The organism is Streptomyces adustus, from assembly GCF_009377175.1.
Lineage (GTDB): Bacteria > Actinomycetota > Actinomycetes > Streptomycetales > Streptomycetaceae > Streptomyces > Streptomyces adustus.
The window spans coordinates 1-41,929 of sequence record NZ_VJZD01000059.1 but is presented as its reverse complement, the minus strand read 5'-3'; the positions used below and the strand labels follow the sequence as shown (position 1 = coordinate 41,929).

Annotated in this window: 39 protein-coding genes and 6 pseudogenes; 26 read left to right on the top strand and 19 right to left on the bottom strand. The window is 69.2% G+C overall.

Annotation, left to right across the window (positions count from 1 at the left end; genetic code table 11):
* Positions 1-16: 16 nt before the first annotated feature.
* The 3 genes from FNH09_RS17245 to FNH09_RS17235 form a co-directional block, all read right to left on the bottom strand.
* Positions 17-1,918, bottom strand: coding sequence for a YncE family protein (locus FNH09_RS17245; RefSeq protein WP_338017596.1), 1,902 nt, complete (start codon positions 1,916-1,918; stop codon positions 17-19).
* A 736-nt stretch (positions 1,919-2,654) separates the two neighbouring features.
* Positions 2,655-3,017 carry a DUF4253 domain-containing protein gene (locus tag FNH09_RS17240; RefSeq protein ID WP_238426725.1) on the bottom strand — a complete coding sequence of 121 codons (363 nt, stop codon included), beginning with the start codon at positions 3,015-3,017 and terminating at the stop codon, positions 2,655-2,657.
* 827 nt (positions 3,018-3,844) lie between these two features.
* Positions 3,845-5,209: a hypothetical protein gene (locus FNH09_RS17235; RefSeq protein ID WP_238426724.1), complete on the bottom strand. Its 1,365-nt coding sequence runs from the start codon at positions 5,207-5,209 to the stop codon at positions 3,845-3,847.
* Between the two features lie 595 nt (positions 5,210-5,804).
* Here FNH09_RS17235 and FNH09_RS17230 point away from each other — a divergent pair.
* The 4 genes and pseudogenes from FNH09_RS17230 to FNH09_RS17215 all read left to right on the top strand — a co-directional run.
* Positions 5,805-6,602, top strand: a pseudogene (locus FNH09_RS17230) (IS256 family transposase); the annotation flags it as partial.
* 52 nt (positions 6,603-6,654) lie between these two features.
* Positions 6,655-8,733 (top strand): ISAzo13 family transposase, encoded by a 2,079-nt coding sequence (locus FNH09_RS17225; RefSeq protein ID WP_152888784.1) that lies wholly within the window; start codon positions 6,655-6,657, stop codon positions 8,731-8,733.
* Positions 8,734-8,761: 28 nt separating this feature from the next.
* Positions 8,762-9,229, top strand: a pseudogene (locus FNH09_RS17220) (transposase); the annotation flags it as partial.
* Positions 9,229-9,510, top strand: a complete 282-nt coding sequence (locus tag FNH09_RS17215) for a DNA-binding protein (RefSeq protein ID WP_152888782.1) — start codon at positions 9,229-9,231, stop codon at positions 9,508-9,510. The pseudogene FNH09_RS17220 and the gene FNH09_RS17215, both read left to right, overlap by 1 nt.
* Here FNH09_RS17215 and FNH09_RS17210 read toward each other — a convergent pair.
* Positions 9,507-9,677 (bottom strand): annotated as a pseudogene (locus tag FNH09_RS17210) (cupin domain-containing protein); the annotation flags it as partial. The gene FNH09_RS17215 and the pseudogene FNH09_RS17210 overlap by 4 nt on opposite strands.
* 152 nt (positions 9,678-9,829) lie before the next feature.
* Here FNH09_RS17210 and FNH09_RS17205 point away from each other — a divergent pair.
* From FNH09_RS17205 to FNH09_RS17190, 4 genes are all read left to right on the top strand, one after another.
* Complete coding sequence (locus FNH09_RS17205) at positions 9,830-10,279, top strand: SRPBCC family protein (protein WP_162468709.1); 450 nt, start codon at positions 9,830-9,832, stop codon at positions 10,277-10,279.
* A gap of 423 nt (positions 10,280-10,702) precedes the next feature.
* Positions 10,703-11,473 carry a transposase gene (locus FNH09_RS48580; RefSeq protein WP_152888780.1) on the top strand — a complete coding sequence of 257 codons (771 nt, stop codon included), beginning with the start codon at positions 10,703-10,705 and terminating at the stop codon, positions 11,471-11,473.
* 422 nt (positions 11,474-11,895) lie between these two features.
* Entirely contained in the window at positions 11,896-12,675 is a 780-nt protein-coding gene (locus FNH09_RS17195; RefSeq protein WP_162468708.1) for a MerR family transcriptional regulator, read from the top strand.
* Entirely contained in the window at positions 12,672-12,977 is a 306-nt protein-coding gene (locus FNH09_RS17190; RefSeq protein ID WP_238426723.1) for a hypothetical protein, read from the top strand. Before FNH09_RS17195 ends, FNH09_RS17190 begins: the two co-directional genes overlap by 4 nt.
* Before the next feature lie 203 nt (positions 12,978-13,180).
* On the opposite strand, the gene FNH09_RS17185 is transcribed toward FNH09_RS17190, so the two are convergent.
* Positions 13,181-14,239 (bottom strand): cation diffusion facilitator family transporter, encoded by a 1,059-nt coding sequence (locus FNH09_RS17185; RefSeq protein WP_152888778.1) that lies wholly within the window; start codon positions 14,237-14,239, stop codon positions 13,181-13,183.
* 366 nt (positions 14,240-14,605) lie between these two features.
* On the opposite strand from FNH09_RS17185, the gene FNH09_RS17180 reads away from it, so the two are divergent.
* The 8 genes and pseudogenes from FNH09_RS17180 to FNH09_RS17145 all read left to right on the top strand — a co-directional run bounded on the left by FNH09_RS17180 (position 14,606) and on the right by FNH09_RS17145 (position 19,788).
* Complete coding sequence (locus FNH09_RS17180; RefSeq protein ID WP_338017595.1) at positions 14,606-15,211, top strand: hypothetical protein; 606 nt, start codon at positions 14,606-14,608, stop codon at positions 15,209-15,211.
* A 234-nt stretch (positions 15,212-15,445) separates the two neighbouring features.
* On the top strand, positions 15,446-15,715 hold the full coding sequence (locus FNH09_RS17175) for a hypothetical protein (protein ID WP_152888774.1): 270 nt from the start codon (positions 15,446-15,448) through the stop codon (positions 15,713-15,715).
* A gap of 42 nt (positions 15,716-15,757) precedes the next feature.
* On the top strand, positions 15,758-16,213 hold the full coding sequence (locus FNH09_RS17170; RefSeq protein ID WP_162468707.1) for a DUF3093 family protein: 456 nt from the start codon (positions 15,758-15,760) through the stop codon (positions 16,211-16,213).
* A gap of 68 nt (positions 16,214-16,281) precedes the next feature.
* Entirely contained in the window at positions 16,282-17,091 is an 810-nt protein-coding gene (locus FNH09_RS17165; RefSeq protein ID WP_152888772.1) for a hypothetical protein, read from the top strand.
* Positions 17,028-17,783 carry a DUF1775 domain-containing protein gene (locus tag FNH09_RS17160; RefSeq protein ID WP_152888798.1) on the top strand — a complete coding sequence of 252 codons (756 nt, stop codon included), beginning with the start codon at positions 17,028-17,030 and terminating at the stop codon, positions 17,781-17,783. The genes FNH09_RS17165 and FNH09_RS17160 overlap by 64 nt, the downstream gene beginning before the upstream one ends.
* Before the next feature lie 109 nt (positions 17,784-17,892).
* Complete coding sequence (locus FNH09_RS17155; RefSeq protein ID WP_202919677.1) at positions 17,893-18,360, top strand: DUF6174 domain-containing protein; 468 nt, start codon at positions 17,893-17,895, stop codon at positions 18,358-18,360.
* 261 nt (positions 18,361-18,621) lie between these two features.
* The gene (locus tag FNH09_RS17150) at positions 18,622-18,801 is read left to right on the top strand and encodes a CbtB domain-containing protein (RefSeq protein WP_338017597.1); all 180 of its coding nucleotides are present in this window, start codon (positions 18,622-18,624) and stop codon (positions 18,799-18,801) included.
* 13 nt (positions 18,802-18,814) lie between these two features.
* A pseudogene (locus tag FNH09_RS17145) lies at positions 18,815-19,788 on the top strand (CbtA family protein).
* A gap of 319 nt (positions 19,789-20,107) precedes the next feature.
* On the opposite strand, the gene FNH09_RS17140 reads toward FNH09_RS17145, so the two are convergent.
* A complete protein-coding gene (locus FNH09_RS17140) occupies positions 20,108-20,746 on the bottom strand; it encodes a TetR/AcrR family transcriptional regulator (protein ID WP_152888766.1) in 639 nt (212 codons plus the stop codon).
* Between the two features lie 167 nt (positions 20,747-20,913).
* On the opposite strand from FNH09_RS17140, the gene FNH09_RS17135 reads away from it, so the two are divergent.
* Positions 20,914-21,675 carry an SDR family NAD(P)-dependent oxidoreductase gene (locus FNH09_RS17135; RefSeq protein ID WP_152888764.1) on the top strand — a complete coding sequence of 254 codons (762 nt, stop codon included), beginning with the start codon at positions 20,914-20,916 and terminating at the stop codon, positions 21,673-21,675.
* Between the two features lie 994 nt (positions 21,676-22,669).
* Here FNH09_RS17135 and FNH09_RS17130 read toward each other — a convergent pair.
* Positions 22,670-23,320 carry a TetR/AcrR family transcriptional regulator gene (locus FNH09_RS17130; RefSeq protein ID WP_152888762.1) on the bottom strand — a complete coding sequence of 217 codons (651 nt, stop codon included), beginning with the start codon at positions 23,318-23,320 and terminating at the stop codon, positions 22,670-22,672.
* A 156-nt stretch (positions 23,321-23,476) separates the two neighbouring features.
* Between FNH09_RS17130 and FNH09_RS17125 the strand changes: the two genes are divergently transcribed.
* The 6 genes and pseudogenes from FNH09_RS17125 to FNH09_RS17100 all read left to right on the top strand — a co-directional run bounded on the left by FNH09_RS17125 (position 23,477) and on the right by FNH09_RS17100 (position 29,688).
* Entirely contained in the window at positions 23,477-25,660 is a 2,184-nt protein-coding gene (locus tag FNH09_RS17125; protein WP_162468706.1) for an MMPL family transporter, read from the top strand.
* Positions 25,661-25,756: 96 nt separating this feature from the next.
* On the top strand, positions 25,757-26,158 hold the full coding sequence (locus tag FNH09_RS17120) for a YciI family protein (protein ID WP_152888758.1): 402 nt from the start codon (positions 25,757-25,759) through the stop codon (positions 26,156-26,158).
* Between the two features lie 13 nt (positions 26,159-26,171).
* Positions 26,172-27,422 carry an RNA polymerase sigma factor gene (locus FNH09_RS17115; RefSeq protein WP_152888756.1) on the top strand — a complete coding sequence of 417 codons (1,251 nt, stop codon included), beginning with the start codon at positions 26,172-26,174 and terminating at the stop codon, positions 27,420-27,422.
* A gap of 52 nt (positions 27,423-27,474) precedes the next feature.
* Positions 27,475-27,839, top strand: a pseudogene (locus FNH09_RS17110) (DUF952 domain-containing protein).
* A gap of 13 nt (positions 27,840-27,852) precedes the next feature.
* Entirely contained in the window at positions 27,853-29,103 is a 1,251-nt protein-coding gene (locus tag FNH09_RS49815; protein WP_152888754.1) for a HEAT repeat domain-containing protein, read from the top strand.
* A gap of 291 nt (positions 29,104-29,394) precedes the next feature.
* Positions 29,395-29,688 (top strand): hypothetical protein, encoded by a 294-nt coding sequence (locus FNH09_RS17100; protein ID WP_152888752.1) that lies wholly within the window; start codon positions 29,395-29,397, stop codon positions 29,686-29,688.
* 231 nt (positions 29,689-29,919) lie between these two features.
* Here the strand turns inward: FNH09_RS17100 and FNH09_RS49510 are convergent, their stop codons facing one another.
* Positions 29,920-30,048: a hypothetical protein gene (locus FNH09_RS49510; protein ID WP_274390234.1), complete on the bottom strand. Its 129-nt coding sequence runs from the start codon at positions 30,046-30,048 to the stop codon at positions 29,920-29,922.
* Between the two features lie 487 nt (positions 30,049-30,535).
* On the bottom strand, positions 30,536-31,546 hold the full coding sequence (locus FNH09_RS17090; protein ID WP_152888748.1) for a helix-turn-helix transcriptional regulator: 1,011 nt from the start codon (positions 31,544-31,546) through the stop codon (positions 30,536-30,538).
* Between the two features lie 93 nt (positions 31,547-31,639).
* On the opposite strand from FNH09_RS17090, the gene FNH09_RS17085 reads away from it, so the two are divergent.
* Positions 31,640-32,038: a VOC family protein gene (locus FNH09_RS17085; RefSeq protein ID WP_152888746.1), complete on the top strand. Its 399-nt coding sequence runs from the start codon at positions 31,640-31,642 to the stop codon at positions 32,036-32,038.
* A gap of 83 nt (positions 32,039-32,121) precedes the next feature.
* Here the strand turns inward: FNH09_RS17085 and FNH09_RS17080 are convergent.
* The 9 genes and pseudogenes from FNH09_RS17080 to FNH09_RS17035 all read right to left on the bottom strand — a co-directional run.
* Positions 32,122-32,328, bottom strand: a pseudogene (locus FNH09_RS17080) (response regulator transcription factor); the annotation flags it as partial.
* A 419-nt stretch (positions 32,329-32,747) separates the two neighbouring features.
* A complete protein-coding gene (locus tag FNH09_RS17075) occupies positions 32,748-33,437 on the bottom strand; it encodes an HAD family hydrolase (protein ID WP_152888744.1) in 690 nt (229 codons plus the stop codon).
* Between the two features lie 731 nt (positions 33,438-34,168).
* Positions 34,169-35,098 carry a hypothetical protein gene (locus FNH09_RS17070; RefSeq protein WP_152888742.1) on the bottom strand — a complete coding sequence of 310 codons (930 nt, stop codon included), beginning with the start codon at positions 35,096-35,098 and terminating at the stop codon, positions 34,169-34,171.
* The gene (locus tag FNH09_RS17065) at positions 35,095-35,994 is read right to left on the bottom strand and encodes an ABC transporter ATP-binding protein (RefSeq protein WP_152888740.1); all 900 of its coding nucleotides are present in this window, start codon (positions 35,992-35,994) and stop codon (positions 35,095-35,097) included. Before FNH09_RS17065 ends, FNH09_RS17070 begins: the two co-directional genes overlap by 4 nt.
* Positions 35,972-36,382: a GntR family transcriptional regulator gene (locus FNH09_RS17060; RefSeq protein ID WP_162468705.1), complete on the bottom strand. Its 411-nt coding sequence runs from the start codon at positions 36,380-36,382 to the stop codon at positions 35,972-35,974. The genes FNH09_RS17065 and FNH09_RS17060 overlap by 23 nt, the downstream gene beginning before the upstream one ends.
* Before the next feature lie 425 nt (positions 36,383-36,807).
* Entirely contained in the window at positions 36,808-37,110 is a 303-nt protein-coding gene (locus FNH09_RS17050; RefSeq protein WP_238426722.1) for a hypothetical protein, read from the bottom strand.
* Between the two features lie 12 nt (positions 37,111-37,122).
* Positions 37,123-37,461, bottom strand: coding sequence for a PGPGW domain-containing protein (locus FNH09_RS48570; protein ID WP_238426721.1), 339 nt, complete (start codon positions 37,459-37,461; stop codon positions 37,123-37,125).
* A gap of 286 nt (positions 37,462-37,747) precedes the next feature.
* Positions 37,748-38,098 carry a DUF1330 domain-containing protein gene (locus FNH09_RS17040; protein WP_338017594.1) on the bottom strand — a complete coding sequence of 117 codons (351 nt, stop codon included), beginning with the start codon at positions 38,096-38,098 and terminating at the stop codon, positions 37,748-37,750.
* A 17-nt stretch (positions 38,099-38,115) separates the two neighbouring features.
* Positions 38,116-38,466, bottom strand: a complete 351-nt coding sequence (locus FNH09_RS17035) for a nuclear transport factor 2 family protein (protein ID WP_152888734.1) — start codon at positions 38,464-38,466, stop codon at positions 38,116-38,118.
* A gap of 119 nt (positions 38,467-38,585) precedes the next feature.
* On the opposite strand from FNH09_RS17035, the gene FNH09_RS17030 reads away from it, so the two are divergent.
* Positions 38,586-39,365 carry a helix-turn-helix domain-containing protein gene (locus FNH09_RS17030; RefSeq protein ID WP_152888732.1) on the top strand — a complete coding sequence of 260 codons (780 nt, stop codon included), beginning with the start codon at positions 38,586-38,588 and terminating at the stop codon, positions 39,363-39,365.
* Here FNH09_RS17030 and FNH09_RS17025 read toward each other — a convergent pair.
* Positions 39,356-39,694, bottom strand: a complete 339-nt coding sequence (locus FNH09_RS17025) for a hypothetical protein (RefSeq protein WP_152888730.1) — start codon at positions 39,692-39,694, stop codon at positions 39,356-39,358. The two genes, FNH09_RS17030 and FNH09_RS17025, sit on opposite strands and share 10 nt — an antisense overlap.
* A 314-nt stretch (positions 39,695-40,008) precedes the next feature.
* Between FNH09_RS17025 and FNH09_RS17020 the strand changes: the two genes are divergently transcribed.
* On the top strand, positions 40,009-41,067 hold the full coding sequence (locus FNH09_RS17020; RefSeq protein ID WP_152888728.1) for a right-handed parallel beta-helix repeat-containing protein: 1,059 nt from the start codon (positions 40,009-40,011) through the stop codon (positions 41,065-41,067).
* Positions 41,068-41,929 lie beyond the last annotated feature (862 nt).

Here is a 41,929-nt window from a genome sequence, read left to right as displayed (position 1 = left end):
CCCTTGTCCGGCCCGGTCAGTTGGTGAAGTAGAAGTACGACCAGGCGCCGTACGTCGTGGTGTTCACGTTGTCACCCGACGACGGGTCGATGTACGCGGCGCGCACCCGGGCGCGTACGCCCGACGTCCCCGGGTGGCCCAGGTTGACTATGCACTTGCCGCTCGTGCCGAGCGCGAAGTACTCCGAGTCCGTCGTGTACCACTTGCCGTTGGAGTAGACCTGGAGGTCCAGGCGCTCCTTGCGGCCCTTGTAGTACGTCATCGTGGTGGTCACGACGGCGTCGGTCTTCTTGTGGAAGTAGTAGTAGCGGGTCGAGCCGATCGTGCCCGTCCGGTAGTACTTGGACAGCGAGCTCGCGATCTTCGCGTGCGCGTAAGCGGTGGACTTGACGGTCCGTGCGCCGTACTGGGAGTCGCCCTTGAAGACGGCGGTCACGGCGGTGTCGCGCGACATGTTCACGGTCGCCGACAGATTGCCGTGCGAATCGACCTTGCCGGTCTTCAGCAGCTTCTTCGGCTTGTCCGCGCCGTACGGATCGGCCCAGATCTCCACCGTGCGGTTGCTGTAGGTGGTGCCGAGGTGCGCGGTGAAGGCGACGTTCTTGCCGTAGTCGTACACCTTGCCGTTGTTGGTGAGCGTCAGGGCGGGCGTGGCCCGGGAGACAGCGACGGTGTCCGAGGCGGATGCCGGGGTGTGCGCGGCGTCCCCGGCGTAGGTCACCGTGTATCGCACCGTCCCGCCGGCCGGGGGCACGTCGGTGAAGGAGAACGCGCCGTTCGCACCCAGTGCCTTGGTGCCGAGGGACTTGCCCGACGGGGACAGCATGTCGGTGCGCACGACGGACACCGGGGTCCCGGCGGGCGGCATCAGACCGGCGGCGAGCGTGCCCTTGACAGTGAGTGTCTTGGCTCGCGTTGCCGTGGCTGGGGCGTCAGCGGTCAGCTTCGTCACGTACTTGCGCGGTTCGGCCACGACGTTGAACTGCGCGGAGCCCGACCGCCCGGTCAGCACGAACAGCTGCGTGCCGTCCGCCGACCAGGTGGTCGAATGCCCGCTCCACGGCATCCACTCGTTCGACAGGTTGCGGACGCTGGCCGGGGTGTCTGCTCCGCCGGGGAAGACGTAGGTGTCGCCGGTGTTCTCGGTGTCGAGAGCGGTTGCCGCGACCGTGCCGTCCGGAGCGACGCTGACGGTCTCCGGCTCGTCCTTGACCGGGTACTCGTGCACCTCCTGGAGGTCGGAGAGCCGGTATTCGGTGACCGCACGGTTCCCCGGCCCGGCCACGACGATCGACTGCCCGTCCGGAGTGAGCGCGCCGTCACGGTAGAAGCCGCCCTCGTTCGCGGTGACACGGATGGCCGGGGTGCCGGACGACACGTCGTAGACGACGATCGGCCCGGAGCTGATGCCGCCGTCCAGGGCGACCAGAGTGTCCGGGTTCGCCGGGTCGGCGTACAGCATCGGCGTGCTGGCGAAGTCGTGGTCGCCGGCGAGGTCGAGGGTCACGGCTGCCGGGTCGGTGGTCAGGTCGACCTTGCCGAGCCCGGACTCCCACTGGTCGCCGTAGCCGAACCAGATCCGGCCCTCGGTGAGGGCGATCCGGCGCGGCGCCGTCCGATCCCCGGTCGGGTACTCGGCGGTCTGTGTGAGCGTCGCGGTGTCGAAGGCGACGATCTTGTCCGCGCCGGGGACCGCGGCGTACAGCGTGCTGCCGTCCGGGCTCAGCTGGAGGTCGGACACCCCGGACAGGCCGGTGAGCGTCGTGACCACCTTGCCGGTGTAGTCGGCGACAGAGATCACATTGCCGCTGCTGATGTAGAGGTGCTGGTGGGCGCCGTCGACGACGGTGTCGATCACGCTGTCGACACCGATCGGCGTGCTGGTGTCGGCGGCCGCCGGGACGGCCGCAAGCGCCACGGAACTGAAGAGGGCTGCCGTCGCGACGGCAGCCGGAAGTGTGCGGGTGCGCACAGTGATTGCCCCCCCAAAGCGTGTGGCCGCTGTATGCGGCCTGTACCGGCCCTGTGACCGGTGAGCGAAGGGTATGACAGGACTCCGACAATCCCCGCGGCGCCCTCGGTTCTGCGCCGGGGAGTCCGCCAGGAAGCGGGGGGAAGACGCCGACGCCAACGCCGGTGAGGGATGGGCCGTGAGCGAATCCGACAGCCTGGACGTCGTGGGACAGCCTGCGCAGACCGTGGGGGCGGAGGGCGCGATCGGCCGCCAAGGCGGCGGCATCAACGGTAGGTCTTCGGACCGCCGGCGAAGCCGCGGCGAAAGAGGCCGGGGCTTCGCCGTCCGACGGCACCGGCGTACCGCGGCTCACTGGGAAACTCCACACTCCTTCGCGGGACACCGACGCCCCGCGGCCAGCGTTTCAGTAGGTCAGCGAATTCCGTCGGTTGGCCAATCAGCGGGTAGTGATCACTCAGGCTGCTGCGTTTCCCTGTACGCCCGTAAGGCTTCTTGGCGGATCTGGTCTATACGGGCAGGATCGCGAGACGTCTGGCCCTCATCAGCTGACCCTCCAGTGTCGGGCATGCCACATTGTTCTGGTCGGGGAGCAGGCGAGGGGTGTCGGTGAGAGCTGGTCGAGGTCGCCGGGCCAGTCCCACCAGAACGACCAGAAGGTCCGTCCCGGGAGGTCCATCGCTTACTCGGGGAACGGCGTGGGCGGGTCATCGACGATGTTGTCCGCGGTCGACAGCACGTGCTCCAGAGCGAGCAGATTCGCGTGCTCTGCTTCAACGGGAGGTCTCGCGGTCGAGACGTACAGCTCGCTGCCGAACACCGCCACGACCTGTGCGTCAAAGCGGTCCTCCCAGCTCCGCGTGAGCGCGCACAGCAGAGGCAGGTATCCCCCTCCGGACCAGCCGATCGAGGCCAGAGCATCGCTGCCGCGACGGGCAGGAACGAGCACCAGACGGCACGCGTACAGCAGACCCCTCTTGACCAACCACGCCAGCAGGTTCGAGGCAGCTTCCTCGGGCGACGGGCTTGCGGACGTAGCCGGCATGGGCCGTGCCAGGCCCGGCCATTGTTCGAAGGGCGGTCCCGGGTCGTGGGGCCATGGCTCGATTCCTTCAGGTACCGGGACTGGTGTCGAGTCCGTCCACCAGGGCAGCCGGCGGCACCGGTACTCGACGAAGTCCCTGACCAGGCCAGTTCCTCCTCCAGGCTGACCGCGTCAACCTGGTCCAAGCTGAGCGGTGTTCCCATGACATCGGGCCGGCTGAGCAGCGCACTCTGGCAGCTCAGCAGACGAGGCCACAACTCCTCGACATCCCGCGGAAACCCCTCGGAGACCCATACGCGCGGAAGATCGGAAGCCAGGAACCGGCCGGGCGGCAGACCATCGGGCAGGGCAAACGACATGCGCGCACCGTGGACTCTGGTACCGACAACGCAGCTGCCCCCGGATCCGAGCAGACTTCACGGCGGTCTGGCGACCGCCTCACCTGCGGCAGCTCAAATGGTCGCCGGTTCATACAGACCGATACCGCGCAGAAGGCCTTTCTGGTCGAAGGTGAGGCCGGTGCCGGGGGTGCGCGGCCACTGCGGTAGGTACGGGTGTCGGCGGGCTGAGCCATAGGTAACTGGCAACCGGCGTCGGGACTTGTTGGCGCCGAATTGGGCAGGGGGCAACCGTCACGGCTGCTCCCGCATGATGTGCAAGGCGATTCTGCTCTCTATGGTATCCGGAGCGTTCTCTCCGAAGACCCTCCTACGCGACAGAAGCACTGCTTCGCATTCCGCGATACCGGCATCTCGATGTCCTGCTTCGAACAGTGCTTGAGCCATCAGATGACGGGTGGCCAGTGTCCGCGGGTCCTCGCCTCCGAATTAACTGAGTTGCATGTCCAGAACATGACGACCCATTTGTCCGGCTTCCCCGAAATCTCCGATGATGTGCAGCCACTGCGCAAAGGAGTACTGGGCGGCAATGGTTCTGGTGTCCCGGGCGCCGTGCTGCTGCATATACCGGTCGATAGCGTGCCGGTGGGCACGGCGCACGATGGCGTAATGCCCGTACTCGTGGGCGCGGTGGGCGATGAGTTCGGCCTCTCCAGCGGTGCTTCGCTCTATGACACGGGTACAGATTTCGTCGCGGATGATGGGGCGTCGGAATCCGCCTGTGTCGTTTTGCTCTTCCCTGTCGGTCGCGGAAATTAGGTGGGGAAAGACGTCGACGCGTGAGTTGCTCTGCGTCTCGCCGCCGGGGAAAAGGAGCGTTGTGGTTCCTTCCATCTGTTGGAAAGCCCATGCCCAGGCTTCGGCTTCGGGTTCGCGAAGTAGCCGAGGGCGATCGGCAAGATAGATTTCGTGCAGCTCCTGGAGCATCTCGCGGTCGAGGAGCCGGGTCAGTCCCAGGCGGCGGCAGTCCACTGCCGCTCTCACGAGCGAGGCGCCGCGTGAGTTCGGTCCGGAGTCTATCGAGTCCCACCAGCGGATGAAGAGCGGAACGCTGGCTCCGATATATTCCGCGAACCCGAAACGTCGTGTGGATTCGAGCGCTTCCTTGATCCTCTCGTCACCGGTTAATTGCGTGGCTCTGCGGATCTCTTCCGGAGTTAGCTTCCATTTGAGTCGCACCGGCTTGGCGCTTCGGATGACCCGTCTGGCCTCGCGGTCGTCTGCCGCGTTGCCGGTGGCCAGGCGGATGTAATCGCTGCTTCGCAGCGTGGCGATGATGCTGTTCCGACGGCCGGAGAGGAAGTTCCGAACGTCATTGGATGTGAGGCCGCCAGGGGCGAGGAACTGGTCCAGTTCGTCCAGCCAGAGAACGCATTTCGTCGATCCGCTGGCGTAGTCGACAGCTGCTCTCAGGTCTGCGACGGAGGTGGGTGCGACAAGCAGGTGGTCGGGCACGGATGCACGCACGGCTTCGTGGGCGGTGCGTGTTCTTCCGGACAGCCCGTCACCGATGAGTAGGACGAAACTACCTGCGTGCAGGAGCGCGACCAGCTCCTCGTGGACGTTGCGGCGCACGTAGGGTGGTGACCCCGCGCGCAGGGGCACCTGCCAGGCGGGCCGGACTCCCAGGACGGTGGGGTCGGCTATCTCCCTTACGCGTGGGAGTTCCTTCTCGCCGGCCAGTGTGACGCACCCATCCAGCACGGCCTTCCAGTCGACTGCGGCACGGTCACGGCGACTTCGCGCGGGCTCAATGAACACACCAGCAAGCGCGGCGCAGCCCACACTCATCACAACTGCCCAGCGTGTGGTGACTCCAACGGCTTGCAACACGGCCGGGAGGGAGGCTGCAAGGGCAAGGCCACAGGCGACGCCTACGGCTCCGAGAACGGACACACCCCGCCGAAACCGCGCCCCCCTTGTCTCCGCGCTCTGTAGGGTCATGGTCGGGATGTGGAGAGGTGTGGTCAACACCGCCGGGGCTGACGGCTGAGCCAAAGCGCGATAGCTGTCACATGGGCAGGCTTGTTGTCACTGGGAGGCCGCGGCCCGTTGTCGATCGCTGTGGCCAGCTGCTCGGCACGAGATCCGCGGGCGTGGCCTACAGCGACCACGGCCTGGTCGTCTTCCGCACAAAGGCCTGCGTCACCAACGCGCATACGGAATCTCTCGCTGAGTTCACCGCAGGCTTCCGGCCTGCGGCGGTCGGTGAGACTCGGTGCGTATGTGCGCACGCACCTCTTGCAGGCCGAACAGAGCAATGCTCAAGACCTGTGGATCGACCTCGAGAGGGGTGCCTCGCGAAACGCGGAGGGCGTACCTTCCCGAGTGATCGATTGATGGTCACCGAGTAGACCCGCGTTGCATCGCGGGTCGGGAAGGCGCGCCCGTGCTCAGCGTAGTCAACACCGGAGGAACCACCGAGACCGGATCCCTGATGGACGACATCGTCCGCGAGGGTGCCCGGCGGATGCTCGCCGCGGCTCTGGAGGCCGAAGTCAACCAGTACATAGCCGAGTTAGCCGACGAGCGGGACGAGAGGGGCCGCCGTCTGGTGGTCCGCAACGGGCGTCATCGTGAACGGTCGGTGACCAGCGCCGCCGGGCCGGTCGCGGTGAAGGTGCCCTGCGTGAACGACAGGCGCGTCGACATGGAGACCGGTGAGCGCAAGCGGTTCTCGTCGAAGATCCTCGCGCCGTGGTGCCGTAAGTCCCCGAAGATCAGCGAGGTCCTGCCCCTGCTCTACCTCCACGGACTGTCCTCTGGGGATTTCGTGCCAGCGATGGAGCAGTTCCTGGGCTCCTCGGCCGGCCTCTCGCCGGCAACGGTGACCCGGCTGACAAAGCAGTGGACCGGCGACCACACTGCCTTCCAGGCCCGCGACCTGTCGGATTCCGACTACGTCTACGTGTGGGCCGACGGCGTCCACCCCAAGGTCCGCCTCGGCCAGGCCCGCTCCTGCGTCCTGGTCCTCATGGGCGTGCGCCCCGACGGCCGCAAGGAACTCATCGCGCTGGCCGATGGGCTGAGTGAATCGACCGAGTCGTGGGCGGATCTGCTGCGTGACTGCCGCCGACGCGGCATGCGCGATCCCGAACTCGTAGTCGGTGACGGTGCGATGGGTCTATGGGGAGCCCTCGCAGAGATATTTCCGCAGGCCAGGCACCAAAGGTGCTGGGTTCACAGGAGCCGTAAAGAATCAAGGTGCTGCTTTACAGATGTGGGATCGTTGTCAGGGTATGGCGGTTCCGGAGGAGATCTGTTTCCAACTCCAGTGCAGGTTCTCGGTGTTGTTGCCGCATCTGAACGAGCGGCAGCGGCGGCTGGCCTTGGCCACCGAGGCCCGCCTGATCGGGCATGGCGGGATACGGGCGGTAGCGCGGATCGCGCAGGTCAGCGAGACGACCGTACGTCGTGGCGTGTCGGAGCTGGAAGCGGGGGCCGGGCCACTGCCGGACGGCCGAGTGCGTGCACCAGGCGGAGGCCGCAAGCGGGCTGAAGCCAACGATCCCGCCCTGCTCAAGGCCTTGTTGGGCCTGGTCGAGCCGGACGAGCGGGGAGATCCTCAGTCTCCGCTGCGGTGGACGACGAAGTCGCTGCGCAACCTGGCCGAGGAGCTGACCCGGCAGGGGCACCCGGTGTCCGCGCCGACGGTGGGTCGGCTGCTCAAGCAGGAGGGCTTCAGCCTGCAGGCGAACGCCAAGACCCTCGAGGGTGCCCAGCATCCCGACCGGGATGCCCAGTTCCGCTATATCAACGAGCAGGTCAAGCAGCACCAGGCCGACGGTGAGCCGGTAATCAGCGTGGACACGAAGAAGCGGGAGCAGATCGGACGGCTGCCCATGGCCGGCCGCGAGTGGCGGCCCAGGGGCGAACCGGTCGAGGTGGAGGACCATCACTTCTTCTTCAGCGGCCCGGACGTTCAGCAGGCTATCCCGTACGGGATCTACGACATCGCCCGCAACACCGGCTGGGTCAACGTCGGTGTCGACCACGACACGTCGGTCTTCGCGGTCGAGTCCATCCGCCGCTGGTGGCGCTGTCGCGGCAGCCTCGACTACCCGAAGGCGTCACGGCTGCTGATCACCTCGGACGCGGGCGGCTCCAACGGCTACCGCTATCGGGTCTGGAAGAGTGAACTGGCTGCTCTGGCCGCCGAAACCGGACTGGCGATCACGGTGTGTCACTTTCCTCCGGGCACAAGTAAATGGAACAAAATCGAGCACCGGCTGTTCTCCCACATCACCCACAACTGGCGTGGCAGGCCACTGACCAGCCATGACGTCGTCATTGAGACGATCGCCGCCACCCGCACCCGGGCCGGTCTGCGCGTTGAGGCCCAACTGGATCCCGGCGACTACCCCACCGGCATCGCGATCAGTAAGGATCGCTTCGCCGCGCTGCCGCTGGTTCGGCACGAGGTCCACGGCCAGTGGAACTACACCCTGCTGCCCGAACCATCTGCGCCGCAGGCCCTGCCCACCAGCGAGGCACACGGCGTCTCCGGCCGGCGCCGCGAGCTTCTGGCCCGCCTGGCGGACCCCCGCCTGACCGGGCTGAGTAGTACGGAACTCGCGAATCTACGCGCCAAGTTGGCTCCGCTGCAGGCCGCTCGGTCCCAGGAACGCTACAGCGAGCAGCGCGGTGGCCGGGCCCGGCGCGCCACCGGAAATCAGCGGGCCAAGCCGCTGTTTGACGACGCCGCCCGGGTTCTGCTCACTCTCCTCTACCAGCGACAGGTCTGCTCGATGAAGCTGCTGGCCGACATGCTGGAGGTCACCCCTGAATGCGTCGGCCACCTTGTCGCCGAGACCCGCCGGGTCCTGGAGGACCACGGTCACCAGCCCGGATACGCCCCCAGCCGGTTCACCAGGGCGGACGCGTTGATGGCCTTCCTCGACACCGACCAGACCCCGCCGCGCACCCGGATCATGGAGAGCCTGTCCCATCCGCGGCTTACCGGCATGTCCCGCGCGGAGCTGGATGAACTCACCCGCCGGCTTGCCCCACGCCAGATCGCCCAGGTTGAGCGGGCCTCCTACCAGCGCCGGGGCGCTGAGCGCCAGCCGGGCAGCCGCGGCGGCGTTTTCCCCCAGAAGCTCGGCGACCGAGAACGCGTCGTCGTCGCGATCCTCTACCTGCGGAAACTGTGCACCCTGGACGTCCTTGCCGACGCGCTGGGGGACGTGAGCAGGTCCTCGATCGGAAACGTCGTCCGCGAGATCCGGCCCCTGCTTGCGGAAGGCGGACTTCTCCCGCCATCGGCCGCCATCCGCTACCGCACCGCCCCCGATCTCCTCGCAGCCGCGGACGAGTAAACCGACACACCGACAGGTTGATTCTTTATGGCTTCACAAGATCCGCAATGTTATGAACGCGCTACCGAAGTCGGCTCAGCCTGGCGCGAAGAAGGCCCTGCAGGAGATGTACAACGCCGAGGACCGCGACCACGCCGAGAAGGCGGTCAAGGACTTCGAGCGCACCTACGGCGTCAAGTGGCCGAAAGCGGTCAAGAAGGTCACCGACGAGGCTGACGAGCTCCTCGCGCTCTACGACTTCCCGGCCGAGCACTGGGTGCACCTGCGCACGACAAATCCCATCGAGAGCACCTTCAGCACCGTGAAGCTCCGAACCAAGGTCACTCGCGGCGCCGGCAGCCCGGCCTCGGCTCTGGCTATGGTGTTCAAGCTCGTCGCGTCTGCCCAGGCCCGCTGGCGCGCGATCACCGCACCCAAGCTCGTCGCTCTCGTCCGCGCTGGAGCACGCTTCGAGAACGGTCACCTCGTCAAACGCTCCGTAGCGAGGGCCGCCTGATGACCTCGCGAGGCGAGCACCGCTACCCGAAGTTCCTGCGGGTTCCCCAGATACCGGACGACGCTTGGTTGTCCCAGCCCCAGGCCGCCCGCCAACTGGGCATCGCCGTCTTTCGCATCGGCGCACTCATCGCCTGCGGCCACCTGACGCCCGCGGAGAACTCTGCCGGGAGGGCAGGCGTCACGATCACCAGCGTGCAGGCAGAGAAGACCTGGCGCGACAGCGCCACATACCGCGCAAAAACCCTTCGTCTCCTCAAGGACACGATCGGCTTCTTCTAATCAGCCGGTCCACAGGTCTTGACGATTACTCGGCCGAACAGGATGAGAAACTCAACCACGCCGCCGTCGGCGCTGCCCAGCCAGTGAGGCAGGGACGTGTCGAACTCGGCTGCCTCACCGGGCGGCAGTGTCAGGTCGCGCTCGCCGATCACGAGCCGCAGCCGTGACCTTCCCTCGTAGCGTAGAGACCGTGACTGCAGGGGAAGTTGAGGGTGGCACTCGCCCCCAGATCAACGGGTGCCTGGCCGACCGCTACCGCGTCCGCCGGGTCTTTTTGGCCGGGGACGCAGCCCGCATCCACTCACAGGAGCCTTCTACCATGCACACATACGACGTCACAGTGACCACCAGCGCCTCGCCGGACATCGTCTGGAAGCTGCTGGTCGACGCCGCAAGCTGGCCGCTGTGGTCCAAGGTGGACAGTCTGGACACGACACGGTCGGTCGACCTCGACCCCGGCGGAGACGACGGCGTCGGTGCCGTCCGGGCTTTCCGCACGGGACGCACCGTGACCGGGGAGCGGCTGACTGAGAAGGTCGAGCGACGCCTCTTGGGCTACGAAGACGCGTTCAACTCGTCGATGCACAACTATCACGCGCGCATCGAGCTGAAGCCGACAGCGGGCTCGGGCACGGTCATTCACTGGTACGGCGAGTACGAGACGAGCTGGCTGTTGCGCTGGGTCATGCCGCGCTACCTCCAGAAGTTCATGCAGGGCATGGCGGAAGGGCTGGCCCGCTACGCCGAGGAGTGCAGGCCGGCTCAGTGATGCCTACGCCGCAGCGCGCGTTCAGCCAGGGCCCGCACGAGCATCGCGGCGGATCACCCGGGAGTCTCGTACACAGCCTGGACCGGGTCAGGCACCTCGGTGCGCGCACCGGATCGACCCCGACTTGATCGGTGGCGAACCCGATCACCTCAGCGGTCACTATGCCCGCGTGCGGACCAGTCGGGCCGCCGCCATTCGATCAACGTTGTGGTGGTGGCGTCGACATCCTCCAGACCCGCGCGGCGCCTTCTCTTTGGGTGACGAAAAGGCTGCTCAACGAGCCCTTGTGACAAGCCGGGTGCCTCGTTCGTGACAGCCAGGCTGCTTCGACCACTCCAATTCGCCAGCTCATCCGGCCTACTGGTGACAACCCCTGAGTTTCGGCTCAACGGCTGGTCGACCGATGCGGTATCACCCCGAGGCATGCGGTATCCAAAAGGGGGCGGGCTGACCGCCGAACGGCAGCAGTTCCGCGAGGGGTTACGACTCCAAGCCGCGGAACGGTTCGCCCTGGGTGAGGCAAACGCGGCGATCGCCAAAAATCTGCGGGTCAGCGTCCGGTCGGTGCAGCGGTGGCGGCAGACGTGGAAAGAAGGCGGTCCGCGGGCTCTGGCGTCGCACGGGCCGGCGTCGCTGCCGAGGCTGAGCCAGAAGCAGTTCACGCAGCTGGAGCCGCAGGCGAAGACCTGGTCCCAGCGAGGCCAGACCTCGGTGATGCGAGTCCGCGGCCGTTCCCGCAGAAGGATATCCATCGCTGCGGTGACCTGCTACAAACCCGGTCAACGGTCCCGGCTGATCTACCGGCCGCGCCGGGACGACGGTCAGCGCGACGGACGCAAGAGCTTCTCCTGGAGCGGCTACCGGGACCTGCTGATTGCCGCACATCAGCAGCTCGGCGCCCCGATCGTGCTCGTCTGGGACAACCTCAACGTCCATAAAGCCGCCGATCTGCGGGAATGGGCGGCAGCCCAGGACTGGCTGACCATCTACTACCTGCCGCCCTACGCGCCCGACCTCAACCCCGTCGAAGGGATCTGGTCCCTTCTGCGACGCGGCCGGCTCTCCAACGTGGCCTTCTCCACCCCAGAACACCTCGTCCAGCGCATCCGGCGCGGCTTACGGCACATCCAGTGCCGCAGTCACCTCATGGACGGCTGCCTCGCCGAGACCGGCCTGACCATCAGACCCGCCTGACCCGGCACGACATCACGAGTTCAACCTCAGTAACGGAGTCCTACTAGCCCCCACGCTCCTTACGAGACACGGCAGTTGTGCGTAAACAACCCTGTTGCGGGAGTTGTTGGTACCAGGTTGCTACCAGCGCGGGGTCGTCGGTCATCGGGACCAACCGGAGCGGCGACTGAACGTCGCACTCCTCAAGCAGGTCGACAAGCAGGGCCCTGCGGTCGTCGTACGGACGTCCTCGTACGTAGCCGTGCTCAGGGTGGGCCAGGACGTCCCAGGCTGAAGCGCGTGGGTTCTCGGAATCCTGGAGGCCCAGGTGGGCGAACGCGCACGAGGCCGCGAGCCGGCTGGCCGTCCCCGAGTAGGTTCGGGCGGTCCGGCGACGATCAGGCTTGACCTTCGAGTCGGGTTGAAGGTTTACCGTCGGTGGCGTGAGGACTTACCGCATCTCCCAGCTGGCCGAACGCTCCGGCGTTCCAGCCACGACGTTGCGCTTCTACGAGGACGCCGAGCTGCTGGCGGCCGACCGCACGCCGACCGGATACCGCGTGTACGGCGAGGACGCCGTGGAGCGTCTTGCCTTCATCTCCTCGGCCAAGCTCCTGGGCCTGGCGTTGGAGGAGATCCGCGAACTGCTGGACGTCCGCGAGGAAGGGGTGTGTGCCTCGGTACGGGCCAGGATGCTGACGCTGGTCGCCGACCGGATCCAGGACACCGACGGCCGGATCGCCGAGCTGCGTGCTTTCACCGCGCACCTGGCCGGGGTCCATGCAGAGCTTTCGGGCCCGGCGCCGGCGGGCGCATGCGGGCCGGACTGCGGCTGCACCACGGCCAGCACAGCGGCAGGCGGACCGGTGCCGGTGACGCTCTCGCCGACCCGCCCTGCCTCCGGTTCGGGCACAGAGCCATGGCGGGACGCCCCGGTCGCCTGCACGCTCGGCGGCGCCGAGCTCGGCGAGCGCACCGAGCAGTGGCGCACACTCGTCGCCAGAGCCGGGCGGCGCGAGGAGATCGACGGCGGGCTGCGGTTGTCGTTCCCGCCGGACGCCGAGCTTGCCGGGCAGCTTGCGGCGCTCGCCACGGCGGAGCAGGGCTGCTGCGCGTTCTTCGACTTCACCCTGCACCTGACCCCCGCTTCCCTCCAGCTGAGCGTGCGCGCGCCCCAGAGTGCCGCCGGGATGCTGGCCGACCTGTTCGGAGTCCCCGCATGAGCAGCTCCCCGTCGCGTCCGTCCCGGCCCTGGGGCACGCTCGGTGCCGGCTTGGCCGCCGTCGCCGCCTGCCTCGTGTGCTGTGCGGGCCCGCTGCTGGCCGTGCTCGGCGGTATCGGTGTCACCTCCGCGATCGGGGCTCTGTGGATCCCCGTCCTCGCGGTGCTGGCCGCCGCCGCGGCGGCGGGGTTCCTCGTCGTCCGCCGACGCCGGGCCGCGGCCTGCCGCCCCGGCCCGGCCCGCGCCGATCTGGGCATGCCCACCATCGGAGCCGTGCCGAAGGACCGTGCCCCGTCGTCCTGAGGTACCTCCGTTTTCGATGTCCGGGCTGGTGGTGTGACCTGTGAGGATGGATGAGTGAGCGGCTGCCGCGGGCGGCCGGTACGAGCACGAGGGAGCCGTCAGGGTGTCGCAGGGACCGTAGGGACGGATGTCGGAGGCGATGGTCGGCACAGCAACGACAGTCCATGAACTCCTGAATTCAGGAGACCATGGATATTCGTGGCTCAGTGTTCGTGCGGCTCCTCGCGGTGGACCGGCCCGTGCGGCTCCTCGCAGTGCCCGGCGTCCTCGGTGGGCAGCAGTGCGCGGTCACCAGGCAGGGCCACCTGCCGCACCGGGACAGGGGCGTGGTCGACCTGGAGGGTGGTGTGGGTGATCCCGTAGTCGTGGCGCAGGAGTTCTTCCAGGTCGCGGCGGACGGCGTGGCAGTCGCCGCCCGGCTCGACCAAGATGTGCGCGGACAAGGCGGCCTGGCCGGAGGTGATCTGCCAGATGTGCAGGTCGTGGACCTCTATCACGGCTGGTTCGGCGACGAGTTTGTCGCCGAGGGCGTCGGGGTCCACATGTGCGGGGGCCGCTTCCAGGAAGATGCGGCCGGACTCGCGCAGCAGCCCGTATCCGGCCTTGAACATCAGGGCCACCACTACGAGTGTGGCGATCGCGTCCGCGCGGGCGAAGCCCGTCGTGACGACGATCAGGGCGGCGATCGCGGTGCCGATGAAGGCGAACAGGTCGTTGAGAATGTGCTGGTAGGCGCCCTCGACGTTGAGCGAGGTGCGGTTGGCCTTGGAGATGCACCAGGCGGCGACCACGTTCACGACGATGCCGACCAGTGCGGTGGCCAGCATCAGGCCGCCCTCGACCCCGGGCGGATTGAACAGCCTGCGGATGCCCTCGTAGGCAAGCCACGCGCCCAGAAGCAGCAGGGTGAGGCCGTTGGCCTGGGCGGAGAGGATCTCGGCGCGCTTGAGGCCGTAGGTGAAGCCGCCACGGGCCGGGCGTGCGGCAAGGCGCATCGCGATGAGCGCGAGCACGATCGAGGCGGCGTCGGTGAGCATGTGTGCTGCGTCCGAGATCAGGGCCAGTGAACTGGCGATGACGCCGATGACGACCTCGACCGCCATGAACGCGGTGATGAGGGTGAGTGCGATGGCCAGCCAGCGGCGGTCGGCGTCCGCCGAGACGCCGTGGGAGTGGCCGGCGTGTCCGCCCGCGCCGTGGTCGTGTCCCGAGCCGTGGGCGTGTCCCGGACCAGCCTCGTGCTCGTGACTGTGATCGCCCATGCCGACGCTCTCCCCCTTCGCGATGATTGCCTTGCCCGCAGTGAAGCGCACGCATGCGCGAATCACCAAAGGCTGCATCGGTGACCGTTGTCATGTCGGATAACGGGCCGTTGAACTGCGGAAACGTGCCAAAGTTGACGACGGGCGGAGAGCAGTCGTCGCGAGTGCCACCCCCGGTCGTGAGCCAATGGGCAGGATGGTCGGTACGCTGCCGGAGCACGCGGGGAATGGCACCCGCCCAGTCCCTGTCCGTTCTCCCGTCCAGTTCCGGGCGGGCTTTCGAAGGCCCGAACCCTGATGCGTCGCTACCGCCCGCGAGGAGTCGTCTCGCCGGGATCCGGCGTGCTGCGGGGGCTTCGGGCGAGCGTGCTGGCGGTGCTGTGCGTACTGCTGCCGCTGGCGGGGCATGTGCTGGCGCAGTGCCATGCGCCCCGGTGGTTCGTCGTGGCCGGCACGGCCACGGTGGCGGTGCCCGGCGCGGCCGTGCTGACCCGGCGGCGGTTGACGGACGTGCAGGTGCTGGCTGTGTTGGCGATCGCGCAGCTGGCTTACCACGCCGCGTACTCGCTGCCTGGCGCCTGTGTCGCGGTGGCGGAGCAGGACGGCTCTGTCGGCGGTTTGTCCCGGCTGGTCGAGCATGACGCGGTCACCGGGCCACCGACAAGCGTGCTGCTGGCCGGGCATCTGGTCATGCTGCTGCTGGTGGCCCGGTTGCTGGGGCTGGCCGATCGGCTGTTGTGGCAGAGCACGTCGCTGATGGCAGTCGTACGGCGTCTGCTGTTGTTCATCTGGCCGCTGCTCGGAGGTGGTTTCGGCGGTGTCGGTCCTCAGACGGCGATGCCAGAGAGCAGCGCGCCGCTGAGGCCTGCCCTGCTGGTGCGGCTGAACGCGGGAAGGGCACCCCCGCGTGCCGGGAACGGTCTCCTTCCCCGTCTCCGGCCGATGGTGATCGGCGGTCCCTGCCTGCCCTGACGGGCCGTGCGCGAGGATGACCGCCCAGCAGGCCGGTTCGCCTTTCATCCCGGCGCAGCACGTCGCCGGGGGACACAGAGAGTCCCGCAGCATGAACGCCTTTCATCGGCGTGCCGCCCGCATGACGGCACGCAGCCTCGTCATACCCACCGCCGTACCGACGGTCCTGGCCGCCGCCGTTCCGCTCGGACGTCATCTTCTGGCAGCCATTCGTACTGCGACGTCGTCGCCGCAGTGGTGAACGACAACCTGGCCGCGTCCAGAGCCGAGGAACGGGACAAAGACCGTGTCCCGCTGTCCGGAGACCTCACCGCAGCCGGGCACTGGCATGTGCTCCCCCAGCTCGACGCCCTCAGCGCCCTCAGCGCCCTCAGCGCCCAACCGTGCGTCACACCGCGGCTGGCGGACCGGTCACTGCGCCTGCACGCCTGGTTCCATGGGATCCAGACCCGGAAGAACCTTCCGGTACGACCCGCGTGCCTGTGTGCCTTCCTGCCCCTGTGAACAGCCCCACCCGAGCCGACGTATACGACAAGGTGAACGCCCGTGACCTCCACCAGCCGGCTCGTCTACGACGAACGTCTGACCGCCCCGAAAGCCTGGTGGGTCATCGCCGCGCTCTTCGGTCTCTCCATGGCGCTGATCTTTCTTCCCTACGGAGCCATCGCCGCGCTCATCGCCCTGACCATCGGAACCTGCCTGGCGGGGATGTACGTCAGCGCCCAGGGGTCGACACGGATCCGGGTCACCGCCGACACGCTGTTCGTGGCCGACGCCCACATCCCGCTGACGGCCCTCGGGCAGCCGGAGGCCCTGCACGGGGACGAGGCTCGAGCCTGGCGGACGCACAAGGCCGATCTGCGGGCCTTCATGGTGATGCGCAGCTTCATCCCTGGTGCTGTGCGCGTCGAGGTCCTCGATCCCGACGACCCCACCCCCTATCCCTACCTCGCCACCCGCGCACCCGAGCTGCTGGCCGAGGCGCTCGGTGCCCGGCCGTGAAAGCGCGAACCGGGCGTCGTCGACGGCTGTGCGCACGACGTCCGGCCGGTAGGGGATGATGGTCGGCCGTGCCACCTGATCACATGACCGGCCGCGACGTACGTGCCGGAGCAGGCCGGGCCAGCCACGCGGGAGCGTGCGCGAGGGCCGGTCTGTTCGCCGTCCTCGGCACCGTGCTCGCGACCTTCGGGCACCACGCGGTCGCCGAGGGCACGGTGCCGTGGCGGCTGGTGGCCGTGTTGATCGTGGTGCAGTTCTCAGCGGTCTGGCCGCTCGCGCGGCACCGGTACGCGCCGGTCGCGACCATAGGGTTCACTCTGGCAATGCAGGGGGTGCTGCATCTCGCGCTGTCCTACACGGACGGCGACACCTCGATGGCAGGGCCGCGGCACGCGGCGCACGCCGGGCACATGGCCGCTGCCACTGGGGACGGCCACTCCTGGCATCACGCCGGAACGGCGATGACGGCAGTGCACACGGCCGCCGCGCTGGCGGTGGCCTGGCTGCTGCATCGGGCGGACGTGCGAATGGCCGCTGCGCTCGGCGCACTGCGCACGATGGCCAGGGCGGCCGTGGCCGCCTTGGTGCAGGTGCTGCCTCGAGCGACCGCCCATCCGGATGCGGTGATGCTCCGGCTGCCGGGTCGGCGGACGGGTGCGTGCTTCGCGGTGGCGGCGCAGGCACGGGAGGAAGTGCTGGAGCACGCGGTGGTGCGCAGGGGACCACCGCGACCGGAGAACTCTCCGGTCCTTCACCGGTCCCGGCTTCTGCGGGGCCGGATTCTCCCGTACGAGCAAGGAGTTCCCCTGTGTCCCTGTCCACCCGTCCGCTGGCACGCGCCGGCCGTCGTTTCGCTCTCGCTGGTGCCATCGCCCTGACGGCCACGCTCGCCCTGGCCGGACCGGCCGCCGCACACGCGGAAGTCGAGGCCGACAAGCCCCAGGCGCTGGCCGAGAACGTCACCCTCAGCTTCGTCTCCGAGGCCGAGTCCGCCTCCGCCGGCTTCACCGAGCTGCGCATCGTCCTGCCGGACGGCATCGCCCCCGCCGACGTCACCCTCGGCGAGGGTCCCAAAGGCTGGAAGCTGACAGCCACCAAGGACGGCTACACCGTCGCCGGCCCGGCGCTGAAGGCCGGCGTCGACGCCGAGCACAAGATCAAGGTCCGGCAGCTGCCGGACGCAAAGGAGCTCGCCTTCAAGACCGTCGAGACCTACAGCGACGGAGAGGTCTCCCGCTGGATCGAACTGCCCACCGGCGGCAAGGAGCCCGAGCAGCCTGCCCCGGTCCTGGAGCTGAAGGCCGCGGCCCCGGGCGCCAAGCCGCTCAGTCCGAGCCCGACGGCGACGGCGGCGGCGGAGAGCGCGACACCCAGTACGGCCTCCCCCACCCCTGCCGCCGGCGCGACCGGATCGGACGCCTCGTCGGCTGCCAGTGACACGGCGGCCGACGAGGACGACGGCATGCCCTCTGGCGCCGTGGCAGCCGTGATCGTGGTCGTCGTGCTGGTGCTCGGCGGCGGGGCCTGGTGGCTGGTTAAGCGCCGTGCCGGCTCGGCCAGCGAGAGCTGAAAGTCCGCCCTCGGCGCCTTGGGGCCGCCCCAAGGCGCCGACGCGCACCTGCTTGAACGTTTCCCAGCCGCCCCGCGTCACAGTGGTGACCGACCCCAAGGGAGTCACCATGACCGCCGGACGTTCCCGCGCCCGTCGCCTGTCCACCGCCGGGCTGCTCGCTGCTCTGGTATGCGCGACCTCAGCCTGCACCTCCTCGCCATCCGTAGAATCCGCCGCAACCGACGAGCCGCAGAGCGCCTGGGCGGAGCCCGCCTCGTACTCCTACACGCTGACATCAAGCACCCAGGTACTCGCCGGGACCTTCCGCGTGGACGTGTACAACGGCAAGGTGGCGAAGGTGACCGGGCTCGATGAGGACAGCCGGCGGCAGGTACGGGATCTGCCAGGCGAAATCCAGACGATCGGGAAGCTGTTGAAGACACTGCAGCAGGCCCACAGCGAGAACGCAGCCACGGCAGAGGCGGAGTACGCCGCCGACGGACACCCTGTGCGGATTTCCCTGGACTGGGACAAGAACGCGATCGACGACGAAGCCCTGTACACGATCAGCTCCTACGAGCCGATGCCCGGCTAGCGCCGGTCCGAGGGTGCTGTAGGCCATGTCGGCTGATGTCCCGCCTCCCCCTACCATCTGGGACGACAAGGACGACGGCGCCACGGAAGTCCGGTGAAAGCCCGGCACGGTCGCGCCACTGTGTACCACTCCGCTCGCCAGGCGAGGGTGGTGAGTCAGACCCGACGCCGTCGTCGAGTGCTCCACACGGTGCGGGACGCGTAGTTGCCGAGGAGGTCTCGCCATGGCGCAGTCCACTGCCGCCCCACCCCCACCACCCAGATCCTCACGCCGCTGCCGCTGGGGGCGATCGCCCCTTGGGCTGCCTTCTTCGGCGTCCTGATGCTGGTCCTGCTGTACTTCGTCGGCGCCGAGCAGGGTGCCACCGCCGTGGTCTCCGGTGAAGGCGTGCACGAGTGGGTGCACGACGCCCGCCACCTCCTCGGCTTCCCCTGCCACTGACGGAGCCTCCTTCATGAACTCCGTCACCGTACGCACCCTGCTGATGCACGGCATGCTCGCCGGTCTCGGCGCCGGCGGGCTCGCCTTCGTCTTCGCCTTCCTGGTCGGGGAAGGCCCCGTGGACGCGGCCATCGCGTTCGAAGAGGCCAACTCCCATGAACACGGCGGCGAGGAACCCGTCAGCCTCACCCGGCAGTCGACCGCCCGCCTCGCCACGGGCATGCTCGTCTTCGGCGTCGCCATCGGCGGCATCGCGGCACTCGCGTTCTGCTTCGCGCTGGGCCGCATCGGCCGGTTCGGGGCAGGGGCGACAGCGGCGCTCACCGCGCTCGCCGGATTCCTGCTCGTCTACCTGGTCCCGATCCTGAAGTACCCGGCGAACCCCCAGCCCTCGGTAGCCCGGACACCATCGGTGAGCGCACGATCCTGCTTGTGCTGATGATCGCGCTGAGCGTACTGCTGGGCACAGCGGCGATCCTGCTCGGCCGAAGGCTCGCTCCGGTGTGGGGCACCTGGAACGCCTCCATCGCCGCATCCGGCGCCTTCGTCGCGGTGATGGCGGTCGCGATGGTCGTCCTGCCGCACGGGGACAACACGCCGAACGGCTTCCCGGCGACCGACCTGTGGGAGTTCCGTCTGGCCTCGATCGGCATCCAGGCCATCCTGTGGGCCGGCTTCAGGCTGCTGTTCGGCTTCCTGGCCGAACGCATCCTGGAAACCGCGACCCGCGCGCGGCAGGGTCTCCACCCTGGTTGCCTGAGCCGACGCACACGAGCGGTGAGGTTCGGCCGGGGGCGCGCCCGGCAGAGCCCGCCGCTCAGCGTGTCGGTCAATCGTCGCTCATCTCCTGGAACTCGCCGTGCCAGTCGTGGTAACGGTGCTGGCACTGGAGAGGGAGGCCTGTGTGGCTGCTCATACCCCTGGTGCCCGCTCCGGCGAACGCCACGGCCGCCGCAGCGGCCACCACAGAACGCTTGGTGTTCCTGATCAAGGCTCTCGCCGCCGAACCAATGCCGGACGTACGGACCGGGGAGACGGTCCGCGCTCGCCATACCTCCAGTCTCGTGACGATGCCAACGGGAGGGAAGGGCGGACCGGTACCCGCGGCAGGGGCGACGAGACCGGGAGCACGCCCGGCTCAGACCGCCGGTGGCCGGATGGTCATGGTCTTGGAGACGGTGACCTGGTCGATCTCGGACACGCGCACGGTGACGCTCAGGGTCCAGGTACCGGCGACCGGGATCCTCAGACGATCGGCCGCCCGCTCAAGCTGCCTTGTCGCCCCGCCGTTCCCACTCGCGTCCGCTCAACCCACCCCCTCCGCCGCCGCCGTGAGCGCCGCCCGGATCGTCGCGGCCAGGGCCGCTTCCGCGCTCTCCGGGTCGGTGATCTCGCGGGCGGTGTGCCAGGCGTAGTGCTCGACGGCAGCGCGCAGGGCCGCGTTGAACATCGCCGCGTGGATCGCGGGCCTGAGGTCGTCGGCCGGCAGTCCCTCGCGTTCGGCCAGGGCCCGGGCGAACGCGGGCTCGGCCTCGTCGTAGGACTGGAGCCAGACCGCGCGCAGGCCAGGCTCCGTGCGGGTCAGTCGGACCAGCGCGCCGACGAGGTCGTGGGCCGGGCCCGCCACGAAGCGATCGTCCGTGGGCAGGGCCCTCTCGAACACCTCCTGCAGCGGCTGCCCCGGCCGCCACTGCCGCAGCGCGGCGGCGATCGCGTCGATACCCGCCGAGAACAGCGGGGATACGCAGCTCTCCTTGCTCGGGAAGTAGCGCCACAGGGTCCGCGCGGAGATGCCGACGGCCTGCCCGATCTGCTCGCCGGTGGTCGCGGCGACCCCCTGCGTGGCGAACAGTTCCACGGCGGCGCGGGCGATGTGCAGCCGGATCTCCGCCTTGCGCTCCTCGGTCAACGGCGGTCGTCCGGTACGTCCGTGGGTCGTCGTCATGGATCTCGCTCCGGGCTCCGGTGGCAGCTTCCACGGGAATTCTCCACGACTGATCTCCACGGGGGCGAAATTCGGCCCCGAAATTAATGTCACTCAGCGACATTAAGTCGTACTGTGGTGCCCGCACCGGGGCGCAGCGCCCCCCACAGGACAGACAGGAGCACCACATGGCCAGCGGACTCGACAGGCGGAGCGTCATCGTCACCGGCGCGGGGTCGGGCATCGGGCGCGCCGCAGCCCTGGCCTTCGCCGCCGAGGGCGCGAGGGTCGTGCTCGCGGACATCGATGCGGACGGCGCCGAGATGGCCGTCAAGGAGATCGAGGAGCAGGGTGGCACTGCCGTCGCCGTCGCCGGCGACCTGAGCGACCAGACTGTCGTGGACCAGGTGGTCGCGACCGCGGTCGCGCGGTTCGGCGGCGTCGACGTCCTCGTGAACAACGCCGGGATCATGGACCGGATGTCCGCGGTGGCGGACGTCAGCGACGCGGAGTGGGAGCGGGTCATCCGCGTCAACCTCACCGCCCCGTTCCTGCTCACCCGCGCGGTGCTGCCGCACATGCTTCAGGCGGGGAAGGGTTCGATCGTGAACACCGCTTCCGAGGCCGGTTTCCGTGGCAGCGCGGCGGGCGCGGCGTACACGGCCTCGAAGCACGGCGTCGTCGGCCTCACCAAGTCCCTCGCTGTGATGTACCGCAACCAGGGCATACGGGCCAACGCCATCGCCCCGGGCGGCACCGCGACCGGTATCGCGGTGGACCTGGAGGACGGCGCACACGGCCCGGCGGCGCTCGGCCCCTACTTCGGCAACGTGGGACGCGTCTCGCAGCCGGAGGAGCAGGCTGCCGCGATCCTCTTCCTCGCCTCGGACGCGGCGAGCAACATCAACGGCGTGATCCTGCCCGTGGACAACGGATGGTCGGCGGTCTGACCCGGCCACCCGGCCCGCGACCCGCCGCTCACCCACGAGCCCACACGGCTCGAGCGGCGGGGGCGCGCCTCCGCCATCCAGGTCGTTCCCCGTACCAGGTCCACGTCCAGGTTCAGCAGGGCGGGCCCGCGGTCGGGGTTGAGCCAGACCAGCAAGGGGTTTACGCACGCCCTCGGCTTGCCGGGGTAGCGGGCGAACAGGCTCGGCGGTGGGTCCGGTGCCGTCCGGAGCGAAGTAGCCGGGTGGCTTCGTCCACAAGAACGGTTTCCGGCCCAGGTTTTGGATGTTGTTGGTGATCTTCAGCAACCCCTCGCCACGCATCGGCCACGTACACATCGACCGACCGTTGACGGCAGGGTTCCAGGGGTGCGGTCATCGCGCTGATCTCCTTCGGGCTTCGACGCCTCGAAGATCAGCCGGTGGCCGTTCATCTATGCGGGCGCCATCCCAATGCCGGAGCAAACCCCTGGATCAGGTCGAACCCGTACACCACTTCCCTGGACGCAACCCCATCCCCATCCTCGGGGCGTCGGATCAGCGCCCCGATCCCACCGGGGCAACCCGGCCGCTATCCCGTCGCCTTGGGCATACCGTACGGTACACATCGGCCCTGAACCCGCCCGAGCCGGTCGCCCGGACGGCGCACGTCACCTTTCGCCGAGCGGCGTAGGAGAGATGAGCCCGCCTTCACCGAACTGGCACGACGCGACCAGCGATGAAAGCGCCTGCTCATCCCGTCCCACGTCGCTCCGGACGCCGAACCCCGGCAAGGGGGCGACGGAGTCCGTGCAGGCCGAACGTCGCGCCCTCAACACCCGCCACGTCGAAGCGGAACAGCGTACGGCGCGACACACCGTTCACCTCGGCCGGACAGCCGCGCAACCGGTCACCGCATCCTGCGCCCCGGGAAGGACGCGCGACCGGGAACTGCGGCGAAACCGTCGGCTCAGGCCCGTGGAACCGCGAGCCGCACGGCGGTCCCACAGCACCGCTTTCAGACGCCGTGTCGCCCCTGACCGACGTCGCCGACCGCGGCGCGCAGGTCTTCCTCGTCGGCGAGCAGCGGAGGCAGTGCTCTCGCTCCGGCGGGGTCGAGCGAGTCGAAGAGCAGGGCGATGAAGCGGGCACGCAGCGAGGGGGCGGCGCTGGGCAGCGCGAGACCGGCGACGGCCATGACGAGGAAGTGCGGGATGTCCTCGGCGGTGAGGTCGGACCGGATCTCCCCGGCCTCCTGCGCCCGCAGCAGGAGCGGGTGGAGCGAGGCACTGAAGTGCTGGAGGACGTCTACCGCCACGTCCGCGAAGTTGCTCGCGAAGGTGACCAGGCCTCGTTCCTCGGTGATCAGGTCGAGCAGTCGGGTGGCGATGTCCTGCAGCGCCTGGCGCGTGTCGGCGGCATCGGCCGCACGCTCGACCAGCGGAAGGAGGTCCGTTTCGAGGATGTCGTCCAGGACGGCGCGGACCACGGCTTCCCGGTTGGGAAAGTGCCGGTAGAGCGTGGCGATACCCACGCCGGCCTCGGCCGCGATCCGTTCCAGCGATCCCTCGCCCTTGCCCAGCACGATGCGTCCGGCAGCGGTGATGCGCTCCACGCTGGAGCGCGCGTCGACCCGGCGCCGGGGAGCGCGGTCATTCGTGATTGCCATCCGTGACTCTTCCCTGCTCTGCGACGAAAGCCGATGGCGGCCGTCCCATCGATGGTAGAACCCTATCGCATTGATAGTCACCTATCGGTTTGATAGTAGTCTCTCACTTCACCACGTGGCCTGGCCCACCAGGCCGTGACAGACAGGGAGAGCTCTGTGTCCGTTCTGCTGTACCGCCTGGGCAGATTCGCCTACGGCAAACCCTGGTACGTCATCGGAGGCTGGCTGGCCGTGGTGGCGTCCGTGCTGGCGCTCCTCGCGGTCAATCCCGTCCGGCTCAGCAACGAGGTGCGAATCGACGGCACCCCGTCCCAGCAGGTCATCGATGATCTGGCCAAGACCCTGCCGGAGGCGTCCGGCGGTCAGGGCATGCTGCTCTTCAAGGCCCCGGACGGTGCCCGGATCGACGACGAGAAGGTCCACGCGGCGGTGCTGGCGGCGGTGGACGCCGTCTACCGCCACGACCACGTGATCGACGTCCGGAAGCTCCTGGCCCGGGAAGCCGCCAAGGGTGCGGACAGCCCGCTGCTCCAGGCCCAGGCGGCCGTGACCGAGGCCGGCGGCCAAACGCCCGCCCCCCTTCAATCCGACGGTCAGCCTGTCCCGGGCGTGGTCGTCTCCGCCGACGGCCGGTCGGCACTGATGCAGTTCCAGTTCGACGAGCAGACCTACGAGCTGCCCTCCGGGACGATCGACAGCACCGTCAAGGCCGCAGAACAGCGCGCCGCCCGGGGCGATCTGGAGGTCCTGCCGTCCGCGTCGATGATGGAGATTCCCGAGATCGTCGGAGCCGGGGAGATCGTCGGCGTCGCCGTCGCGGCCCTCGTCCTGCTGATCACCCTGGGCTCGGTGGTGGCCGCGGGCCTGCCCCTGGTCATCGCCCTCGTCGGGGTCACGGTCGGGGTCGGCGGCGCCTTCACGCTCTCCACCGTGATCGAGATCCACTCGCTCGCCGCGGTGCTGGCCCTGATGCTGGGCCTGGCCGTGGGCATCGACTACGCCTTGTTCATCGTCAACCGTGAGCGACGGCTGATCCTGGACGACGGCCTGGACGCGCACGAGGCGACCGCGCGGGCGATCGGCACTGCCGGGAGCGCGGTCTTCTTCGCCGGCAGCACCGTCATCATCGCCCTCGCCGGACTGCTGGTCATCCGGATCGCCCTGCTCTCCACCATGGCCGTCGTCGCAGCCGCCACCATCGCCGTCGCCGTACTGCTCGCCCTGACCCTGCTGCCCGCCCTGCTCGGCCTGGTCAAGGAACGGATCTGCCCCACCCGGATCCGGCGCGCGGCCCAGCGGCGCACGCCGGCCGCCGAGCACGGACGGGCCACCCGCTGGGGAACGCGGCTGGCACGCCACCGGTACACCGCCCTCGCGGCCGCGATCCTGATACCCGCGATCCTGGCCGTGCCCGCCGCCGACATGAAACTGGGCCTGCCCTCCGGCGCCAGCTACAACCCCGACGCCGGGCAGCGCCGCAGCTACGACCTGACCAGCGAGGCCTACGGCCCCGGCTACAACGGCCCCCTCCTGGTCGCCGTCGACTCCACCACGGCCGGACGGCCCCTCGCCCCCGGGACTCTCGCAGCGGTGACCACGGAGCTGCGGGGTATCAAGGGCGCCACCTCGGTGTCCCTCGCGGGGATGAACGAGGCCGGTACGACCGCCATCCTCAGCCTCGTGCCCGGCAGCGGACCCAACGACGACGCGACCAAGGACCTCGTCACCGCCGTACGGGACAAGAGCGCCCAGATCGGCCGGGCCCACGGCACCACTCTCGGCATCACCGGCTTCACCGCCCTCGCGATCGACGTCTCCGACCGGCTCGCCGACGTGCTGCCCCTCTACGTCGTGGTCGTGCTCGGGCTCTCCCTGATCGTCCTGCTCCTCGTCTTCCGTTCGCTCCTGGTCCCCGTCATGGCCACCCTGGGATTCCTGCTGAGCGTCTCCGCCGCGTTCGGCCTCACCACCGCCGTCTTCCAGTGGGGCTGGATGCAGAGCCTGATCGGCCTCGACGCCACCGCACCGGTCGTGAGCCTGCTGCCCATCATCATCACGGGCGTCCTCTACGGACTCGCCATGGACTACCAGATGTTCCTGGTGACCTCCATGCGTGAGGCGCACGTCCACGGGCAGAGCGCTCTGGAGGCCACCGTCACCGGTGTCGCACGCGCGAGTTCGGTCATCGTGGCAGCGGCCACCATCATGGTCTCCGTCTTCGCAGGGTTCGTCTTCAACGCCCAGCCCATAATCAAACAGGCCGGCTTCGCACTCGCTGCGGGCATCCGCCGTCTCCAGGGCCAAGCAGCGGGACTCCTGACGCTCTTCCCGCGAGCCTGAAAAACTTCTGCGAGCGTGTAGAGAAGCGCGGGCCGGCTCCGACGTCCCCTGTGAGAGCCGCCCACCACAGGCGGACCGAGCCGAAGGAGCGGACTCATGAAGTACCTGGTGATGGTGCAGGGCACGCAGGCGGACTACGAGGCCCAGGCGGGCAAGCCCGCCGCGGGTCTCCCGGCCTGGAGCGACAAGGATATGCAGGTGATGTTCCAGCACATGGGGGCGATCAACAACGACCTCGCCGAGACGGGCGAGTTCATCGATGCCCAGGGGCTGGCCGAGCCTGCCAGGACCCGCCTCGTCAGCGCCGGCGCGGACGGCAAGCCCGTGATCACCGACGGGCCGTACGGCGAGACCAAGGAAGTGATCGCCGGTTACTGGCTCCTGGAGTGCGAGAGCCTGGAGCGGGTCACGGAGATCGCCGCGCGGGTCATCCAGTGCCCCGTTCCCGAGGGCGCGAACACGTACCCCGTCGTCATCCGGCCGCTCGGCGAAGTGTGAGCAGGGGAGACATTTGAGACGTACGAGCGAGGTCGAGGACCTGCTGCGCCTGCACGCGCCGCAGGTCCTCGGCGCGCTCGTACGCCGGTACGGGCACTTCGACGCCGCCGAGGACGCCGTACAGGAGGCGCTGCTGGCAGCGGCCGGGCGGTGGCCCGAGTCGGGGGTTCCGGACAATCCGCGGGGCTGGCTGATCAGGGTCGCCTCGCGGCGGCTCACGGACGCGCTGCGCAGTGATCAGGCACGGCGGCTGCGTGAGGAGAAGGCGGCGGCGCTCACACCGCCCGACGCCTTCACCGCACCGCCGCCCGGCCCCGATCGTGCACCCTCCGAGGACGACACGCTGACCCTGCTCTTCCTCTGCTGCCACCCGGATCTGCCCCCGCCCGCCCAGATCGCGCTGACGCTGCGGGCCGTCGGCGGTCTGACGACGGCCGAGATCGCCCGCGCGCATCTGGTGCCGGAGGCGACGATGGCCCAGCGGATCAGCCGGGCCAAGCAGCGGGTGAAGGGCACACGTTTCAGCCGCCCCGATCACTGGGAGGAGCGGCTGCCCACCGTCCTGCACACGCTCTACCTGATCTTCAACGAGGGCTACACGGCCACCTCCGGAGCCTCCCTCCAGCGCGCCGAACTCGCGGGCGAGGCCATCCGGCTGGCCCGTACGATGCACCGCCTGCTGCCCGGCGACTGCGAGGTCACCGGCCTGCTCGCCCTGATGCTCCTCACCGACGCCCGCCGCGCCGCGCGGACCGGGGCGGGCGGCGAGTTGATCCCCCTCGACGAGCAGGACCGCGGGCTGTGGGACAAGGCGGCGATCGAGGAGGGTGTGGCCCTGGTGACCTGGGCACTGTTTCAACGCCGCTTCGGCCCGTACCAGTTGAGGGCCGCGATCGCCGCCGTCCACGACGAGGCAGACTCGCCCGACAGCACCGACTGGCCCGAGATCCTCGGCCTCTACGACGTCCTCGTCCACCTTGTCCCCAGCCCTGTCGAACGCCTCAACCGTGCCGTGGCCATCGCCATGGTCCACGGACCGAAGGCCGGCCTGGCCGAACTGGACTTGCTCGCATCGGAGTTGACCACAGGCCACCGCCTGGACTCAGTCCGCGCCCACCTCCTGGAGCGCGCCGGCGACCCCGAGGCCGCCCGAGCCGCCTATGAGTCAGCCGCCGCCAAGACCCTGAGCCTCCCCGAACAGCGCTACCTCCGGGCCCGTGCGGCCCGCCTCGGCGACAACACTGACGACGTGGTGCGCGATTGAGGGCTGGGAGTGCCGGCCCCCCATCGCGCACCACGTCGTTGACGTGTCGCTCATGCCCGAACCGACGCACATCACCGAACGCTCCCCCTGGGACGCGGCCGGCGAGACCGGCACGTACGAGACACCGACGCGTGGCCGCACTCTCCAGGAGGAGGGCTTCATCCACTGCTCCGCCCGCGCCCGGCTCCCGCGCGCGGCGGCCTTCCTGTACGGCCCGCACGAGGGCCCGGATGGCCTCGCGGTCCTGGTCATCGACCCGGAACGGCTCGGCGTGCCGGTGAGGCACCGGGCCCGGAGCCGGGCGGCGAGGAGTTTCCCCACATCTACGGGCCGATACCCAGAGCCCGGACGGCGGTGACGTCCTCGTCGGCGGCGGCCGGGAACTCCTCGCGGCGGCCGATTGTCAGTGCCGTGTGAGACGTTGGGCAACGTGACAGAGATCAACACACCCCTGGCCGGTCTGGACACGGTCGACTGGGCTGGACTGGAGCACGCGTACGGGTGCGCCGACGACGTCCCCGGGCAGCTGCGCGACCTGTGCGCCGAAGACGTCGAAGCGCGCCGCAAGGCACTGCACGCCCTGTACGGCAACATCTTCCACCAGGGCAGCCGCTACCCGGCCTCGGCCGCAGCGGTGCCCTTCCTGGCCCGCATGGCGGCGGACGGCTCGTTGCCCGACCGCGACGAGTATCTGCAACTGCTGGCGGCGCTCGCCATCGGCTACGACGAGGCCCATCTGCCCGTCGGCCTGGACATCGGGGGCTGGCGGCGCGAGCTGGCCGAATTCCGCTCGCGGGACCCGCAGGACATACGTGCCGAGTACGACGCCTGGGTGGAGGCGGCAGCCGACGAGGGCGAGCGCCGGGTGCGCGAGATGCGGCGTGCGATGTTCGACTACGAGCGGCAACTGGATGCCGCGGAGGCCGAACTGGGAGCCTACGAAGCGGTGCGGGGCCAGCTTCCCGCCCTGTTCGCGTTGCTGGGCGACGACGATCCGACCGTACGTGCCGCGACCGCCTACCTGCTTGCGTGGTTCCCCGAGCAGGCCGCGGAGTCGTTGCCGCGGCTGCTGAGCGTGCTCGACGCCGATTCGGAACCTGTGGTGGTGGCCACCGCGCTGGTGTCCGCCGGGCTCGTGGGCGACGCCGGGCTCGTGGAGCGGCTGACGTCGTTCCTCACGGCCGCAGAGCCGGTCGTTCGGTGGGCCGCGGCGACCGCCCTCGCCCGGCTGGGCGCCACGGGCGCCGAAGGCGCCGAGAGCGCCGTGAGCGCCGGGGTGCTCGCCGAACTGGCGGCCGCCGAAGCGGAGCCACCCGAGCCCGGGGTGTTGTTTCACGGGGGCGATCTGCGGGGGTACGCCGCAGCCTCGCTCACCCTGCTGGCCGACCGGTTCCCGGAGGAAGCCCTGGACGCCGTGACCTACGGGCTGTCCGCGACCTCCGGGCCGGCCAGCTTCCCGGTCGCCGCAGCGGCCCTGCGACTGGCCTTCGCAGAGCCGGGACCGAACGGCCCCCCAAAGTTCGTCGAGCTGACCCAGCGGCAGCAGCGACTGATACGCACACTCGGCTCGCTGGACGCGGACACCTGGAGGTGGGCGAACTTCTGCGAGATCGTCCGCCAGTGGGGTCTGCCCCAGCAGCGCGAGGCGATGCGCGTCTACGCCGGCATGCCGCAAGAGTGATCGCGCACGCAGCGGCCCAGACCCTGTCGGCCGGGACACCACAGGGCCAGCAGGGGCGCTGAGATTTCCCCGGCACCGGGCCAGGAATGACCGCCGCGGGCCTAATGCAGGCCGTCACATCGAGCGCGCAGACCCTCACCGACACCGACCGACCAGACCGTCGCCCTCGAAGCCCTCGCCCTGCCCGCGCTCACGGCCAGCGGCCCGCACGGCTGACAGACTCCCGTGCGGGCCGGGAACCCTCTCCCCGAGCCCGGACCGCATCTCAGGGCGGCCGCCCTGAAGCGCGCCATGAACGTACTGACTCCCCTCCCGGCCGTACTCGGCGAAGGCAGCCATCAGCTCACCATCGCAGCCGAGCGCACCGACGGTGCACTCGTCACCGCGAACCTGTGCGTGTCCGTGGAGGCGTCACCGCTGCGGATGCAGCACACCGAGCAGGGCTGCCTCCACTCTCTCGCCCTGCTGACGTTCGCCCTGGACTACAGCACTATCCGGCGCGCCGTCCTGGCCACGACGACCCCCGGCGAGCCGTTCCCGCGCGCAGCGGCTGGAGCGTACGAGACGGATGGGTGCACCACATGAACCGCCGCGCCCCGCAAAGGGCGGCGTCCCCTGCGCCGGCAGCGCCGTGCCGCTGCGCCTGGTCCACGATCCCCCACAGCTGCCTCAGATCCCCGGCACCGACACGGCGAGCAGGCAGTCGAGACACCCGCCGCCGCCATCCTCGGCAGGGGGACGCACCCGCAGCGGTGACGATCGCTCAGGTGCGAGGCCGACGCGCAGGAAGGGGGGAAGCCCCGCGCGCCGGTGCGATCAGAGGTCGTGACCGCGAGCAAGCTCCACAATGACGGCCCACAGAGCGCGAACGCTCAAGGCAACCGCCACGCGTGCAGCCAACTCCCGGACGACCTTCGCCCGCTTGGTCGACTCTTTGTCGCCCATGTCTCCTCCTCTCCGGTGAGAACCGAGGCCCTCGCACACGGCGCAGGGCATCGGCCCCTCCCCCCGGGAACGAGTCGGAGACACAACCAACTTAACGCCGCAAAGCGGCATTTGAAAGCAGGGCGTACCCCGTGAACCGCGCCCAGCACTCCCGCGCAGTCACCCCCCTCGGACACCACCCGGCACGCGACACCCGGCCGGTTATACGCCCAGCGGGACCCGCCCCCAACAGTTCGCGCATGATCACCAGCACATCAAGCAACTCAACCCGGCGCTCACTCAACCACCGCTGCACGGCGGCCATCTGCCCGAGGACCTACAGACCGTGCCCGCCCCGGGCAGCCCCGAGCACGGGGACTGGCTGCACGAGCGGGACCGGTTCATCACCCGCAACCTCTGCCCGGCCGTGGGCACGCCACGGGCCCGGACCTTTGGTGAGAGGTCCGGGCCCGACACTCGTGAAGGGGCCCTGTCCAGCTGTGCCATCTCATGGCATTGGCTCCTCGCGGTCAGGCCCGGCGGCGTAGGACGTGAGGCGATCGGCGAGCGCGGTGACGAGGTCGCGGAGTTCGTCGGGGCGCTCGATGACGAACGGCCGGTCGAGTGAGGCGAGTACCGGAGGCAACCAGTCGAGCCGCTCCGCCCGCAGCTCGACGCGCAGCCAGCGCTCGGTCGCCCGGTCCTCGCCCGCCACGGGCGCGCACTCCTCCAGGTTGGCGACGCCGGCGGGAAGGCGGGCGCGGATCTGCTCGACCGTCCCGTGGATCCGCAAGGTCACCTCGTGCCGGTACTCGGCCGTGGCGAACGCTGACAACACGCGATCTGCCGGACCGGGACCCACTGGCGCTTCGAATGAGCCGGGCAGAGTCCGCGCGTCTGCGATGCGATCGAGCCGGAAGGTTCGGTCCTCGCCGATCTGGGCGTCCTTGCCCGTGACGTACCACCGGCCCCCATGGGCGACGATCCCGTACGCGTGCAGCGTGCGTTCGCTGCGCCGTCCGTCGCGGTCGGTGTAGCGGATCGAGACCGGTCGGTGGTGGCGCACCGCATCGGCGATGGTGAGCAGGACCCCAGCGTCCGGGGTGTCGAACTCGCCGGGCTGATCCGTGAAGGCGAGGGCTTCCAGGAGTGTGTCGAGCCGACGGGCGAGGTGCTTGGGCAGCACCCGCCGGATCTTCGCCGACGCCGTCTCGCTTGCCGTGCGCTCCGTCGTCGTCAGCCCTGCCCGGCGGCCGGCGACCAGGCCGAGCAGCACGGCCAGCGCCTCGTCGTCGCTGAGCATGAGCGGAGGCAAGCGGTACCCGGGGGCCAGCCGGTACCCGCCGTAGCGGCCGCGCACCGACTCCACGGGCACATCCAGGTCGATCAGCTGGTCCACATACCGGCGCACCGTGCGCCCCTCTACGCCGAGACGGTCGGCGAGCTCGGCCACCGTCCGGGTGCCGCCCGACTGCAGCAGCTCCAGGAGTGTCAGCACGCGTCCGGTGGGGCGAGACATGGTGGCAGCCTAACGCGAATACAGGACCGATTCTGTCCACTATTTCCCCTAGCCTGCGACGAGCACGCCTCAAGCACAGCCAAGGAGATTCCCATGGACTTCGTCTCGATCCGCATCATCACCAGCGACGTCGCACGCCTCGTCACCTTCTACGAGCGAGCCACAGGAGCGCGGGCGACGTGGGCCACCGAGGACTTCGCCGAACTGAAGACCGCGGGCGCCACCCTCGCGATCGCCGGCACCCGCACCGTCCCGCTGTTCGCCCCGGGCTCTGCCCGCCCGGCGGACAACCACAGCGTGATCACCGAGTTCCTCGTCGACGACGTGGACCGCGTGCACCAGAACCTGACCGGCTTCGTCACCGACTTCGTCAACGAGCCCACCACGATGCCCTGGGGCAACCGGTCGCTGCTGTTCCGCGACCCCGACGGCAACCTCGTCAACTTCTTCACCCCCGTCACCCCGGCGGCCATCGAAAAGTTCGCACGCTGATGGCACGGTCGAGTATCGAGCACCGGGTGGGATCGACCGAGGGGTGAGCGGTCCTGGCGATCGAGGTCGGCGGATTGCGCGGATTCGCCGGGTGCGACGAGTCCTGTCTCGTAGGCGAGGACGACGGCCTGGGCTCGGTCGCGCAGGGTCAGCTTGGCGAAGATACGGGCCACATGTGTCTTCACAGTCGCTTCGCTCAGTGCCAGTTGCTGGGCGAGTTCGGTGTCGGACAGGCCCTCGCCCATGAATGTCAGTACCTCGCGTTCGCGTGGTGTCAGTACGGCAAGGTCAGCAGCACAGCTCACCATCGCCAAGGTGCTGCACGACGAGTGGCTCTCCTCCGCTCACCAAGAACCTCCGCCGGACCGCCCCCGCCCGCATGATGCTGACGGGCGCGTACGCTCCGGTGCCAGCTGCCCGGCCTCGCGCCTGGCACAGTGCGCGGGCCGGGCAGCGTGGCCCTTGGGGTGAGGTCGAGCCGGTTGTTCATGCCGAGCTCGAATACGCCGTCAGGATTCACGTGAGTCCAGAACAGCGGGGACACGGCCCGCCGGCCGGCGTCGGTGAGCCCGGTCCGGATATGAGTACGGCCACCGGCTGATGTTCGGGATGTCGAAGGCTCAAAGGAGATCAGCACGATGACCGCACCGGACAGTCTGCCCCGCCGGGTACTCGGCATCGCGCCGAAAGTCGCCCCGGCCGGGCCACGTCACAGGAGCTGGAGCACCTCGGCCAGCGCGCCGGGACGCTGGTCGACGGGCAGGGGATCGACCAGGTGGACGCGGCACCCCAGCGTGGCAGCGCCGGTGTCCGCGTCAGGCTCGTCTCCCACCATGAGTGCATCGCCGGGTGCCACTGCGAGTTTGTCGCACGCCATCTGGAAGATCCGGGGATCGGGCTTCTTCACCCCGCGTTCGAAGGAGAGGAAGTAGGCGTCCACGAGGGAATCGATACCGTGGTCGCGGAAGACAGGGCGCATGTCCCAGCCGATGTTGCTGACGACGGCGACCGGGATGCCTCGCCGTCGCAGGGCGCGGAGGGTCTCCTCGGTGTCGGGATAAGGCAGCCATGCCCCGGACACTTGGGAACGTTCATACAGGGCCTCGGCCAGGTCGGCCGCAGGCAGCTCCGCTTCCCGGGCAAGGGCGGTGAAGGCAGCCCGGTGCCGTTCGGCGGTCAGATCGCGCTCCAGCCACAGTGCCCGCAGATGGGGCGGCACGGTGCGCGGAGGAACCCCTCCGGGCTGAGCCCCGAACTCCTCCAGCCGACTGACGCACGCCTCGAGTTCACCCTCGGGCACGTCCAGAGCGGCCTTCGCTGTCACCGCGCGCAGCCACTGCGCGGCCGATTCGATCCGGAAGAGGGTCCCGGAGAAGTCGAACATCACACCCTTGATCATGCAGCCGATCCTGGCGGCGCCGACGAGCCGGCCGCAACCCGAGCAACCCGCCAACGACCCGGGACCCTTGATGCCCGGATCAACAGAGGAAGAAGACCCACTCTGACCAAATCAGGAATCGAGCCGGGTCGGACCGGTCACCGCAGGCTGAAATCCCGTTCAGGAACCGGATACTTCCGGATGGCCCGCCCGAAGAAACCTCCACGAGGCCCGGCCTTCAGCCCGCCGCCGGAGGTGCGGTGCCCTCCACCCGGCAGCCGCCTTTCCATGTGCCGAGATGAACAACGACATCCACGCGCCCAAAGTAGGGGTATGTCAGGGACACAAACCCTGCCAGAAGCCGTATGACGCGCTGCGGGCTGGTCCAGGCGGAGGGAGCCTTCGGCGCGTGCAGCCCATGCACGGCGGCGGTCTCGGCCGGTTCGTGGTCCGTACGCCGCATGGGAGTTCTCCTTGGGCAGGCTGGAACGAGGAGGCGAAGGCAGCACGGATCACCGCAGGTCGGAGCATCGACCCCACTGATGTGGCGGGGCGCGTGGAGACCCTGCGGGAAGGTGGTGGGGACACCTGGCAGGCGACGATGAGCAGGGGGTGTGCCGCACGGTGGTAGGTGCGAGTACAACGACCGCGGGCGTCGGCAGGGATCGTGCCGGCGGACCCGGCCTGTAAAAGCCTTACCGGGTCCGCCCGTTGGGGCACGGGAGGCGGCGCGGTGCGCGCGCCGCGGCGAGTTACGCGGTGCGGCGGCGCAGAACGCGCAGGGTCGCGACGGCAAGCAGGGCGGCGAGCGCCAGGACGAGGACGCCGGAGGCGATCTGGTAGCCCCAGTAGTCGCCGGAATCGAGGGAGTTGACGAGGTAGGAGTCCTGCGGGAGCAGGTCGTCGAACTGCAGACCGAGCACGCCGCCCGGGTGGAAGCCGTGGACCTTGGAGAAGAGCGGGAAGTCGGCCAGCAGGACGAGGCGGGAGCGGACCAGTACGGCGACGAGCAGCCAGGTCAGCGCCGGCGCCGCGACGACGGCGAGCCAGGAGCGGCGCAGTACCGTCCCGGTGAACGCGCCCGCGGCGACCCCGAGGACGACGTAGGCGAGGGTGACCGGGCCGACGGTGAAGTATGCGGTCTGCTGGTCGGCGCCGTGTACCAGCAGGTCGAGCCGGTAGGCGTGTGTCGCGCTGCGCTGGTAGAGCACCACGAGCGGCGCAGTGAGCAGCGTGCAGAGTGTGGCAAGGGTGGCCCAGCGGGCCGTGAACCAGCGCTGGGGGGTGAGGGACTGGGTCAGTGCCAGGGTGACGCGGCGGCTCTCCCACTCGCGCGCGGTCAGCAGTCCGGCGAGTGCGGCAGCGTACAGGGCGGGCCGGAAGACGACGGAAGCGTTGTCGGAGATCAGCTTCGCGGTCTTGTTGTGGGCGTCGTCCGCGTAGCGGCCGAAGTGGTAGGCGTGCGAACCGACGTGGGCGCGCAGCGCGACGGCGTCGGCCCAGCCCCCGTAGTGGTAGGCCACCACAGCCGCGGTCTGCGCGAACACCGCCGCCAGAATTACAAGCGGGATCCAGTACTGCCGCAGCGCGATCCGTACAAGCGGCAGGCGGCCGCCCGGACGGGGGGCTGTCGGCCCGGTGCCTTCGAGGACGTCGGAGGCGGTGGGGGCGGTGGGACTCATGCGGCGGGTTCCTTGATCAGTGGTATGGAGGTGTCCGGGGTACCGAGGTGGGCCAGCACGAGCTCGTCCAGCGAGGGTGTGCGCACCTCCCAGTCGGCCGGCAGCGGCGCTCCGGACGGGCGGATCAGGGCACTGGTGCCGCGGCCGACGAGGCGGGACTCGATCACGGTGTGGCCGGCAAGGCGCTCGGGGCCTCCGGCAAAGGTGACCACGGCGTGGGAGGCGGTGACGTCGTCGATGCCGCCGCACAGACGGGTGCTGCCCTCGTCGAGCAGGAGCAGGTGGTCGCAGGTATCGGCGAGCTCGCTGATGATGTGCGAGGACATCACGACGGTGGTGCCGGTGTCGGCGACATGGGCCATGAGCAGGCCCATCAGTTCCTGGCGGGCCAGGACGTCGAGGTCGGCCATCGGCTCGTCGAGCAGGAGCAGGTCGGCGCGCTTGCCCAGGGCGAGGGCCAGACCGATCCGGGTGCGCTCGCCGCCGGACAGGTTGCCGACGCGTTCCTTGCTGTGGAAGTGCGCGGGGCCGGCGATCCGCTCGGCGAGCCGCACATCCCAGTTGCCGGGGTTGAGGCGGGCGCCCAGGCGCAGCGTCTCAGCGACGGTGAACCGGGTGAACAGCGGCCGGTGCTGGGCGAGGTAGGCCACCTTGGGGTGACCCGCGTGCGGCGGACCGCCGAGGACCGTGACGCTTCCAGAAGTGGGCCGTTGCAGGCCGGCGGCCAGTTCCAGCAGCGTGGACTTGCCCGCGCCGTTGGGGCCGACAAGAGCGCACACCACCCCGGCCGGCACGGTGAAGCCACAGCCGTCGAGTACGTCCGGACCCCCGCGCCGGTATCTCTTGCTGACGCCGTCGGCCGCCAGGGCCGCGTCAGGACTGGTGAGGTACGACATCGGGTTCCTTCGAGGGGTAGAGATCTTCCAGTACATCGGCGAAGAGGGCGGCGAGGTCGTCGCGCTCCAGTCCTGCCGCACGGGCACGGCCCGCGACGTCCGCGAGCTCGGCTCGCCAGGGCGAGTCGGCCGAGGAACGGCCGAGCGTGCCGGTCACAAAGGTCCCGTGCCTGCGCCGGGTCTCGACCAGGCCCTGGGACTCAAGCTCGCGATACGCCTTGAGCACGGTGTTGGGGTTCAGCGCGGTCGCCTCCACGACCGCGCGGGCCGTGGGCAGCCGGTCGCCCGGCTGCAACAGCCCCAGCCGCAGAGCCTGCTGGACCTGCTGGACGATCTGCACGTAAGCGGGGATGCCTCCGCGCCGATCGATCCGGAAGTCGAAGCCCACGACCGAACCCCCAATGCATCAATGAACTACCTGAATAGTGCATTGAATCGTTCCCGCACGTCAAGCCGCCCCTACAAGCCCCAACAGCGCCAGGCCGCCGACACTGTCGCGTACCTCGCCGCAGGCAGCGGCTCCACCCCGAGCCGGCGCGGCACCCAGAACCCTGGCGAATTCGGGCATCAAGCGACTGAACAGCGGAACGAAACGCCCCTAACGCAGCGGCCGGCCGCCCGACCGAGCCGCCCAGCGCCGCCGTATCCAGTCACCGGCCTCCCCTGCTGCGCCCAGGACAACGGCGGATGCGGCGCACCCGGCAAGTGATGCGGGCTGCCCAAGAATGGTGCCCGTCAGCCAGAACAGGCCGGTAAGGACTGTCCACCAGCCAATGACCGACCAGACCGCAACTCGTCGGCGCGACTTCGGTGTCATCGAACGCCGCCTTTGGCTGTGCCGAGGCGGGCCAGACCGGCCAGCAGGCATCCGGCCACCCCGACGATCCCGCCGACGGCGGTCAGGGCCAGGCTCATTTCCGGGGAGGCACCGCCCAAGCGGGGGATCGCGTTCAGGGGTGCTACGGCGTAGAGGGACAGGAGGGCCCAGCCGTGGGCGCGTACCGGCGCGAGCTGGGCCCGCAGGCGGGCCGGTGCCCAGCCGGCGGCCATCGCCAGCCCAGCGGGCAGCAGGGTGAGCGAGAAGATCGTCAATCCGATCCACTGCCAGGTCATCATCGTCGTGTCCTGTCAGCTGTGCTGGTGGCGGGCGGATACGGCCATGACGAGGCCGGTGAGGAGCAGGGCCAGGCCGATGATGAGGACGGGAAGTCCGGGGCCGGGCAGGAAATACATGGCCACACCGGCCAGAGTCACAGGTGCGCCGATAGCGGCTGTCACCCTGGCCATTCGTCGCTGCGACACGGGCTGCTCCTTGTTCGGGACTGCGGGAGATGTGACGGCCGGGATGCTGCGGCTGGCGAGGCAGGCGGTGAGCGCCCTGATGAGCAGCGCCCTGGCCGCCGCCCATCCGAAGCTGCTCTCGCCGATCACGACGCTCGCCACGGCGGCGGTCGCGCTGGCCACCATAGCCAGGAGTTGCCGGCGAACACCGAATGCCGTCAGGCACTGCGACATGCTGTGGCCCGTGCGCGGCTGCGCGCTCCCCGATGCCGGCGGGTCCTCGCCGACTGTCTGGTGTACCGCCGGAAGCGTCTCGCCAGGTCGCGCACGCGCTCGACCAGCCCGGCATCGAGCCGGCGATGCTTCCCGTCGACGTCGCCGAACATCCCTATCTGCGGTGCCAGGTGATCGGGATCGTTCACGGCGACGTGGACGGGAAGCTGCGGGGCACCGCTGAGTGCCCGGTCCGCGCTCAGTTCGTCGGCCCGGCCGGGGCGTTGTGAAGCGGGAACGGTTGCCGGATCTTGTCGCTTGCGCGATAGCTGCCGGGTACACCCTCGACCAGTGCGAGCATTGAGGTCGCGTGCTCCGTGCGGAGCGGCAGGGTCGCCCGGTAGTCCGGCGATTCGTACCACTCCTGCGCGCGGGTCGGATCGGGGATCTCGAGTATCACGATGCCGCCGTTCCAGGTTCCCTCGTGCACGACGAGCCGTCCGCCGTGCACGAGGAAGCGTCCGCCGTACGGTGCCATCGTGGCCTTGATCCGCTCGAGGTACTCCGCGATCTCCGGGCAGATGGCGACGTTCTCCAGGTAACCGATCACGTACCCGCGCGGCGCCGTCAGGCCGGCACCTTGTCCAGGAAACCGTGCACGTCCTGGATCCGGCCCGACTCGTCCAGCACCAGGACGTCGAACCCGATCACCAGCGGCTCGGCTCCCTCCGGACCCAGGCCCCAGCGGAATCGCACCTGACGATGGTGAGCGTCGGCCTCACCGACCTCGGTGAAAACAAACCCCGGAAACTGCGCCTGGACGCCGTCGACGATCGCAGCGATCCCCTCATGGCCGGAGGCCTCGGCCAGCGGATCGGTGTAGGTCGCCTCGGGCGACCAGTACTCGGAGATCAACGCCGCCCGCTCGTCACCGGTCGCGTTCCAGGTGGCCAGGTACTGCTGGACGATGCCCTTCATGTTCAGTTCTCCCGTTCGTCTCGATCGGCTGATGTCCCAGATCCTGGCCCGGGCCGGTCATCCGATCCATGACCTCACAGGTCATGGCACCCCGGACACAGAGACTTAGACTCGCAGGCATGAGCGTTGCAGCCGAAGTCCCGCCGGTCGGTGCGCTGCTGCGGACCTGGCGTGAACGACGCCGGTTCAGCCAGCAGGAGCTGTCCAACCGTTCGCGGGTCTCCACCCGGCACCTCAGCCGGGTGGAGACCGGCAAGGCACACCCGACGCCGGAGATGCTCATGCACCTCTCCGACAACCTGGATGTGCCGCTGCGTGATCGCAACCAGCTCCTGCTGGCCGCCGGATACGCACCGCGCTATCAGGATCACCGACTGGACGACGCGTCGATCGCAGTGGTGATGGACGGCCTGCGCCGACTCCTCGACGCCCATCTGCCGTACCCCGCGCTGCTGTTGGACGATCACTGGGACATCGTCGACGCCAACGCTGCCGTTGATCAGCTCCTGGCCGGTTGCGCGCCGGAACTGCTGGAGCCGCCGATCAATGTGGTCCGGGTCTGTCTGCATCCGGACGGGCTGGCCGGCCGGATCCGCAATCGTACGGAGTGGGGCAGCCATCTGCTGCAGCAGGTGAGCCACCGTGCCGAGCGCACCCATGACCAGCGCCACCACGAGCTGGCCGCAGAGATCGCCGGATACCTCAACAAATCCGATGCCGCCACCCCCCTCACGGGACCAGTGATCACCCTCGAAATCGATGTGGCCGGCACCCCTCTCCGGTTCTTCAGCACCTCCGCCACCCTCAGCACCGCTACCGATGCCGCCCTGGAAGGGCTGCATCTCGAGACGTTCCTGCCAGCCGACGACGAGACCCGACGCCGGTTCGATCAGCGGTAGACCACGCCAGAAGCCTCCCCTCGCACGCCAGACACCACCCCGATGCCTGCGCCGGTGATCTCTCGCCTGCCAACACTGAGGCCGTTGATCACGTCCCACGCAAGTCGGGTCGAGTCTTGACCGGCGTCGCGAGCGTCTCCCTGCCTGCGGCCTTGTACTTGCGCCGCCAGGGTGCCCACGGATCGCTCCGACACCCCGAACACCTCGGCCGCCTGCCGGTACGTCCGCACGTATCCCGACTCCAGCGCGGCCACCACGCGCAGCCGCACCACCTCCTGCGCGGCAGGCGCCGGACGCCGCCAGGACCGGCGCGCGACGGCTGCCCGCACCGCGAGACGATCCGGGCTGCCCCGGCCTCGCTCGCCGTCCCCGCCTGAGCATCCGTCCGGTGGTCACCCACCAGGGCAGCCCATACGTGCACCTGGGCGTGATCCGTGCCGATGCCGCCGAGAAGCAGACGGAGGCGACCCTGAGCGCCGAGTAGAGCGCGATGCGGCCTGCCCGTGCGCCGAGCATCCCCCGGTTGGCGCACAGGCTTCCTGCACAGGAACCACACTCGCCCTGGTCCCTCGCCTGCTCGTGACATGCCCTCGGACGGACCATCCGGCAGCCCAACGAGCTATCGGGTCATAACGTACCGAAGATGAAGAAACGTTACATCGCCTTTCTCGTGAGTGCGGTAGCGTTCGTCGGCTCCTGCGCCGCCGCCGCATCAACGGACACGGCACAGCGGACGCACACCGTGCATCCGGGGGAGTCGATCCAGAAGGCGGTGGACACCGCCAAGGCGGGCGACACCGTGCTGGTGCTGCCCGGCACGTACCACGAGAGCGTCAAGGTGACGACGCCCGGCCTGACCCTGCGCGGCACGGGCAACACCACCATCCTCCAGCCGGCCGCAAAGTCGGCGGACGACTGCGGCAAGCGCGGCAACGGCATCTGCGTGTCCGGCACCAAGACCAAGCGGCTCACGGGCGTCACCGTCTCCGACCTCAAGGTGACCGGCTTCTCCTACGCCGGGGTGATGGCCCTGGCGACCGACGGGCTGACCGTGCAGCGCGTGACCGCCGAGAAGAACACCGTCTGGGGCCTCGCCGAGGAGCGCTCCCAGCACAGCCTGTACCGGCAGAACACCGTCCGCAACAGCGGGGACGCGGGCATCTTCCTGGCCAACACGCTCACGGTCGAACAGGGCTCCGTCGACACCAACCACACGCAGATCGCGCAGAACACCCTGACGGGCAACCGGATCGGCATCACCATCCGCCGACTGCGCAACCTCACCGTCACGAGCAACGACATCACCGGCAACTGCATGGGCGTCTCCATCGTCGGCGACGAGAACAAGCCGAAGGCCGGCGCGGTGACCGTGCGCGGCAACCAGGTCATGAAGAACAACAAATACTGCGCCAAGACCAAGCGGCTGCCGTTCCTCCAGGGCTCGGGCATCCTCCTGTCCGCCACCGACACGAACGACGTCACCGGCAACGTGGTCACCGGGAACTCCGGCACCTCCCCGCTGTCGGGCGGCATCGTGCTCTTCAAAAGCTTCGTCGGCGCCACCAGTGACAACAACCGGATCAGGAACAACTCGCTGCGCGACAACTCCCCCGCCGACCTGGTCAACCAGGAGGCTGCCCAGCGCGGCAACGCCTTCGAGCACAACACCTGCCGGGCGTCCCAGCCCGAGGGCCTGTGCTGAGAGGCCGGCCACGACACCCCGTCGCAGCACAGGGGGGCGGGCGGCCCGGCCGGGTCCTGGCATGCCGAGACCTCACCAGCCGGGGACGACGGAGAGGTGGCTGGTGGGGCTCCTACCCGCGGTTCTCTCGTGATCTGCCGACGGTAGGCAAGTTCGCGGTGGTGTGAAGCGGCCCCTTCCCCGGCAGCTGCAATGCCGGGGAAGGGGCCGCTTTGGTGTGCGGGCCGGCTACCCGAGCCAGATGGCGTCGATCACATACAGGCGGCCCGCTGCGCGGTTGATCCGGGAGACGGCGGTCAGCGATCCGACCGCGGCCGCGCGAACGCCGTCGTCTTCGTCTTCGGGGGCGCGGGCATCAAACGGCGGTCAGGTCCACGAGTCACAGCCGGCGATGTCCAGCGCGTCGCACAGCATCGCGACCGCGTGCGGCGGGAGTTCGGCAAGCACCTTCGAGGCCTGCAGCGACACCCGGGCCGGCCACGCTTCGCCGGACGCCGGCGGGGCCCGCCTTCGTGTGACGACGTGCACGCGGAAGACGTCCGAGCCGCCGAATCGCGCTCCACGAGCGATCTGACGCGTGCGGGGCGGGCCTGGCAGCCTTCTCACCACCCGGCAGGGAACCCACAGACTCCCCCGCACCCGACCACAGCCCCCCCCCGTTACCTTTTTCGTGGCTCCGCAACGGGGCCTCCGGCCTTCGGATCCGGCATGACTTCCCCCCCTTGTTGTTCATGACAATGCCGTTGCTTTTGGGGTGTGCGTGCTGTTGAGCCATGCGTGTTGGTGTCGCGTCTGGAGCGGCTGGGGTTGGGCATCCTGACTCGGTCGTGTCCTGCTGAGTTGGTGGACCGGGTCGTTGCTG

Bases quoted from the DNA above. Each gene is read 5' to 3' on its own strand.
- FNH09_RS49510 (WP_274390234.1), bottom strand. From the start codon at position 30,048: ATGGGCGACAAAGAGTCGACCAAGCGGGCGAAGGTCGTCCGGGAGTTG.
- FNH09_RS17140 (WP_152888766.1), bottom strand. From the start codon at position 20,746: ATGACGACGACCCACGGACGTACCGGACGACCGCCGTTGACCGAGGAG.
- FNH09_RS17135 (WP_152888764.1), top strand. From the start codon at position 20,914: ATGGCCAGCGGACTCGACAGGCGGAGCGTCATCGTCACCGGCGCGGGG.
- FNH09_RS17215 (WP_152888782.1), top strand. From the start codon at position 9,229: ATGACCTCGCGAGGCGAGCACCGCTACCCGAAGTTCCTGCGGGTTCCC.
- FNH09_RS17070 (WP_152888742.1), bottom strand. From the start codon at position 35,098: ATGAGTCCCACCGCCCCCACCGCCTCCGACGTCCTCGAAGGCACCGGG.
- FNH09_RS17050 (WP_238426722.1), bottom strand. From the start codon at position 37,110: ATGATGACCTGGCAGTGGATCGGATTGACGATCTTCTCGCTCACCCTG.
- FNH09_RS17100 (WP_152888752.1), top strand. From the start codon at position 29,395: ATGAACGTACTGACTCCCCTCCCGGCCGTACTCGGCGAAGGCAGCCAT.
- FNH09_RS17085 (WP_152888746.1), top strand. From the start codon at position 31,640: ATGGACTTCGTCTCGATCCGCATCATCACCAGCGACGTCGCACGCCTC.
- FNH09_RS17065 (WP_152888740.1), bottom strand. From the start codon at position 35,994: ATGTCGTACCTCACCAGTCCTGACGCGGCCCTGGCGGCCGACGGCGTC.
- FNH09_RS17075 (WP_152888744.1), bottom strand. From the start codon at position 33,437: ATGATCAAGGGTGTGATGTTCGACTTCTCCGGGACCCTCTTCCGGATC.
- FNH09_RS17020 (WP_152888728.1), top strand. From the start codon at position 40,009: ATGAAGAAACGTTACATCGCCTTTCTCGTGAGTGCGGTAGCGTTCGTC.
- FNH09_RS17185 (WP_152888778.1), bottom strand. From the start codon at position 14,239: ATGGGCGATCACAGTCACGAGCACGAGGCTGGTCCGGGACACGCCCAC.
- FNH09_RS17090 (WP_152888748.1), bottom strand. From the start codon at position 31,546: ATGTCTCGCCCCACCGGACGCGTGCTGACACTCCTGGAGCTGCTGCAG.
- FNH09_RS17035 (WP_152888734.1), bottom strand. From the start codon at position 38,466: ATGAAGGGCATCGTCCAGCAGTACCTGGCCACCTGGAACGCGACCGGT.
- FNH09_RS48570 (WP_238426721.1), bottom strand. From the start codon at position 37,461: ATGGTGGCCAGCGCGACCGCCGCCGTGGCGAGCGTCGTGATCGGCGAG.
- FNH09_RS17225 (WP_152888784.1), top strand. From the start codon at position 6,655: ATGGCGGTTCCGGAGGAGATCTGTTTCCAACTCCAGTGCAGGTTCTCG.
- FNH09_RS17130 (WP_152888762.1), bottom strand. From the start codon at position 23,320: ATGGCAATCACGAATGACCGCGCTCCCCGGCGCCGGGTCGACGCGCGC.
- FNH09_RS17120 (WP_152888758.1), top strand. From the start codon at position 25,757: ATGAAGTACCTGGTGATGGTGCAGGGCACGCAGGCGGACTACGAGGCC.
- FNH09_RS17030 (WP_152888732.1), top strand. From the start codon at position 38,586: ATGAGCGTTGCAGCCGAAGTCCCGCCGGTCGGTGCGCTGCTGCGGACC.
- FNH09_RS17240 (WP_238426725.1), bottom strand. From the start codon at position 3,017: ATGCCGGCTACGTCCGCAAGCCCGTCGCCCGAGGAAGCTGCCTCGAAC.
- FNH09_RS48580 (WP_152888780.1), top strand. From the start codon at position 10,703: ATGCGGTATCCAAAAGGGGGCGGGCTGACCGCCGAACGGCAGCAGTTC.
- FNH09_RS17205 (WP_162468709.1), top strand. From the start codon at position 9,830: ATGCACACATACGACGTCACAGTGACCACCAGCGCCTCGCCGGACATC.
- FNH09_RS17155 (WP_202919677.1), top strand. From the start codon at position 17,893: ATGACCGCCGGACGTTCCCGCGCCCGTCGCCTGTCCACCGCCGGGCTG.
- FNH09_RS17190 (WP_238426723.1), top strand. From the start codon at position 12,672: ATGAGCAGCTCCCCGTCGCGTCCGTCCCGGCCCTGGGGCACGCTCGGT.